The organism is Chryseobacterium ginsenosidimutans, from assembly GCF_024807225.1.
In the GTDB taxonomy this organism is placed as follows: Bacteria; Bacteroidota; Bacteroidia; order Flavobacteriales; family Weeksellaceae; genus Chryseobacterium; species Chryseobacterium ginsenosidimutans.
In genome coordinates, this window is the sequence record NZ_JANUCO010000001.1 from 3,863,994 (window position 1) to 3,921,664 (window position 57,671).

Annotated in this window: 44 protein-coding genes, 2 tRNA genes and 5 pseudogenes (1 of these 51 only partly in view); 26 read left to right on the forward strand and 25 right to left on the reverse strand. The window is 31.8% G+C overall.

Features of this window, described 5'->3' with window-relative positions:
• Positions 1-292 precede the first annotated feature (292 nt).
• Positions 293-445 (forward strand): bacteriocin-like protein, encoded by a 153-nt coding sequence (locus J3D55_RS18040; RefSeq protein ID WP_259132864.1) that lies wholly within the window; start codon positions 293-295, stop codon positions 443-445.
• A gap of 2 nt (positions 446-447) precedes the next feature.
• On the opposite strand, the pseudogene J3D55_RS18045 reads toward J3D55_RS18040, so the two are convergent.
• A pseudogene (locus J3D55_RS18045) lies at positions 448-1,453 on the reverse strand (o-succinylbenzoate synthase).
• Entirely contained in the window at positions 1,454-2,470 is a 1,017-nt protein-coding gene (fbp, locus tag J3D55_RS18050) for a class 1 fructose-bisphosphatase (RefSeq protein ID WP_259132865.1), read from the reverse strand. It abuts the pseudogene before it with no gap.
• 314 nt (positions 2,471-2,784) lie between these two features.
• On the opposite strand from fbp, the pseudogene J3D55_RS18055 reads away from it, so the two are divergent.
• The 7 genes and pseudogenes from J3D55_RS18055 (at position 2,785) to J3D55_RS18085 (ending at position 8,521) form a co-directional block, all read left to right on the forward strand.
• A pseudogene (locus J3D55_RS18055) lies at positions 2,785-4,024 on the forward strand (aspartate kinase).
• A 24-nt stretch (positions 4,025-4,048) separates the two neighbouring features.
• Positions 4,049-5,890 (forward strand): bifunctional lysophospholipid acyltransferase family protein/GNAT family N-acetyltransferase, encoded by a 1,842-nt coding sequence (locus J3D55_RS18060; RefSeq protein ID WP_259132866.1) that lies wholly within the window; start codon positions 4,049-4,051, stop codon positions 5,888-5,890.
• 97 nt (positions 5,891-5,987) lie between these two features.
• Positions 5,988-6,060: transfer RNA gene (locus J3D55_RS18065), tRNA-Phe, on the forward strand.
• Positions 6,061-6,181: 121 nt separating this feature from the next.
• Positions 6,182-6,254 (forward strand) — tRNA-Phe (locus J3D55_RS18070).
• A 197-nt stretch (positions 6,255-6,451) separates the two neighbouring features.
• Positions 6,452-7,078: a phage integrase SAM-like domain-containing protein gene (locus tag J3D55_RS18075; protein WP_259132867.1), complete on the forward strand. Its 627-nt coding sequence runs from the start codon at positions 6,452-6,454 to the stop codon at positions 7,076-7,078.
• Positions 7,079-7,157: 79 nt separating this feature from the next.
• The gene (locus tag J3D55_RS18080) at positions 7,158-7,916 is read left to right on the forward strand and encodes an IS5 family transposase (protein WP_259127825.1); all 759 of its coding nucleotides are present in this window, start codon (positions 7,158-7,160) and stop codon (positions 7,914-7,916) included.
• A 65-nt stretch (positions 7,917-7,981) separates the two neighbouring features.
• The gene (locus tag J3D55_RS18085) at positions 7,982-8,521 is read left to right on the forward strand and encodes a tyrosine-type recombinase/integrase (protein WP_374759510.1); all 540 of its coding nucleotides are present in this window, start codon (positions 7,982-7,984) and stop codon (positions 8,519-8,521) included.
• A gap of 321 nt (positions 8,522-8,842) precedes the next feature.
• Here J3D55_RS18085 and J3D55_RS18090 read toward each other — a convergent pair whose 3' ends face one another.
• The 4 genes from J3D55_RS18090 to J3D55_RS18105 are packed head-to-tail and all read right to left on the reverse strand — an operon-like array spanning position 8,843 to position 10,831.
• Entirely contained in the window at positions 8,843-9,607 is a 765-nt protein-coding gene (locus tag J3D55_RS18090) for a hypothetical protein (RefSeq protein ID WP_259132869.1), read from the reverse strand.
• 26 nt (positions 9,608-9,633) lie between these two features.
• Positions 9,634-10,227: a recombinase family protein gene (locus J3D55_RS18095; RefSeq protein WP_259132870.1), complete on the reverse strand. Its 594-nt coding sequence runs from the start codon at positions 10,225-10,227 to the stop codon at positions 9,634-9,636.
• A gap of 60 nt (positions 10,228-10,287) precedes the next feature.
• Positions 10,288-10,452, reverse strand: a complete 165-nt coding sequence (locus J3D55_RS18100) for a hypothetical protein (protein ID WP_259132871.1) — start codon at positions 10,450-10,452, stop codon at positions 10,288-10,290.
• On the reverse strand, positions 10,433-10,831 hold the full coding sequence (locus J3D55_RS18105) for an antirestriction protein ArdA (protein ID WP_259132872.1): 399 nt from the start codon (positions 10,829-10,831) through the stop codon (positions 10,433-10,435). The genes J3D55_RS18100 and J3D55_RS18105 overlap by 20 nt, the downstream gene beginning before the upstream one ends.
• A 378-nt stretch (positions 10,832-11,209) precedes the next feature.
• Between J3D55_RS18105 and J3D55_RS18110 the strand changes: the two genes are divergently transcribed.
• The 10 genes from J3D55_RS18110 (at position 11,210) to J3D55_RS18155 (ending at position 26,492) form a co-directional block, all read left to right on the forward strand.
• On the forward strand, positions 11,210-13,831 hold the full coding sequence (locus tag J3D55_RS18110) for a KAP family P-loop NTPase fold protein (RefSeq protein WP_259132873.1): 2,622 nt from the start codon (positions 11,210-11,212) through the stop codon (positions 13,829-13,831).
• On the forward strand, positions 13,824-15,506 hold the full coding sequence (locus J3D55_RS18115; RefSeq protein ID WP_259132874.1) for a DUF6035 family protein: 1,683 nt from the start codon (positions 13,824-13,826) through the stop codon (positions 15,504-15,506). The genes J3D55_RS18110 and J3D55_RS18115 overlap by 8 nt, the downstream gene beginning before the upstream one ends.
• Before the next feature lie 340 nt (positions 15,507-15,846).
• Positions 15,847-16,239 (forward strand): hypothetical protein, encoded by a 393-nt coding sequence (locus J3D55_RS18120; protein ID WP_259132875.1) that lies wholly within the window; start codon positions 15,847-15,849, stop codon positions 16,237-16,239.
• Positions 16,240-16,243: 4 nt separating this feature from the next.
• Entirely contained in the window at positions 16,244-16,774 is a 531-nt protein-coding gene (locus tag J3D55_RS18125) for a hypothetical protein (protein ID WP_259132876.1), read from the forward strand.
• A gap of 4 nt (positions 16,775-16,778) precedes the next feature.
• Complete coding sequence (locus tag J3D55_RS18130; protein ID WP_259132877.1) at positions 16,779-17,099, forward strand: hypothetical protein; 321 nt, start codon at positions 16,779-16,781, stop codon at positions 17,097-17,099.
• A gap of 404 nt (positions 17,100-17,503) precedes the next feature.
• Positions 17,504-19,048, forward strand: a complete 1,545-nt coding sequence (locus J3D55_RS18135) for a T9SS type A sorting domain-containing protein (protein WP_259132878.1) — start codon at positions 17,504-17,506, stop codon at positions 19,046-19,048.
• A 2-nt stretch (positions 19,049-19,050) separates the two neighbouring features.
• Positions 19,051-22,518, forward strand: a complete 3,468-nt coding sequence (locus tag J3D55_RS18140) for a DUF5977 domain-containing protein (protein WP_259132879.1) — start codon at positions 19,051-19,053, stop codon at positions 22,516-22,518.
• 6 nt (positions 22,519-22,524) lie between these two features.
• Positions 22,525-24,915 carry a DUF6443 domain-containing protein gene (locus J3D55_RS18145; RefSeq protein ID WP_259132880.1) on the forward strand — a complete coding sequence of 797 codons (2,391 nt, stop codon included), beginning with the start codon at positions 22,525-22,527 and terminating at the stop codon, positions 24,913-24,915.
• 70 nt (positions 24,916-24,985) lie between these two features.
• Positions 24,986-26,113 (forward strand): glycoside hydrolase family protein, encoded by a 1,128-nt coding sequence (locus J3D55_RS18150; protein ID WP_259132881.1) that lies wholly within the window; start codon positions 24,986-24,988, stop codon positions 26,111-26,113.
• On the forward strand, positions 26,100-26,492 hold the full coding sequence (locus J3D55_RS18155; RefSeq protein ID WP_259132882.1) for a hypothetical protein: 393 nt from the start codon (positions 26,100-26,102) through the stop codon (positions 26,490-26,492). Before J3D55_RS18150 ends, J3D55_RS18155 begins: the two co-directional genes overlap by 14 nt.
• A 133-nt stretch (positions 26,493-26,625) precedes the next feature.
• Here J3D55_RS18155 and J3D55_RS18160 read toward each other — a convergent pair whose 3' ends face one another.
• From J3D55_RS18160 to J3D55_RS18185, 6 genes are all read right to left on the reverse strand, one after another.
• On the reverse strand, positions 26,626-26,847 hold the full coding sequence (locus J3D55_RS18160) for a hypothetical protein (RefSeq protein ID WP_259132883.1): 222 nt from the start codon (positions 26,845-26,847) through the stop codon (positions 26,626-26,628).
• 461 nt (positions 26,848-27,308) lie between these two features.
• The gene (locus tag J3D55_RS18165) at positions 27,309-28,817 is read right to left on the reverse strand and encodes a hypothetical protein (RefSeq protein WP_259132884.1); all 1,509 of its coding nucleotides are present in this window, start codon (positions 28,815-28,817) and stop codon (positions 27,309-27,311) included.
• Between the two features lie 283 nt (positions 28,818-29,100).
• Complete coding sequence (locus J3D55_RS18170; protein ID WP_259132885.1) at positions 29,101-32,907, reverse strand: TOTE conflict system archaeo-eukaryotic primase domain-containing protein; 3,807 nt, start codon at positions 32,905-32,907, stop codon at positions 29,101-29,103.
• Positions 32,908-33,257: 350 nt separating this feature from the next.
• Positions 33,258-34,505 carry a BT4734/BF3469 family protein gene (locus tag J3D55_RS18175; RefSeq protein WP_259132886.1) on the reverse strand — a complete coding sequence of 416 codons (1,248 nt, stop codon included), beginning with the start codon at positions 34,503-34,505 and terminating at the stop codon, positions 33,258-33,260.
• A 126-nt stretch (positions 34,506-34,631) separates the two neighbouring features.
• The gene (locus J3D55_RS18180; RefSeq protein WP_259132887.1) at positions 34,632-34,949 is read right to left on the reverse strand and encodes a helix-turn-helix transcriptional regulator; all 318 of its coding nucleotides are present in this window, start codon (positions 34,947-34,949) and stop codon (positions 34,632-34,634) included.
• Positions 34,950-35,047: 98 nt separating this feature from the next.
• Complete coding sequence (locus J3D55_RS18185) at positions 35,048-36,097, reverse strand: hypothetical protein (RefSeq protein ID WP_259132888.1); 1,050 nt, start codon at positions 36,095-36,097, stop codon at positions 35,048-35,050.
• A 358-nt stretch (positions 36,098-36,455) separates the two neighbouring features.
• On the opposite strand from J3D55_RS18185, the gene J3D55_RS18190 reads away from it, so the two are divergent.
• The 3 genes from J3D55_RS18190 to J3D55_RS18200 are packed head-to-tail and all read left to right on the forward strand — an operon-like array spanning position 36,456 to position 38,478.
• Complete coding sequence (locus tag J3D55_RS18190; protein WP_259132889.1) at positions 36,456-37,631, forward strand: thioredoxin family protein; 1,176 nt, start codon at positions 36,456-36,458, stop codon at positions 37,629-37,631.
• A gap of 3 nt (positions 37,632-37,634) precedes the next feature.
• A complete protein-coding gene (locus J3D55_RS18195) occupies positions 37,635-38,267 on the forward strand; it encodes a DUF3575 domain-containing protein (protein ID WP_259132890.1) in 633 nt (210 codons plus the stop codon).
• A 4-nt stretch (positions 38,268-38,271) separates the two neighbouring features.
• Positions 38,272-38,478, forward strand: coding sequence for a hypothetical protein (locus J3D55_RS18200; RefSeq protein WP_259132891.1), 207 nt, complete (start codon positions 38,272-38,274; stop codon positions 38,476-38,478).
• A gap of 59 nt (positions 38,479-38,537) precedes the next feature.
• Here J3D55_RS18200 and J3D55_RS18205 read toward each other — a convergent pair whose 3' ends face one another.
• Positions 38,538-39,749, reverse strand: coding sequence for an exo-beta-N-acetylmuramidase NamZ family protein (locus J3D55_RS18205; RefSeq protein WP_259132892.1), 1,212 nt, complete (start codon positions 39,747-39,749; stop codon positions 38,538-38,540).
• 4 nt (positions 39,750-39,753) lie between these two features.
• Here J3D55_RS18205 and J3D55_RS18210 point away from each other — a divergent pair, with 4 nt between their 5' ends.
• From J3D55_RS18210 to J3D55_RS18220, 3 genes and pseudogenes are all read left to right on the forward strand, one after another.
• Positions 39,754-40,983, forward strand: coding sequence for an ABC transporter permease (locus tag J3D55_RS18210; protein ID WP_259132893.1), 1,230 nt, complete (start codon positions 39,754-39,756; stop codon positions 40,981-40,983).
• 318 nt (positions 40,984-41,301) lie between these two features.
• Positions 41,302-42,237, forward strand: a complete 936-nt coding sequence (locus J3D55_RS18215) for an IS110 family RNA-guided transposase (RefSeq protein ID WP_259135132.1) — start codon at positions 41,302-41,304, stop codon at positions 42,235-42,237.
• A gap of 478 nt (positions 42,238-42,715) precedes the next feature.
• Positions 42,716-43,700: pseudogene (locus J3D55_RS18220) on the forward strand (PLP-dependent cysteine synthase family protein).
• Positions 43,701-43,754: 54 nt separating this feature from the next.
• Here J3D55_RS18220 and J3D55_RS18225 read toward each other — a convergent pair.
• The 3 genes from J3D55_RS18225 to J3D55_RS18235 all read right to left on the reverse strand — a co-directional run bounded on the left by J3D55_RS18225 (position 43,755) and on the right by J3D55_RS18235 (position 45,631).
• Positions 43,755-44,282 carry a YcxB family protein gene (locus tag J3D55_RS18225; RefSeq protein ID WP_259132894.1) on the reverse strand — a complete coding sequence of 176 codons (528 nt, stop codon included), beginning with the start codon at positions 44,280-44,282 and terminating at the stop codon, positions 43,755-43,757.
• Between the two features lie 125 nt (positions 44,283-44,407).
• Positions 44,408-44,710 (reverse strand): chaperone modulator CbpM, encoded by a 303-nt coding sequence (locus J3D55_RS18230; protein ID WP_259132895.1) that lies wholly within the window; start codon positions 44,708-44,710, stop codon positions 44,408-44,410.
• 3 nt (positions 44,711-44,713) lie between these two features.
• A complete protein-coding gene (locus tag J3D55_RS18235) occupies positions 44,714-45,631 on the reverse strand; it encodes a DnaJ C-terminal domain-containing protein (protein ID WP_259132896.1) in 918 nt (305 codons plus the stop codon).
• 93 nt (positions 45,632-45,724) lie between these two features.
• Here J3D55_RS18235 and J3D55_RS18240 point away from each other — a divergent pair, with 93 nt between their 5' ends.
• On the forward strand, positions 45,725-46,924 hold the full coding sequence (locus J3D55_RS18240) for a dicarboxylate/amino acid:cation symporter (RefSeq protein ID WP_259132897.1): 1,200 nt from the start codon (positions 45,725-45,727) through the stop codon (positions 46,922-46,924).
• A gap of 168 nt (positions 46,925-47,092) precedes the next feature.
• On the opposite strand, the gene J3D55_RS18245 is transcribed toward J3D55_RS18240, so the two are convergent.
• Both J3D55_RS18245 and J3D55_RS18250 read right to left on the reverse strand, forming a co-directional pair.
• Entirely contained in the window at positions 47,093-47,476 is a 384-nt protein-coding gene (locus J3D55_RS18245; RefSeq protein WP_259132898.1) for a DUF779 domain-containing protein, read from the reverse strand.
• A 464-nt stretch (positions 47,477-47,940) separates the two neighbouring features.
• Positions 47,941-49,471, reverse strand: a pseudogene (locus J3D55_RS18250) (aldehyde dehydrogenase family protein).
• A 181-nt stretch (positions 49,472-49,652) separates the two neighbouring features.
• On the opposite strand from J3D55_RS18250, the gene J3D55_RS18255 reads away from it, so the two are divergent.
• Complete coding sequence (locus J3D55_RS18255; RefSeq protein ID WP_259132899.1) at positions 49,653-50,576, forward strand: AraC family transcriptional regulator; 924 nt, start codon at positions 49,653-49,655, stop codon at positions 50,574-50,576.
• A gap of 44 nt (positions 50,577-50,620) precedes the next feature.
• Here the strand turns inward: J3D55_RS18255 and J3D55_RS18260 are convergent, their stop codons facing one another.
• The 7 genes and pseudogenes from J3D55_RS18260 to J3D55_RS18290 form a co-directional block, all read right to left on the reverse strand.
• Positions 50,621-51,949 (reverse strand): hydroxymethylglutaryl-CoA synthase family protein, encoded by a 1,329-nt coding sequence (locus tag J3D55_RS18260; RefSeq protein WP_259132900.1) that lies wholly within the window; start codon positions 51,947-51,949, stop codon positions 50,621-50,623.
• A 195-nt stretch (positions 51,950-52,144) separates the two neighbouring features.
• Positions 52,145-52,978: a T9SS type A sorting domain-containing protein gene (locus J3D55_RS18265; protein ID WP_259132901.1), complete on the reverse strand. Its 834-nt coding sequence runs from the start codon at positions 52,976-52,978 to the stop codon at positions 52,145-52,147.
• 173 nt (positions 52,979-53,151) lie between these two features.
• A pseudogene (locus J3D55_RS18270) lies at positions 53,152-55,664 on the reverse strand (M1 family metallopeptidase).
• The gene (locus J3D55_RS18275; RefSeq protein WP_259132902.1) at positions 55,664-55,894 is read right to left on the reverse strand and encodes a hypothetical protein; all 231 of its coding nucleotides are present in this window, start codon (positions 55,892-55,894) and stop codon (positions 55,664-55,666) included. The pseudogene J3D55_RS18270 and the gene J3D55_RS18275 overlap by 1 nt, the downstream one beginning before the upstream one ends.
• Before the next feature lie 4 nt (positions 55,895-55,898).
• Complete coding sequence (locus tag J3D55_RS18280; protein WP_259132903.1) at positions 55,899-57,218, reverse strand: serine hydrolase domain-containing protein; 1,320 nt, start codon at positions 57,216-57,218, stop codon at positions 55,899-55,901.
• Between the two features lie 82 nt (positions 57,219-57,300).
• Positions 57,301-57,606: a hypothetical protein gene (locus J3D55_RS18285; protein WP_259132904.1), complete on the reverse strand. Its 306-nt coding sequence runs from the start codon at positions 57,604-57,606 to the stop codon at positions 57,301-57,303.
• Positions 57,603-57,671, reverse strand: partial view of a hypothetical protein gene (locus tag J3D55_RS18290; protein WP_259132905.1) — the final stretch only. Its footprint extends 174 nt past the window's final position; 69 of the gene's 243 nt are visible here — the last part of the coding sequence; its start codon lies off the right edge, out of view; the stop codon is at positions 57,603-57,605. The genes J3D55_RS18285 and J3D55_RS18290 overlap by 4 nt, the downstream gene beginning before the upstream one ends.

Sequence of the window (57,671 nt, forward strand, 5' to 3'; positions counted from 1 at the left end):
AAAAGAAGTTTTCTTATCTATTAGATTACATCAAAAAAGTGATATTCGCAAAAGACGTAATTTAATAACTCATTGATTAACAATAATTAAAACAAAACTATTCGATCGTATAAATTACTATTTCAAACATTTTATTATCTATTAAATTACTTCAGAGTTGTCTTAAACTTTGCAGGATTTTTTTTATTTATTTTCAAATTAATTCACTTTAACGTGTGTTAATATAAGTTAAAAATATTGCATACTACAAAAAAGAGATTCATATTTACATTACCAATCAAAACTAAATATTATGAAAAATCTAAAAAAGCTTCAGAAAAGTGCATTAAAAACAATTAAAGGAGGATCTGCACCTCTTGGATGCAACAACTGGAATCCGGCTGCAAGATGTTGCAGAGCGTGGGATGCTGAACATCAGAACAATCCAACATGCCCTACTCCGTAGATTTATTTTTTAAAGTACAATAATTCGCCTTTCAAATCTAAATTTGATTCAAAATTATTGACAAATAATGATCCGGTGCCCAAACCTTGCGGCATCGGATTTCTTTTGGTAAAAGTATATTGTGCGATCGCATTCAGACCAATATTGCTTTCTAAAGCAGAAGTGATCCACCAACCGATATTTTGTTCTTCGGCAAGAGAAATCCATTCATCAGAACCTGCAAAACCGCCTACCAAAGATGGTTTAAGAATAATATATTGGGGGTTTATTATCTCCAGTAATTTTTTCTTTTCCTGAAAGTCAATAATTCCTATTAATTCTTCATCCAAAGCAATCGGTGTGGGAGTTTCGGCACATAATTCTGCCATATCATTCCAATTTCCGGCTTTAATAGGTTGCTCAATCGAGTGAATATGCAAATCTGCCAATTGCCCTAAAACAACTTTAGCTTCTTCTTTATTAAAACCTCCATTCGCATCAACACGAAGTTTCCAACGCTTCTTTTGAAAATTTCTGCCTTAATTTTTGAAGAACTGCATGCTCAGATTTCCAGTCGACCCCGATTTTTAATTTAATACAATGAAAGCCTTTTTCCAGTTTCTCCTGAATCTGTTCTTCCATATAATTAATATCGCCCATCCAGATCAAACCGTTGATCCTTATTGGATTTTCCCCTTCTGTAAATTCACTTGGAAAATAAAGATTCACGCCATTTTTTAAATTTAAAACAGCCTGTTCATATCCAAACCAAATCGATGGAAATTCTTTTAATTCCTCTTTCAAAAACTCAGAATCCTGTTGAATATTTTCGCAAAGCCATTGTAGTTTTTCTTCATAATCTGGTCTGTCATCAAAACTTAATCCTCTGAAAACCGCACACTCTCCTCTTCCTTTTTTTCCATCTTCTGAAATTTCAAGAAAGAAAGTCTCTTTTTCATGCAAAACGCCGCGAGATGTTCCACTCGGGCGCTTGAATTCTAATAAATATCTTGAATATTCTGCTTTCATTTATTTTACGCTGTCTATTCGCATAAATTCTTCTGCTTTTTCCACCATATTGACGCTTCCGCAGAAGAAAGGAATTCTTTGGTGCAATTCTGTCGGTTCAATTTCCAGAATTCTTCTGAAACCGTCAGTTGCCTTTCCTCCAGCTTGTTCAGCTAAGAAAGCCATAGGATTGCATTCGTATAATAATCTTAATTTTCCGTTTGGAGATTGTGAATAAGATGGATAAATATAAATCCCGCCTTTCAGCATATTTCTATGAAAATCTGCAACCAACGAACCAATATATCTTGAAGTATAAGGTCTGTCGCCTTCTTCCATCTGGCAATATTTAAGGTAATTTTTTACTCCTTGAGGGAATTTGATATAATTTCCTTCATTAATAGAATAAATTTTTCCTGTTTTCGGAAACTGCATATTCGGATGAGAAAGATAATATGTTCCCAAAGAAGGATCCAAGGTAAATCCGTTCACACCGTTTCCTGTCGTATAAACAATCATAGTTGACGAACCGTAAATCACATATCCTGCAGCAATCTGGTTAACTCCTTTTTGTAAGAAATCTTCTAACTGAACCGGAGTTCCAGGCTCTGAAACTCTTCTGTAGATTGAGAAAATCGTTCCTACAGAAACGTTGACGTCGATATTTGAAGAACCGTCCAGAGGATCGATTAATACAACATATTTACTTAAATGACCGTTTTCACCACATTTAATGTCAATAAAATCATCATTTTCTTCGGAAGCAATACCACAAACCACCTCTCTTTGGGATAATGCAGTAATAAAAATATCGTTGGCAATCACATCAAGTTTTTGTTGCTCTTCACCCTGAATATTTTCGTTACCGGCTTTCCCGATAATATCTGCAATTCCGGCTTTGTTCACTTCCCTGTTTACAACTTTTGAAGCTAATCTTATTGCACTCAGAAGGCGAGAGAATTCGCCTGTAGAATATTGGAAATCATCCTGTTTATCAATAAGAAATTCTCCTAGAGTTTGTAATGGCTGATCTGACATATTTTTCTTTTTACGTTTTCCCCAAATTTCGTAAAATTTATCACATAAGGAAAGGTTTTCTTTTAAATCACTTTATCATCTATCAATCAACATCATACAAGACCAACTCATCGGTGTACTTAATTTTTTTTTATGAAAACACCTCCCGATTTGTTGCAGCAATCTGAAAAATTTAAACTATTTACTGATTTTAATAAAATCTTAAGCCCATCTCATAATTCGCCTATTTCATATCTCGTTGTAAATTTATAATTTTGACACCCGTAAAATATTCCCCCAATTTTTTATCTAACAATTTTATTATTAACAATTTAATGAAAATTTTCAAGTTTGGTGGAGCATCGGTAAAAGATGCTGAAAGCGTAAAAAATGTATCCATGGTTCTAAAAAGCCAGGGATTTGCTAAATGTTTGCTGGTAATTTCAGCAATGGGCAAAACGACTAATGAGTTGGAAAAAGTGGTAGAACTTTATTTCAAGAAGGATAATTATCAAACTGAGATTGAAAAGATAAAACGAAAACACATCGAAATAGCAAACGGATTATTTCCCGAAAATCATGCGGTTTTTGCAGAAATCAATTTGTTTTTCGATGATATCGACTCTTTTTTAAGACGAAACAAATCTCCGAATTATAGTTTTGTTTACGATCAGGTGGTGAGTTGTGGGGAAATGATTTCCACTAAAATTTTAAGCGAATATTTAAACGAAATTCAGTTTACCAATCAATGGCTAGACGCAAGAGATTATGTAAAAACTGACAATTCTTACAGAGAAGGCATTGTAGACTGGGCAAAAACGGAAGAATTTATTTCTAATTTAAATAAAGAAATCTGCTACGTTACCCAAGGTTTTATTGGTTTCCGATGAAAATAATTTTACAGTAACTTTAGGAAGAGAAGGTTCGGATTATTCGGCTGCGATTTTTGCGTATTGTTTAAATGCAGACGCGATGACCATCTGGAAAGACGTTCCGGGAGTAATGACGGGAGATCCAAGAAAATTCCAGGATGTAACCCTTCTTTCGAATATTTCTTATGAAGAGGCTATTGAAATGGCGTATTACGGAGCAAGTGTTATTCACCCGAAAACATTGCAGCCGCTTCAGCAGAAAAACATTCCTTTTTATGTAAAATCTTTCGTAGATCCTACAAAAGAAGGAACAAAAGTAGGTGCTTCAGAAAAAAATCAAAGTGAAGAATCTTATATTTTAAAAGAAAATCAAACATTGCTGAAAATCTCAACCAGAGACTTCTCCTTCATCGCAGAAGATCACATGAGTTTAGTTTTCGGACATTTATCTAAGTATAAAATTAAAGTTTCTTTGATGCAGAATTCAGCAATTTCACTAGCTTTATGTTTGGAAGATAAATACAACACAGTGGATGAACTTAATGAAGATTTGCAGAAAGTATTTAAAACAGAAGTTGTAAAAAATGTATCTTTATTTACGGTAAGAAATGCAAAGATGGAGAACATTGACAAATTTTACCAAGAAAAAAGTGTATTATTGGAACAGATTTCGAAGAATACGCTTCAAATGGTAACACAATAAAAACTAATTGCGAGTAAACACAATATGAGTTTAATTTCGAAAAACGATCTAATTAAAGCTTCCGGCTTAAATAAAATAGGATTTCTTAAGAATCCTGTAGCATCTGCTGTTATGAGCATTGCTAAAATAAATGAAGTAAACAGACTCTATGACAAGCTAAAAAATAAGGAAGGTAAAGACTTTTTCGACTCATTTGTAAGAGAGAGAAACTTAAGCTATGTAGCTTTTGAAGAAGATTTGGCAAAAATCCCAAAAACGGGACCGTTTATTTTGGTTTCGAATCATCCGCTGGGAGCGATTGACGGGATTTTGATGTGCAAAATCTTATCAGAAGTGCGTCCGGATTTCAAGGTGATGGGTAATTTCCTTCTGGAAAAAATCAAACCGATGGAACCGTTCGTAATTTCTGTAAATCCTTTTGAAAACAGAAAAGGAGTCTACAGCAGCTCATCCGGAATGCGCGAAACGCTGAAGCATTTGCAAAACGGAGGTTGTGTAGGTATTTTCCCGGCAGGAGAAGTTTCTAACAAGAACAATCCTTACGGAGAAATTTTAGATAAAGAATGGGAAAAACCGGCTCTTAAGCTGATAAAAATGGCAAAAGTGCCGGTCGTTCCTATGTATTTTCATGCAAAAAACAGCCGTTTATTTTATCAGGTTTCAAAAATCCATCCCAATTTACAGACATTGATGCTTCCTGCAGAAATGATGAATGACAGGGAAAAGCCAATTCGGGTAAGAATAGGAAAAACTATTGCCGTAAAAGCAATGGACGACATGGAAACCATTGAAGAACTAGGCGAATTTTTGAAACGTAAGGTTTACATGATGAAATCTTACTACGAAAAAAGAAAATCCCTTGCTCAAAGCATTAATCTTCAGAATTTATCGGTAAAATTTCCTTTGCTTAAAGAAGAAAATATTGTTCAGAATATTATTGATGAAACTCCGAAAGAAGATATTTTAAAGGACATCAACAAATTGAAAGGCACAGATAAAATGTTTTTCAGTAACGGAAATTACGAAGTTTATTTTACGGCGTATGAAGAAATTCCTTCTATTATGAGGGAAATCGGGCGTCAAAGAGAGCTTACATTCCGTGCTGTTGGTGAAGGAAGCAATCTTCCTTTCGACCTTGATGAATACGATAAACATTACCATCACCTTTTCCTTTGGGATAGTGCTGCACAGAAATTGGCTGGAGCTTACAGAATGGCTTTAGGTAAAGAAGTCATGAAAAAGTCTGGAATTAAAGGCTTCTACACAAGTTCTCTATTTGAATTTGAACAGGATATTCATCCTTTCTTCAAAAAAGTAATCGAGATGGGACGAGCTTATATTTGTGAAGAATATCAACAGAAACCGCTTCCGCTTTTCCTTTTATGGAGAGGAATTGTTCACGTTTGCTTAAGAAATCCTGATCATAAATTTTTAATGGGAGGTGTAAGTATTTCCAACAAGTTCTCCGAGTTTTCAAAATCTTTAATGATTGAGTTTATGCGTTCGAATTACTACGATTCTGCTGTTGCTCAATACATTACACCGAGAAATGAATACAAGGTAAAACTTCGTGAAAGAGATAAAAATTTATTCTTTGAGGAAATGGAATCCGATTTAAATAAATTAGATAAAATCATCGATGATCTTGAACCGGAACTAAGATTACCTGTTTTAATTAAAAAATATATCAAGCAAAACGCAAAGGTTATTGCCTTTAATGTCGATCCAAATTTCAATGATGCGATCGACGGACTGATGTATATCCGAATAAGCGATCTTCCTGAAAGCACGATAAAACCTGTATTAGAGGAAATGAGCGAGCAAATAAGAAAGGAACAGGAAAATAATTCGACTGAAAATCAATAGGTTTTAAGTTTTGGTAAAAAAAGTATTATTAATACTTGCTTCATATACCAAAACTTACTACTTTTGCATCACTTTAAAACAACGAAGTAAAAAGAATGGTTTCTTAGCTCAGTTGGTAGAGCAATGGATTGAAAATCCATGTGTCCCTGGTTCGATTCCTGGAGAAACCACTTAGAAAAACTACCTGTAAAAAGGTGGTTTTCTTTTCAAAATTGTTTCAAAATAAAATTTGCAAGATCTAATAATTATTATTACTTTTGCACCACTTCAAAAAAGAAGCAAAAATTAAATGGTTTCTTAGCTCAGTTGGTAGAGCAATGGATTGAAAATCCATGTGTCCCTGGTTCGATTCCTGGAGAAACCACAAAAGTTGAACGTAAATCAACTTAAACAATCAAAAATATCCCTTTTAAACAATGTTTAGAAGGGATTTTTGTTTTAGTGATGTTTAATATTGTTTCATCAAATTTAGTCCTTTTTTGTCCCTATGTTGTCCCTGAGGACAATTTAAAAAGATTTTCGATTGTATCACAGACTAATTTTGAAACAAAAAATAGAACTATGAACATTGCATTTTTTTTAAAAGAGCCTACAAAGACAACCGAAACAATGGTATATGTTTCAGCAACCTTAAAAGGTCAGAGACTAAAACGCTCCACAGGGGTAAAAGTAAAACCCTCACAATGGACGGGGACAAAAGTGAGACAACTCGCTCCTGAATCAGCAACTAAAAATCTCAAAATCGAAAACACTGTCAAAATCTTAAAAGAGATTGAAAGGGAGTATTTATTAAAGGAGCAACCCCTATCTAAAGAAATTTTAGAAAAAGAGTTTGAGCACAAAATTACACCTGCTAATATAACAGCACCTAAGAAAAAAGGTCTCCTAGCTGTTTTTGATGAATTTATAGAAGTTAGAAGACAGGAAAAATCTGAAAATACAGTAAAGACATATAAAACGTGTAAAAATCACCTTCAAGCATTTTCAGATGAAACAAAATTTAATTTATCATTTGAAAATATCAACCTTAATTTTCATGATGAACTGCTTGCATATTTTTTTGAAAAAAACTTTTATAACTCTACCATTGGAAAATATACAACAATACTCAAAACATTCATGAATTGGGCAGGAGAAAGAAGATTTCATAATAATATGGAATTTAAAAAATTCTTAGAGCCTGTTTAAAAAATTAATAAAAAAAAAGAGTAAGGGTAAGAAGTTGAATAAAAATTGTCATTTTAGAGTTGCAAAACAAAAAACTTCAATGTATCCAACAGACTTAACCCAAACTCAGTGGCAATTTATAAAAAAAGCATTAGATTTTGATGACAGAAAACGAAAATATGATTTGATTATCATTTGGAATGCTATTAATTATTTGGTAAAAACAGGCTGCCAATGGAGACTTTTGCCTCATGATTTTCCAAAATGGCAATTGGTTTATTACTATTATTCAAAATGGTCAAATCTGGAGATTTTCGATTTATTATTATCAAAATTAAGAGAGAAAGTACGTCGGGATAGAGGCCAGAAATCGCAGGCAAGTTTAGGAATTATGGACAGCCAGAGTGTTCGTTGGGGAAATAACCGTTCACTCAATGGCTTTGACGGAGCCAAAAAAGTAAAAGGAATCAAAAGACACGTCGTGGTAGATAAAAACGGGTTTTTGTTAGCCGTAATGGTAAGTGTAGCCAATATTCATGACAGTAAAGCGGCATTATTGCTGATGAAAACATTGCGATATTTACTAATTCCGCTTCAGGTAATCTTAGCGGACGGAGGTTACAGAGGGGGTATTATTGAGGAAATAAAAACTAAATTAGGCTATATCATTCAAATCGTTATGCGGAGTGACAAAAAAGAAAAAGGATTTGAGCCACTCCATAAAAGATGGATTGTTGAACGTACTTTTTCATGGTTTGATAATGATAGAAGGCTATGCAGAAATTATGAACTCCTAATGGAAACTTCCGAAAATATGGTCAAATTATCCGCTATAAAATTATTACTTAATAAAATTTAAACAGGCTCTTAGTTTTTAAAGAGGATTCTGAAAAAATAAAACTTACTCCAGAAATCGTAGAAAAGTTGAGAACAACAGATTTCGAGAATGCTTACAGCAATATCGTTAGAGATATTTTCATTTTTAGTTCGTACACTGGTTTGAGGTTTGTTGACATTCAGAATATGAGACCAGAAGATGTTACAGAAGATTTCTTACGCTTACACATTAAGAAAGCAAAAGAAATGCTCGAAATTCCATTATTGGATGTACCAAAAGAGATAATCAAAAATCACACAGAATGTTATGGTAGACTAAAAGTACCCACTAATCAATTCTGCAATAGAGAAATCAAAAAACTTTTTGAAGCAATTGGCTTTGATGATAAAATACGATTTGTAAAATATTCAGGAAGTAGCGAAATTACAGTAGAAAAAAATGCCCACGATTACTTAACAATGCATTACGGGCGAGTATTCTTTATTACAAATTCCCTAATTAACGGCATGAATGAAGAATTTATCCGAAAAATAACAGGTCATAAGGATTACAAGTCTTTTAAAAAATATGTTCAGTTTTCCCGTGAAATGGTGGCTGATAGTTTGCATTCTGCATGGAAAAAATAAAATCCTGTCTTATTAATAAACCATTATTTTATCTAAAAAATGAAATAACAACAATATTCATATAGATATTTTAAGAGCCTGACTATTGCAATCGCACAAATCAGACTCTTTTCATAGATTATCCATATAGCTAAAAATTGTGAAATTTTAATATTTTCAAAAATCAACAAGTAACTAAATAAAGTACCATTTTAACCATATAGAATTTTAAAAGGACTATATTTTAATCTTCCTTAAAATAGTAGCTTTTCAGCTACTTTCAGATGTGTCGATAGTGATAATTTCATTTTCTTGGGGTGGTCTACCCTTACTATTGTTTATTTAAAAAATAGTTTCTTCTTCATCTTGAACCGTAGAATTTATTTTTCGCTTCTCTAAAACATAATCTAATGCTAAAGAGTAGTTTTGTGTATTTTTGTAATCATTCTTTTTTTCATTGAAATTATCTCTGATGAACATAATAACTGCAAAAAAGACAGGGCTAATAAGCAATAATATTAAAATAATCAATATATTTTGTTCTTTTCCTTTTATACCAACCGTTAATAAAACAAAACTCAACGCAGAAATCATGGGTGAGCTTATCGAAACTATATTAGATAAATTAATTGGAAATTTGGGCATAACACTATTTGCCAATTCTTTATCATTTTGACTTTTAAAAAATTCTAATTTCTTCGTGTCTAAATCTTCATAATTGCCGTAGAGTTTATCAAACCAATGGTATTTTAAAACTATTGAATCCCAATTTATACCAAATAAAATTACACCAAGCATATTTTGCTTGAAGTATCCAACTTGCTCTTTGACATCAAGAAATTGCCTTCTTCTTTCAACAGCTATATAAAGATATAATGAAATTAAAGAACCAATCATCAAAATAAAATGCCATTTGAAATATGCTTCGGATAATGGATGCCTCTCGGTTACAGTATATTGTATGAAAGAGACCATTCCTACAAATGCAAGTATTAATAGTAAAACCAACACTCCCGCTTCAATATAGAGAAAGCGTTTAGTGGTAGTTAGAGTTTTATAAATATTGTGTTTTCCTAAAAATTCACTATAATGCTGATAAAATTCCATTTAATTATTTTTTGCAAAAATAATAATTAGACAGAAATTGCATTTTTGACTTTCTGAACAGTTCCGATGCTGACTGAACAGATTTTAGCTGTATCTCTGATAGAATTTCCTTTCTTTAAGTTCTTAATAACCTCTTTATACTTGAATAGAAAGTCTTCAATACTTTCAGTAGAACCTTTCTCACGCCCTTTGTAGATACCTTTAGCCTTTGCAAGTGCAATACCCTCTCGTTGACGTTCTAAAATGGTTTCTCGCTCCATTTCGGCTATATTAGCCATTACAGAAATAATAAGTTTAAAAGCTTGATTTTCTTTGCCCTTAATCAAGCTTTCTATCCCAAGATTATCCACTTTGAGAATAACGCTCTTTTCTTTGAAAAACTCCAGAGTCGTAAGAATGTCATAAAGGTTTCTTCCGAGCCTATCAATAGAACTTACCGAAACGTAATTAATCTCATTATTTTCAATTGCTTTTATCAGTTCCTTTCCCTGTTCTCTGTCCTTAAAAGGTTTAGAACCGCTAACAATATCAATAAAAACCTTTTCGCCCTGCGCCTGTTTTTCTTCCTGTCTTGCCGTGTTTTGCGCTCCTGTTGAAACTCTTATATATCTTGCTTTCATAATTGCAAATTATTATAAAGCACCCTGCATTTGAGCAAGGTGCAAAGATTTTTATTGTAATTAATTTTTGAAATAATAGCCGTTAGAACTCATGTAATCATACATTAAATGCCTTGCGGTTGCTTCCCAATCAATGTAAATGTAAGAGGGCAAATTTTCAGGAATTGAACCTTCCTGCTCTAAAGTAGTCTGTGCAAAATCCTCGTCAGAAACTGTACTCGCCATAATAAGAATCTGAAAGACTCTCTAATAGGTCACTTACGTCCTCGTGATAATAACTCATGCACTCTGCATAGGCTTCTATAACCTCGAAATCATAATCTGAACTATTGATTTGTTCGGCTATTTCGTAAATGTCTGTCGAAAGATAGCATTCGCTGATTAGCTTTTGTTTGATAAAGAACTGACTGCATTCGTAGTCCTGATACATAAATTCGGGTTCCTCTTCGTCTTGGTGAAGTTCCTGCATAGCTTCTAAAAGCTTGTCATAATCTGAATAATCTGATAGTTTCAACCATGAGCCATAAATAATCCCTGAATTGTACTTACTGTAAGTACCAACATAGATTTGGAAGTCCTCCAAACAATTTTGTAACTTTGTCATTGTAGATAAGTTTTAATTACACGTTAAAATTTTACACATCCCCGTTCAATATTCTCAGTATTGACGGGGTTTTTTGTTGGTTTTTATTACTCGAAAACTGTGCCAAATGTTATAAAAATAGGGTGATATTCAATGAAATAGCAAAAATATTTTGAATCCGTAGAAAATTCTCTCAAACCTGTTCTAACTTTGGATTGTAGTCTAAAAATGTTCAAAAAAAGTATTGAAGTTTTTAGACCGCCTGAAAACTTTTAGCCGACTTTCCAAAGGTGGGGGTACTATCAAAAACTTGCCCTATGGTGGTGTGTTTTTGTTTAGATACCTTCTCTATTGATAGATATTATTGAGATTTATAAATATATTTGTAAAAAGCATCAGATGAAGTATATCGAAAAGCACAAGACCTTAATCATATTATTAATTTTTTTTGTCGCCTTTAACCATTTTCTAATTTCAAACTATCAAGAATTTATTGTTGATAAATTTTTAGTAAAAGCAGACAATTCAATATTGATGGACGGTATTATTATTTTGCTTTTTATCTTCTCTATAATCTGGACTATATTGAAAATAAAAAAAGGATTTTTTGTAAAATCCGAAAAACTGATTTATCCAGTCATTGGCATCATTGCTTATACAATAATTAGATTAAATTATTGTGACTCATTGATTCCCTTCAAACATTTTGACGTTCTAAAATATTTTGACTTTATATATATCATTTGTTTAATTCCTGTTGCTTTAACACTTGCTTTACCAAAGCCAACTAATAATAATCAAAATGATAAATTTTATGATGATAACCCAATTGACAAAAGTGATAATGATATTTTAGGAAGGAAAACAAAAGCAATTCAAATTGCCAGATTGGTAAAAAATAACAAATCAAAAAGTTCAATTGCTATTGGAATTGTAGGTAAATGGGGTGATGGAAAGTCTTCATTCATGAATTTAATTGAAGAAAATTTAAAGGAAGACAAAAGATTTATAATCGTACAATTTAATAGTTGGCTTAATATTTCAGTCAAATCAATTATTCAAGACTTTTTTAATACCGTTGAAAAAGAAATCGCACCTCACAGTTTTGACATTTCTAAAGAACTAAAAAAATACGCAAGTAACGTTTTATCAGTAAACAAAAATACTACTACTGAAACTCTTTTAAATGCCGTTAATTTATTGCCCGAAAATAGTCTTTCGGACGATTTTGATAGTCTAAACAAGCTTTTAAATATGTTGAATAAAAAGGTTATTGTTTTTTTTGATGATTTAGACAGACTACAGCCTAATGAGGTATTTGAAGTTCTAAAATTAATAAGAAACACCGCATCATTTGATGTTTTCAACTACATTGTAGGATATGACAAAGAATATATTAATGAAGCACTTAAAAATAATCAAATCCCAAATCCTGAAAAATATTGTGAAAAAATATTTTTGAAAGAATTTCCATTGGCTCCGATAACACAAAAAGACATTAATAAATACATTAAAGTAAAATTTATAGAATTTCTGCCAACAAAGCAGAATGAGATAAATGAAGCATTTTCTGATATTAACTTACACTTAGATTACTACCAAGGAAATGTTTTTGCTTCTATTAAAAATATCAGAAATGCCAAAAGATATTTAAATGAGCTTCGAATAAGTATAGAAGGAATAGAAAATGAGGTTGATTTGAAAGATTTTATGTTAGTCAAACTTTTGAAATACTCATATTATGACGTTTATAGATTACTATTTGATAAACAACAATTTATTGATAATCGAGGAAACGATAGCTATAGTGGACAAGAAAAGTTCAATAATTATAAATTGAGAGAAAAAGCGAGTGATAAAAAGAGCTTATCCTTGTCTCTCGGCAAATCATTTAACAAATCAGTACTAAAAGAAGAAATTGAAAGAATAGGAATCTATGAGCGTTATGAAATTGATACTATCGGAATTATCTGCGACAGAATTTTCAAAGACAATTATAGAAATGGAAATACTACATCGCTGTCTTTAGCTTACGGTCAAAACTATTACAAATATTTTAATGATGAAATTGATAATACAAACTTTTTAAAGGAAGATTTCTTAGCTTTCCTCATTTCTGACCTCAAAACAATGACAGAAATTGTGGATAAAGCAAAATCAGAGGACAGGTTGGTCGCTTTAATGTTATTTATTTACAAATTGAATGTTTTTGAAGATCTATCTACCAGAGGTCAATATGAGAATTTAGTGAAAATTCTATTTTATATTGCTAATCTGGATTCTGATGGTAGACAAAGGTATTTGGGTGTAGACAATAAGTTTCTTTATAGCATTATTGACAATTATAATAATAAAATTGTTTCGACATTTAATTATAGTGACAAAAATGAATTAAAAATATTTTTAAAATCAATATTCTATCAAGAAAAGAAATATTATGATTTTGAACCCGACTTTTTAAAATTCATATATAATTATTATGGGTCAAGCAATTCTCTTAAAATGCCATTTACAAAAGAAGAAATTATAGAATATCTAATTTTTTGTTTTGACATTAATAGTAAACAAATAGAATCTATTGATGATATTTTCTGGGATTGTTATAGACTATGTTTTGTAAAAGATTGGATTAAAGCAACTCCAAACAGCTATAGTGGATACACTAAGGTTATTGAGCCTAATAAAGAAAAATTTTCATTTGAAATCATTCCATCACTTTTAGATGATTTTCTAGTACATATTGTAGTGCCTCAAGATTTTTATGGAGAAGAGAAAAATAATTTTAAGGTAGGAATTTCCAATAAGTCACCAATAGAATTATTCGGAACAATTCAAGGACTCATAGATTACCTTGAATCAAATAAACTGAAACAAAAACTTTATGAATATCCTTCCGAATTTATTACTGAATTTTTAGATTTTGCAAAAAAAGTAGAAATAAAAAAAGAATTTATTGATTTTAATTTCGCTTATGGTGCTATGAAACAAAAACTTGAAAACTCAATAAGAAGTTATGACTAATTCAAGAAGTATAAAATTTGCCAAAGACGAAATCACAGGAAAATATTTAAATGCTAACGAAATTTTCAATGATAGACAAGTTGGCTTTGAGTATAGAACACAATACAACCGCAAGGAGATTCAGCCTTATTGTGTTGAATGTGGCGAGAAATTAATCATTTCTTCAAGTAAATATCACAATATTCATTTTAAACATACTGATTCGGAAATACCTTGTATTTTAAAAGAAAGCCTTACGCAAGAAGAAAAAGATATTTTTTCTCAAATTAGCCACGCTAAAGAGTCGGAAAGACATATTTATTTGAAAAATTCTATCGGTGAAAAGCTTTTAACAACAAAAGATGTTAAAAATGTAAGAGTAGATGACCATTTTATTTATGATGGTTACGACAAAAGAAGACCCGACGTTTATTGTGAGTTTTTAGATAAAAAAATTGTTTTTGAGATTCAACTTTCACAACTTTCTCAGAAATATATTTTAAGTAGATATGATTTTTACAAAAAAAAGGGAATTTATTTAATATGGGTATTAGACGATTTAAACATATTAGAAGGTACTTCCCAAATGGCAAAGGACATCAAATATCTATCAACCCATCAAAATTATTTTAAATTCGATGAAAGTTCAGATAGTCTCTATCTTGAATGTAAATATAAGTCGACTCATTTATCATCCATAAATGAATTTTATGATAGATGGAATACTGTTAGGATAGGATTAGATTGCCTACATTTTGACAATGCTAATAATGAGGTATTTCTCTATGATTTTGGACAACAAAAAGCTCTAATTGCAGAAGTTCAAAGAAAGAATCGGATTGAAGAACAGAAGCGAAAAAATGAAGAAGAAAAAAAGAGACGGCTACAACAAACTCAGTGGAAAGTTGACGCTATCTGTAGTGAAATTAATGAAGCCAAGAATAGCGTATTAAAAAATTTCAGCTTAATAAAAAATAAACTTTTCGATTTTGATTATGAAGAACTTAACCAATTAAATGAAAAATTATCCATTAATTCTAAATTTGCACTTCAACGTTGGCTAAAACTAGCAGATAATGAAAGTTTCAATTTCTTGAAGTTTATTTTTGAAAATTATGATTTTGATTACGACATTAATATCGTAGACCAAAAAGGAGATACAGTAATAGATATTCTTTTCAAAAGAAAAGATTTAAAAAACAAAGACTTAATATTTGAACTCATTATTAAACGTGGATATAAAATCAATGACAGAGACGAAAAGCACTTATTTGAATTTTATAAAGATTCCCCAGAAGTAGCTGAAAATATTATTATGCTCTCTCACTATTCTAAACAATTTGACAATTCTACTTTCAGAGGATATTTATTTCAGTTCAAAAAAATAATAAGAATAATTGAATCTGCAAAGCAAGGTAAGATTATTGGGTATGCTTTTAAGAAAGATGAATGGATAAAATTCGCCAATATGGTTCTAAATTCAAATGCGAAATATTGGGAGTACATAGAAGTAGCTTTCAAGCATTATGGATTATATGATAAACTAATTTTACTTGATAGAAAAAAAACTTTTCAAAATAAGCTAAATCAATATTTTATTAACCCTGAAAAAACAGACCACAGCTTTAAATGGATTTTTAGAGAATTGTATCCTGAATTAGTGAAACCTGAAAAAGATTTTGACAATCCATTCTAAAGAAAAATTCAAAATCAATCAAATGATATTGATTTTTTTAGCACTTTTGCAAACTATAAACATTTAAAACGGTTTAATTATTGATATAGAAAAATTTATCTAAAAAGCTAATAAGCTATTTTAGAAGACATCGACGATAAAATAAGTGTTGACTTATTTGCTTTGGCAGAATAAAATTTGGCGATTTTAAAATACAAACAAAGGCAAATAGTGGATACCCACCCTATGGTGTGGGGATTCTGCTTTTGTTTGTAGGGTTACGCCAAATACCTTTTCTGACGAAGTGTGAATTCCTCACACTTTTTTTATTGCTCAAAATCAAGCATAAAATTTAATAGAAATGAGTATTTTATTTTCCACAGACACCGTAAGAAGTCTTAACAAAAGGCAAAAATTGGCAATGTTAACAGTCGTAAAAACAATTTCCGACAATGCGATAGATTCAACAAAAAGATTAAATCAACAAAAAATCCTTACTAAGTATCTTTCGATATTTGAATTGACCAATGTTGCCATGTCAAATTATGAGCAACATTTACTAAAAATTGATTTAAGAAGCCTAAATCCGAATCAACGAGACTATTTTATTATAATGGGTCATGAGTTACTCGGTTCGATCCAACACAGAAGATTGGAGGATTACAATATTTTGTTTGAAGTGTTTCAAAACTACGGTAATATCAGTAGTTCAGAATTTTCAGGCACAATTGAACGTTTACGAGGAAACAGCTAATAATATGAGCCGATTATTTACATTCTCTTTTTTGGCGGTCTTTACAGTATCTTGTTCAAGCAATGTTAGGGGCGAACTTGAAATCAATTGGGGAATTGTCGGCTTACTTTCGTTTATTGCATTTGGATATTTTTTAAGCAAAAAGGAAAGAAGAGCCGAAGAAGAAAACCGAAACCTTAACGAGCAAGTCAGAAATCAAAGGGGAAATCCATTGACACAAAAACTTGTCTTCAATTACAGTAAAATCAAATTTACCAATGAAATAACTTTTAAACCTATTCAGATTGCGACAGCAGAGGTTTACAAAGACAGATTTGAAATTACAATTTACCCCTACTCCGCATATTCGGGAACTTATGTTATTGTAAAATCTCAAAAGCAGGGTGACGGAATCTTAAAAATTGTTGTCAAAGTTGAAGGTGGGAATTTTTCTCAATACAATTCTCAAAAGCCTTGTTTCGTTCACATATCCGAACGAGCAAACATTCTTAAAATATATGATGAAAATCGAATTGGAATAATCTTAAAATTTTAAATACATGAAAAAATTAATCTTTACTTTACTGTTAGCAGTACCAACGTTTTATTTCGCACAGGAAGAAAAACCGAAAGAATCACAAACCGCTAAAGAGTGTGATTTACCGAAAGACTTCAAAGAACCAATTAAGAACAATCGTCTCAAAAAGTTTGTAGCTATCGACAATGGAGTTGATGAAAAGGATGTAATTATTATCCGAGCACAAAATGGTTTTGGAAGTGGGGTTTTCACAGTATGCGTTAAACAGCAACCAATCCAATATCAAAAAATGGGAACAATTTTTATGCGCGAGGGGAAAAACCCTTTTAATAACTCAAAATAATACTACAATTTCAAAGAAGTTGCATACCTCCATTTGAATACAAACAGTACAGCATTTGAAATGAAATTCTATTTTTCTTGATGCTGTACACAGGAAGTGCTTATTACTGTATGCTTGGATTAAAAATCATGGCAAACAGGATGAAAAATCATTTCAAAAAAGAAGAAGTTTAAACACTTTTCAACCTACGTATAAATATTCACATCTATAAATATTATACGACATATTTTGTCGCTTTGCAGGAATATCTTTGTCATAATCTAATTTAGAACAGATAAAAAACATAAAAAGATGATAATATTCACATTAAATCTGATTCATAAATCTTCTTAACGTGATGTAAAATAGATATTTTTGCAAAGCTTTTTAAATAAAATTAATAATAACTCAAATAAACACAAGGTATGAGAAAACTCTACACTAGTGCATTATTCTTATGCGCTGTCGTTAGTATATCTGCTCAAGAAGTTGTTTGGCAAAAAGATATTAAATCCAATACACAGGATTTTCTGAGCCAAGTTACCACAACCATTGACGGGCAATACTTAATCACTGGAAGCTCAATCCAACCTTCAAAACAACAATCTTCTGAAAATAAGCAAAATAATGGCTACGATTTTCATTTGATTAAATTAAACCAACAAGGAGAAGAAGTCTGGGGGAAATATTTTTCAGGACAAAATCATGATTTCCTTTCAGAAGCAGTTGCAACGCAAGAAGGAGGTTTTGCTCTTGTTGGAACTTCTTATTCAGGAAAATCTTTAGACAAAAAAGAAGATTCCAAAGGTGGATCTGATATTTGGCTGATCAGAATTAATGAATTTGGAGATGAACTTTGGCAAAAAACCATTGGTGGAACTTCTGATGAAGAAGCAAGAGCAGTGATTCAGACTACAGATTTAGGATTCTTTGTAGCAGGTAATATTCAAAACTCTTCAAAAAGTTATGGTTCTAAAGATGTTTTGGTTGTAAGACTAGATAAAAACGGAAAAGAATTATCCCAATTAGTTTTAGGAGGTAAAGGTCTGGACGAAGTGGAAAAAATGATTCCAACGAAAGATGGCGGTGCTTTACTAGGAGCTTATTCCAGAAGCAATGCAGGAGGATCAAAGAAAACAGAAAACTTCGGAGAAGGTGATTACTGGATCATTAAACTTTCAAAAGACGGAAAGGTAGAATGGGAAAAGAATTTCGGAGGAAAAGGAGATGACCATTTAAGAACACTTTCTTTAACATCTACAGGATATTTAATTGGAGGAGAATCAAGGTCTGAAAGATCAGGAAACAAATCTGTCGGAATTGAAGAAGGAACAGATCTTTGGTTGATTTCTTTGAATGAAATAGGTGAAGAGATATGGCAAAAATCTTACAATTTCAAAAACAGAGATGTTTTAATGGGAATGAGTGTTTTGCATTCTTCCGATGATAAATCTTCGAAAGGCATTTTACTAGGGGGTTATACTCAGGCTGAAGGCAGAATTGAAAATGATGATGAGACTTTCTGGATGCTGTACTTGGATTACAACGGTAATGAACAATGGAGAAAACATGTAAAAGGAGAATCCAGAAAGAAAGAGGAAAGATTGTCTGATATTAAACTCAATAGAGATGGTTCAATTATTTTGGCAGGAACGAGCGCGGAGGAATTAGGAAAAGAAAACTGGAAGATTGTAAAACTTGGAGACAAACAAATCGATCAGTTAATTGAAAAACAAGATATCAAGATTTATCCGAATCCTGTATCAGATTATGCATATGTAGAAATCGGTTTTGATTTCAAGGAAGCTGAAATTGTGATGTATGATATGGGAGGAAGACAGTTACAGAGCCTGAAAACCAAGAATAAAGTGACCAAAATGAATACTCAGAATTTGATTCAGGGGGCTTATTTGATTGTTATTAAAACGGATACGAATAAAACTGCAAATGCTAAATTGATTAAGAAATAGTTATGAAAAAAATAAAATTAATTATTGTTTTATTATTAGTTATTTCTTCTGTGTTCAAGAGTCAGACACTTGAAGATAATATACTACAGAAGAAGGTAAAGACATCAAATTCAAATAACATAGGAAAAGTTGAATTAAATATACCATTATATGATATTAGTTTACCTGGTTATTCATTCTCAGCTTCATTAGAATATTTGCAGGAAAGACTTATAGCTGAAGCTCAAAAAAATGAAACTACAATTGTAGGAACAAACTGGAATTTGAATTCTACTGGAAAAATAGTAATTTCAAATACAAGTCTTCAAAATGTAAGATCTCCCCAAATGTCTCATTGGAGCCCAGATGGTTTCTTTTCAGCACAATATGATAACTGTTTAATACCACAAACTACAAGTACAGTTTCAAAAAAACAGATTTTAGAAAATCCAAATTCAAACCTAACAACTTACGAACCAAATACATTTTATTTTGATTTCATGGGTAACAAAGGTTATTTTGTATATGATAACGTTGGGAATTTTTTAGTAAACTCAGGAAATGATGTTTTCCAAATTGCTTATAATGGTAGTAAATGTCACGATGTGTTTTCTCCAATTAACGAATTTCCAGAAATCATAATTAAAGATAGTAAAGGGAATCAATTTTTCTTTGGAGGAGATTATAACTCAACTGACGTTAATTTTTTTAAAACCAAATATGACTACTATAGATATTATGATAATGGAACATTTGTTACTACTGAGCAATTTTTCACGAATAAACATGTGAATTATCTTTCTACCCTTTATCTGAAAAAAATAAAATTAGCCAATAATAAAATTATCGATTTTTTTTATAAGAACAGTAATAAATCAATTTTAGATTCTTTTACAAATGGTGGAGTATATATAAATGCTAATTATAATTCTAATAATAACATCCCGTCAAACACTATATTATTAAATAATAATACATTTTTAGGAGGAGTAAGTGGCTCAACATATACTGATACTGGCGGAACTACCGCTTGGACTAACACAACCACAACTAATAATTCTTATACCAAATTTGCAATACTTGACTCTATTAAAGTATCTGACGTTGGAACATTAAATTTTTCGTATACTCAACTAAGTAGTACGAATACAAAACCATTTTTAAAAAAAATAGAATTAAAAAGAAATAATAAAACTATAAAAAAAATCGATTTTAGTTATCTTATAAAAGGTGATTATACCTATTTAAACGCATTTACTATTAATGATGAATTATATGGATTCGACTACTATGACTATCTTGGAAGTAGTAATACGGGAGGGCTACTCAAAAAAATTACTTATCCGACAAAAGGATGGGATGAATTTATTTATGAAGGACATAACGCTTCAAAAGTGTATACTACTTATCTTGGATATAATGAATCTGAAGCAATAGTTAATCAAAACCCTCCTGTTTCTGTCTCAGGTGAAAGAATAAAAGAAATTAGAACTTATAGTAATTTTAATGCTATACCATTGATAAAGAAGTACAATTATAATGGTGATAATGGAATTTCTTCAGGAATTTCTTCATCGAGTACAGTTGATGTACAATATAGTAAAGTTACAGAAGAAATTACGGGTAAAGAAAAAAATGAATATTACTTTACTGATATAATTACCAACCCAGATTCAATTGCTACAAAAAAGTTTTCAGGTAATCCCAATACAAATTTAAGTCAAATTTTAAATAATAAACTACCCTTAAAAATTTCAAAAAGTAATGAAAGAGGAAAAGTATATAAATCTGTGAAATATAATGCGAATAATGCACCCATTTTAACGCAATATATAAAATATACCAATTTTTTACAGAATGCTAATCCTATAAGTGAAATATCAAATACTTGTACAACATGTAAAGTATCAGATGATAGATATTATATTTACACAAAATCAGAATATGTACCAAATCCGAGTGGATCAGCGCCATATTATTTTGGCTTCTATCAATATCAGCCTGTGTTACCTTATTTACCATCATCAATAAGGACAGTAGAAACTCTTCCTGTCAATGCCAATGTACAAGGTAGTACAAGTGCAATTTTTGATTCTCAGAAATTCATGAAGTATAATATTTCTGCATTATATTGGCATCCACAAGTAATAGAGACCACACAGTATCTTCCATATCCTTGGGATCCCTCAAATAATCCACAATATACAGGAAAAAAAATGCTTACTAAAACGTATTATGCTCAGGATTTAATAAGAAACACTTCATGTGTTTCAGGTAATTGTCCTTCAGATACAGATCAGGTTGGAGGAAAACTTTCAATCTACAAATATATGGTTGATAACAATATATTGGCTCCTGTTATTGAAGCTCAAACTAATGCAAAAGGAAAATCTTCGCTTATAGAATATCAGTACATGAAAAATAGCTCGTCTAGTAATTTATTGCAATTAAGTAGCCAAAGAAAATCATTACTAAATTCAGTTTTTACTTTAAATACTCCTTCATCTGCGGAGGTTGAAGAAAAAATAGCGTATCAACTTTATGATAATGTAGGTAATTTATTACAATCAAAAACTATTAGTGGGGTTCCTATTACAAAATTATATGGATATAAACAAAGCTTACCTATTATTGAAATTAAAGGAATGACTTATGGGCAGATTATGCAGGCTTTCAACTTAGATCCTAATGATCCTAACTCATACTTACAATTAGATATTATCAAAAAATCAGATTTAGATAAGGATGATTTATCTGAAAATAATTTCATTTCTGAATTGAACAATTTTAGAAGTAAAACAGAGTTAAAAGATTTTGAAATTACATCATATGTCTATGATCCTTTGATAGGAGTAAAGACTATTATCAAACCAGCAGGAATTACAGAGAATTACAAATATGATTCTTCAAATAGATTAGAGAGAATTTTGAATAGTGAAGGAAATATATTGAAAGAATATAAGTATCATTATGCTCCAAGTAAGTATTATAGTAAAGCAGTGAATAAGACTTTTACAAAAAATGACTGCCCGACAGGGATGATTTCAAGCTCTATAACCTATTCTGTTCCAGAGGGTAAATATGTTTCAATTATCGATCAAGCAGATGCAGATCAACAAGCCGAGAATGAAGGGCAGAATTATGCTAATTCAAATTTGACTTGCTATTATCCTTACTGTGATTTTAATGCACAAGCTTCTAGCTTATTCATTAATGTACAGTACGCACCTTTTCAAAAAGTAAATAACGTTGTTAATGCTCAAGTACAGTTTGTGATTACTTCAAATCAAGGTGTGAATTGGTCTGATGTAATACAATTTGGAAATATACCAGCTCCATGTCGACCTCTTACAACAATTACCAAAACTTCAGGAAACTGGCAGATTACGATTTATCAAGGATCTGGACAAACGGTTTTAAGATGGCTAGGAAGTGGAAGCCCTTCTACAGGAACTACATACAATGTCTCTTTTAATTACAATGTAAACTAAACAATTATGAAAAAAATAATTCTTCCTGTCGGTACATTACTTATATCTGGACTCACATTAGCCCAGACAACAGCTGAAAACTATATACAAAGCAGAACTTATCTAGAACCTGTTACTATTACGAGCTCAACAGCTAAACAGATTCAGTCCGTCCAATATTTTGATGAACTGGGAAGACCTAAGCAGGTTGTAAATGTAAAAGCATCTCCATTGGGAAGAGATGTTGCAACATATATTGAATATGATAATTTTGGCAGACAATTAAAAGATTATCTCCCTGTTCCACAACAAGTAACGCAAAATGGAAATATTTATACAAGTCCTTTAGACAATGCAACTAATCCTAATTTATATGGAACAGAAAAAATTTACTCAGAAAAGATTTTAGAAAATTCTCCACAAGATAAAATATTACAGCAAATACAAGTTGGAAGTAGTTGGAGTACTAAACCCGTTAATTTTGTTTACGAAGCAAATTTAGCAGAAGATAATGTCAAGAAGTATGAGATTGTTAGTACATGGGATCCCGTAAATAAGATGTTTACTTATTTCATTCAGATTAATCAGAATTTCACATTGGGGCAATTGTATAAAAATATTATCATTGATGAAGATGGAAACAAAACAATTGAATTTAAAAATAATGAAGGACAATCTATACTATTAAGAAAGGTATTAAGTTCTACAGAAAATGCTGATACATATTATGTTTATGACGAGTATGGTCAATTGGCGTATGTGATTCCCCCATTAGCATCAGTAACAAATGCAGTTGATGAAACTACTCTAAATAATTTGTGCTATCAGTATAAATATGACAATAAAGGACGTTTAGTAGAAAAAAAACTCCCTGGTAAAGGTAAGGAGTATATGGTGTATGATAAAGCGAACAGGTTGATTCTGATGCAGGATGCTAATTTGAATGTTCAAAACCAATGGCTGGTTACTAAGTATGACCGATTGGGAAGAATTACTTATACTGGGGTTTTAACTGGAGGAAGTAGAATAGGAAGACAAGCAGAGATAGAAAATCTAATCGTCACTGAAGATAGAAGTTCTGCAGGATTTACAAGAAGTGGTATTACAGTTTATTATACAGATGGAGCATTTGTAAATGAAATCCCTACTATTCTTAGTGTTAATTATTATGATATCTATCCTCAATATAGTTTTAATCCCGCTTTTCCAAGTACTATTCAAACCGCAGAGATTTTAACCGATAATCCTGATGCCAATGGATTAAGTACCAAAGGTCTTCCCGTAATGAGTTTGGTTAAAAATATTGAAGATGATAACTGGACAAAGGATTACATTTATTACGACAAAAAAGGAAGAGCAATTGGCTCTTACTCTATTAATCATTTGGGAGGACGTACAAAAATTGATTCTAAATTGGATTTTACAGGACAGGTTCAGCAAACGATAACCACTCATAAAAGATTAGATACTGATATTGATAGAGTGATTATGGAAAACTTTATGTATGATGGTCAAAACAGGTTATTGACTCACACGCATCAGGTTGACAATAATGATGTCGAGTATCTGACTCAAAATACATACAATGAACTTTCTCAAGTTATCAATAAAAAAGTTGGAGGAATTACACCTTCCATTCCTTTACAGGATATTACATACAGTTATAATATCCGTGGTTGGATGACGAAGATTAATGATCCTGCGAATCTTAACGGAAAACTGTTTGGATACGAAATGAGATATAATAATCCTGTATCTTCAAATATAGTGCCAGGGCGATTTAATGGAAATATTGCAGAGGTCGATTGGGTAAATTCACAAGACGGTATTTTAAAAAGGTATAATTATGAGTATGATAATTTAGATAGGCTTAAAAATGCTTTCTACAAAGAACCAACTACAGGGAATTCCAGCTATTTTGACGAAAAGCTTACATACGACCTGAATGGAAACATAATGACTTTAAAAAGGTTTGCTCCACAGGTGTTTTCAATGACAGCTACAATGGTAGACGATCTTGAATATAAATATACAGGAAACCGTTTGGATAAAGTCATTGAAAATGTTCCAAATAGTACAGGTTATGAAGGTGGAAATAATGTAATCAATTATGATCTTAATGGTAGCATGACGAATATGAAAGATAAAGGAATCGAACTGATTACTTATAATCACTTAAGTTTACCCAATGCTTTTGCAATTAATCAAGTTGATCCATTATCTGGTACAAATGTTAATTTTAGTTTATATTATTTATATGGAGCTGACGGAACAAAATTGCGTAAAACCTATACAACGGGAGGAGGAAGAGGTCAGTCTACAACAAATAAGTACACTGATTACTTAGACGGTTTCCAATACAGTTTTTCCGAAACAGTACAACCATGTTTATGGTGTAGAAACCAGCGTAGCTTATGAACAAGAAGCTTTTAAAGATCCTATTCTTCTTGATCCACCTACAACATCATTAGGGTGGTTATTAGACTTCGTGCCAACAGCAGAAGGTTTTTACAGCTTTTCAGAAAATCGCTATGTTTACCAGTATAAAGATCATCTGGGAAATGCAAGAGTAAGTTATGCTAAAAACAGTTATGGAGTCATTGAAATTACAGATACGAATAACTATTATGCTTTTGGAATGAACCATATTGGTGGGACAAAATCTATTTTAGGAGGATACAAAGACTATAAGTACAACGGAAAGGAAATACAGGAATCAGGGATGTATGATTACGGAGCTAGATTCTACATGGCAGATATTGGAAGATGGGGAGTAATAGATCCTTTAGCTGAGAAAATGACAAGGCACAGCCCATATAATTATGCGTTTAGTAACCCTATTAACTTTATTGATCCTGATGGAATGGCACCCGATTGGCATAAAGATGATTTAGGTAGGCTTATTGCAGATGCGGGAGATACAGCATCTACTCTAGCTACTTATTTACATACAACACTTGAAGATTCATCAAATATTTTATTAAATAATGGGTATTTGAACGAAAGTGGAGATTTTACTATTAATGAAGGAGATGCTATATCTTTACCTGAAAACTACATGAAAATTTATGATGGACCAACCGCAGAATCATTAAGTCTTGCAGGAGAATCTGCTACTTCTACAAGTACTTCTTCAGGAAGATTATCAGTTAATAGTTTGAGAATGAGTGAACAAGGTTTAAATTTTTTAATGGCTAATGAAGGTGTCAAGTTGCGACCCTACAATGATTCTAAAGGATTTGCTACTATTGGTATTGGGCATCTCATTGGATATAGAAAATATACTACTACCGATGTTAGGAATTGGGCTTGGTTTGATACAAAAGAAGAAGCAATGACATTATTCAAACAAGATTTATCTACAAAATATGAACCAGCTATTAGGGGGGCAGTTAGAGTTCCATTAAGCCAAAATGAATATGACGCAATAGTTTCTTTCACTTACAACGTTGGAATTGGCAAGCCTGGAAAAGGAGGGTTAAAAGGATCTAATTTTTTAAGATCCTTAAATTCAGGAAACTATGATGGAGACTTAATGCTTAGATATAAAAAACCTGTAGAAATTATTGGGCGAAGAAAAAAAGAAGTAAATTTGTTTAAAAATGGGACTTATTAATATGAATAATATTTTTATAATAGCATCAATAGTTTTGCTTGGTTGTCAAAATAAAGATTTTTTATCAGACCAGAAAAAAACAATTGAGGTTGGGAATAATTACCAAAAGCAACCAAATATAATTGGAAAATGGATAACCCCTCATAATGCTAGTCTTAATATTACTTTTTATAATGATAACACATTTGTATTTAATGATTATAATACAAAAAAAGATAAGGAAGAAGTATTAAAAGGAAAGTATAGCCTACAGGGAACTGTTTTAACATTAAAATACTATGATAGAAAAAGTCAAAATTTTTCTTATACAAAAGGAAAAGGTATAGACACAAATTATTACATAACAAAAAAAGGATATTACTTTGTAAAGTCTGATTAAACTGCCATTGGTAATTTGTTGTCAAACAATATTTTTTAAACGAGCAATCTTAATGATTGCTCGTTGTCATTTTAAAACTCAATTGAAATAGTCAAAATTTAATTTGATGGTTAAAATTGTATTTTTAAAGAGTTTACCTTGAAACTATATTTTGTTGTTTATTTTTGAAAATAACACTAAAACCATTATAAGTATACCATTCAGGATGTAATTCAACTCTCTTTTTATAGTCGACTTGATAATCATGCTTCTTCCATTTTTCTTCTTCTATTTTAGATGTTAAGCCTGTATACTCAAAGATGTATTTAGGCATCAAATCCTCCAAAATATGAGCATATCTTTCTGTTGTAGACAACGGAGTCATGAATTGAAAATAAAGGCATTTCTGGGTATTCTTTGGCGATTTTCCTTGCTACAAAATCAATGATACATTCTGATTCAATATTTTGTAGCAATTTGGAAAAATCAGCATTATTTTTTTCCTTAAATAGCTCTATTACCTCAACTAAATTCGGAAAAGCTTCTTTAAAAGTTTTGTAATTTGAATTTCTGGTTTTTATCCCACTGAAAAATAAAGTGAAAATAACTCCTTTCGTCAAAGCTCTAACATTATCTACTTTTTTTATCTCTGTTACTTTTTTCTAGCGTTATCGATTGTGCCTACTTCCTCGTGTGAGGTTTGGAACCCAAAATCCATGTATTGAAAAAGTGCTTCAATAAAGAAAATTAAAAATCTGTTTTAATAGACAGGTTTTGTCGTTAAATTAAATTGTTTTTGTCAAAAGAAAACATATTATTTAACAGATATTCTGAACTTTAATTACTCCAATTACGTATAAAATCTAATAACGGCTTACCTTTTATTGGTTGCAGTGAGAATAATTTTATATGTTTTGCTGGTAATGAGCCAATTCTTAAAACGACATTATTTTTATCTAATTTGTTAATAGCTTTTTCATATTTAATTTGATTTTCCTCATCTATAATAAAAAGTTTTTTTATTAAAACAATATCTTTGACTAAAGTTTCAAATAATTCTTTATGATTATTACTATAGGTTATTCCATCATAATTAAATTCTTCACCAACAAAACTAGGATATGTTAAGAAGTCAATTTTTTCATTTGTGTCCGCTAAATTTTCTTTTATGTTTTTTTTGTATAACTCAGTCATAATTGACGAAACAAAAACAATATATTCACACTTATTTAAATTATCATTAAATATTGATATTTTATCAATATCATCAAATAAAAAATATCTTTCTTTTTTGGGAGACTTTGAACTAATTTGAGCATTATTATATTCCCTTAATAATTCGTTACTATCATGTGATTTCCTGTAATAATTAAAAGCTTTGATAGTTTGACTACCAGAAAGAGCAATATCCGTGACAAAAACGATTTTTTTATACACTTTTTTTTCTGAACATAATTTGTCAAAATTTTTTTCCCAATCAATTTTGCGATCTAGTAAATTACATTTTTCAAGTAATCTTTTTAATCCGTTTTCATCATTTATAGGGTTTTTAATTGAAAGGATAATTGTACCCTCATTTTCATTTTCAGATAGGAGCTCTTCGACTTTTTCTTTTATAAAAGTAATCCTATCATCGGAAATAAATAGATGTTTATCAAGGACCATAAGGATACTTTTATGGAGATCAGGGACACCAAAACCTTTTTGACTCATAAATATCTGCAAATCACTACCCTCTATACTTTGCTCATTTAGATTTGACAGCCAGTTGATAATTCTACTTTCTATATCAGTCGTAATTTTGTAATGTGATTTAAGTTTTTGTAATAAACTTATCCTTGTAGTAAAATTATCGTATGTGTGTTTTATAGAATTATAATTTTTATTATTAGGATAAAGGGGCTTCAAAATCTCAATATTGATTGTTTGACTAGAAACATCAACTGTATTGAAAATTTTATCGTATAAATCTTTTCTCTTTTGTATTCTATTAAAACATTTTAAAAGCTCATTTTCTAAAGTATAAATAAAAATATCTTCATTGTCAATTAAGATGAAGTTTCCCCCATTACTTCTTATCAAGCCCCTCAAATCATTTATATCTCTTAAATGAAATTTCTTTGATACATGATTAAAAAAATAAATCTCATTAAATTCTTTAATCTCACCTTCTATATTTAATTTATAGATAGGTTCATTCGTAAAAATATCACGAGGATTATCTACTGTAATATTTATTTTTTTTAAATCAGCTAAATTTATCTTCTTATTAGTCCCATCAATTTCTATCTCACTTAAATAATCATTAGCAAAAACGTCTTCAAAATTAATATCTTTAATTTGCACTTGGTTCTGAAAGATATTTACTGAAGTAGTAATCGTCAAATAAAAATCCTGCAGATTAGAGTCATTAATTTTAAAGCTATCATCAATTGAGAAAAACAAGTCTATTCTATCATCTTCTTCAAAATGTTTAAAATGAATATCTAAGTAACTAATTAAATTACTAACATCTGTGCCTAATTTTTCACATTGCTTAAAAACAGTTTTTGACCAAGAATATTGATATTCAAAAATTGAAAAATTTTCTAAATTAATATTTTCTCTAAACTCTTCGATAAAATTTAATTTATCTTCTTCTCTTGAAATTATTGAAGAAACCTAACTTAGGAAAAAATCTCTTATCAAGTTCGGTTATATTAAAGTTAAATATTGATTCTTCTGGTGACAATTTAATATTTTCATTATTATCGACATTTTTAATCAATTCTTTTATTGTCTCCCAATAACTTGACTTTTCAATTTTAATCACATTGCCATTATAATCTATAATTTCATTCTGATCAGAATAATAAGGAATAATAGGTAATGAATTATAACTATTAAAAGGTTTGTAAAAAACAGGATATTTTGTTGAGTGATCTTTGGAAAAAGACTTGTGGATTTCTATTAAATCACTTATTTTAATTAAAAAATCTTTCAAATCTTTAACTTCCAATATTGAAGATAGCCTTTCATTGGGTATAGAATATTCTAATTCTTCTGTATTTCCATTCTCTAATTCTATATTAAGATAACCATACTTTTTAAAATTAATGCTAGAGTTAATGTCTTTAATAAATACTTTTTCAGCGTCTTTAAGAACAATAATTCCATTGAGACCTATATTTTTAAGTCCAATACCGTCAAACTCTGGATATAAACTTGCTCCTGGTTTTTTTATCCATTTTATGAAAAGAGATTCTTCTTTAATTTTTACTAATATATCGTCATTAAATCTAGAATAATGGTTTATTTCATCTTTTGAAAACAATAACATAATAACTAAATTTCTATATTGTTTCAAAAATTCATTTTTACAACTAATTTCACTAAGATCAGTCCCTGATTTATCAGATAGAATTAAAGTATACATATTATTAGAAAAATCCTCGTATTTAAAGTTTTCTAATTTACTGATCCATAAAAATTGATGATGTTTATTTGATATATCTCCAAACTCTTGAGATTTATTCAATAATAATCTCCAAGACTCTATAATGACTGCATTTTTAGGTGATATTTCAAAAAGAGTTAAAAAGCACAATGCTTGATAATATAGCTTTAAAGTGCTTTCATCTTTCAAAAATGATGTTTCTTGTTTTTCTTCCCATAAAGAGAAACGACTAAATGAATATGTTGCAAGTTCATTTAAGAATTCCTTCGTATAAGTATTTTCATTTATAATTCTATTAAGTTCTTTTAAAAAAGAAATTGATTCTGTTTTATCTTGTAATGCTCGGTTTTGTAAGTCCCAATTCTCAATTGACAATTCAAAATCTGGAACTCTGATTGCTGAATACATAATTTTCTCTGAAAAGTTTAGTTTGACTTGGTTATTTGTTTTTAATGCTGATGAAATTACTAATAATTGATCTGCGTCTGAAAGATCATTTCTTAAATGCACCTTTTCGATAATATCATTAATATTTTCTTTATTATGATTTATGATATCTTCGTTTAATAAAATTGTATTAAGAAAGTGAGTCAATGACAGTCCCTGTATTTTGGCTACGTCTTGTTTTAAATTCCAAAATTCGTCAGGAAAATTTGAAATAAGATTATTATAAAAAATAAAATACAAAGTACCTCTACCATCATTTGTGAATGGTAATTTTTTTGCTAAACTTTTTTTTAGAAAATCTAATCTTTTATCATCTTTAAAATTACTATAGAAAAATCGAAGATTATCTTTTAGTCCAAACTTGAACTCTTCCGTTAAGTTTTCTAATTTAAATAATGCTTCTTGAACATCACTTTCTGGTAAAACAGATTTATTTTTGTTAGCAAAGTTTATATCGTATTTAATATTGTCTTTGAATTTATTGTATTCACCCGATTCAGCATATTTTTTAACATTAATAATTTTTGTCTTTTGAGTATTAAATTCTAAATCATTAATTACTAACCAGTCTTTAATTTTTGAAAAAAGATTATTTGCTCTTTCCTCCGATTCTACAAATATGAATATATCATCTACAAATCGATTATAATATTCTCGTTTTTGATCCTGAATAAATCTATTTTCAATTAATCCGTCTAATCCGATTAAATAAAGTTCAGCTAAGTATCTCGCATAAGCTGGTCCTTGAGGCAATCCTTTTAAATCATCTCCTGTTGTAGTCTTCGACAAATCAATTAAATAATCTAAAATATTTTTATACTTAATTATATCTTGTTCTGATAATTCTGATAATTTTTCTTTAATTGATGTAGGAGCTTCTTCGAAAAGCCTGATCTTTAATCTATTAAGATTAATTTTATCGTAAAAGCTTTTTATATCAAGTTTTATTAGGAAGTAATCTTCATATTCAGAATTAAAAAGAATAGTTTCAATTTTCCGTGTATACTTTGCCCAGTTTATAAACCAATTATTAAAAATATTATTTTTATAGAAACTACTTGAAAATTCATACCCATATGAATTACCTGAAATTTCACTGAAAAAAATTGAATTTAAGATAAATGTGAAGTAAATTGATACAAAATTATCAAGAGGATCAATATTATATAGTCTTCTTATTTTTGTTATCTCATTTCTATCAAAACTAAAACCTTCTCTATTCTCAAAACTAAAATTCCCATTATATATGCATGAAATAAATTCATTAATATTTTCAAAGCTTATATTTTGTATAATTTTTAATTGACTAAATAAGGGTACTTCATCGTTTTTTAAAGAATACTGATATAATGATTTTTTTATTTTCTCAAAAACATATTCATCAATATTTTGAATATGGTAATCAGGTAGTTTCTCAAACTTAATGCCTTCTATTAATTCGATAGGTGAAACAATAGAACATTTTTCACAAGCTGTACATTTTCCTAAACTTTTACAACTAATAGGCTTAAGATACCTTAATGTATTTATTTTTTTTAATGTAATCTCTTCGTTAAAATCTTTAATTTTAGAAAATATTTCTATCAATAGATCTCTTCCAAAATTATCATTATCTTTAGTTTTAAGCTGTCCTAAAAGTCCAACGAGAATACTTCTTTCTTTATTACTCAATCCCTGCTCGTAATTATCAAGAATTCCCCTTAAGTTATCACATTTTTTTAGAGAATTTATCAAAGAATCTAAATCTATTTGATTTATTAAATGAGAAGTTATTCTCTTATTTTTAATATATGAAATTGAATTCCTATAAGTATCAGCATATTCATTAATATATTGTGAAACTAACTTATAAGAGATGGGTTTAAAATTTGATAATATTTCAAACTGTTTTTTAAGAAAGGCTACATTAGGACTTTTCAGCCATTTATCTTGTTCAAATTCAAAAGATCCATTTTTTTCAAGAAAAAAAGATAATTTATTACTGACCTTATTCTGAGATAATGGAAGTTTAACACCATAGCCTATACCTTTAGATCTTTTGTTTACATATGGAGTTTTAGGAAATAGATCAGCCGTGATATTTTTCTCAAATTTATCTCTTGTATTTTTATAAATATAGTTAATAAGATTATACCCTTCTTCTTTAGTAATATTTCTTTCAAATACGATCCAAATATGAAATCCTCTTCTCCCAGAAAATTCAACCAAATGCGGAATATTTATGCTATCAAGATAATCGGATAATAGATCTGTAGTTTTTTTTACAGCTGTTAAATTTTCAATATTAACTTCATTTGTATCAATTTCTGATTTAATAATGTCAAGATCAATACATATCCATTTAATAAAAGCATTGTCAACAATATGTAATTCTTGATATGTTAGTAAGCTTTTCTGATATTTCAGCATATCTTCAACCGTTACTGGTGAAATTTTTTGCTTAATTAATTTATAGCTACCATTATCCTGTTGTATTCCATATTTATGAGAATCAACATAAAAAATATTGAATAGTTTATCTGAGATTTTTTTATAAAGATCATCAATATTCATACACTACTTATTTCTTTCTCCAAAGATATAAAGTTCCCTAATTTTTATTAATTATTTGTAAGTAAAATTGAGATTCATTCCATTTGAAATATTTTTAATAGGATTTAAATTTTTCATTTGTGAGTTTTTAAAAATTATTTCATTTGAGTTATATTAGAAATCTACTCAAAAATAAATTCTCCTTATATCTTTTTGTAATAATAAATAAAAAACATGAATATTCATTCAGTATTTTCACTGCACTTAATATTATAAAATATCTAAGAAAAAATTCTTATAAATAGCTTATTTTAAATTTAGTCATTTATAAAATTAAACACAATAAAGTAGAAGAAAATCATTCTCCTACTTCATTTTTTTAAGCTACCAGCCTTTAATCTTTTGACCGTATTAAGAACGCTACGGTAGTATTTTTCAATCGTATTTTTACACCTACCCGAAACTGTTCTTAACGTTTTTTGAGTGATTTTCGGGTACTTTTCATAATCCCAGCTCAACACACAATCCACTAAACTTTTAAAGGTATTTTCAGACCTTTCATTTCCTAAAATCTTACCATTAATTTTTCGCTTTTCGTCTATTGTATTAATTTCAGCACCATAAACAACCCTTCTTTTAGCATTATTTCTTGGGTTGACATTTCCTCTTAAATTGTAAATTTTATTAGCTATATGGTCTATTTCTTCCCATTCAAGAGGTGGATTACAACATTTCGTATTGTATTTTTGTAGATAACGTTTAAAGTTAGTATAACCAGCATCAGGATTTATTGAAATAAGACAATAGGCATAAGAACTTACTCGCTGATTCCTTAATCCTTCAGGAACAATTTTACGTGGGGCAAAACATTTACAATACTCAACTTTTTCTTTTCCAAAATCATAGTATCCTTGTTTATTAAATTCAAAATCTTTTTCTTCCAATACGTCAGATAAATTATTGAATCTAATATTACCCCCATTGAGAGAGTAACCTAAGTTTTTATTTTTATTACTATTAAAATGGGGGAGTTTTTTAACTGGATGCACAATAGTAGTGTTAAACTCCAATAAATCAATTTCTTTTGCATTTTCATTGTAATATGCTTCTGTATCAAAACTAATAATATTAACTCGACTGCAGTCATTGCATGATTTATCATAAGGGATACCCAATATATCTACTATATGCTCATAACTTTCCTTGAAATTCTCTTTTACAAGGTTTCTTACTTTTACTAATAACCCAAAACCATTTCCTCCAACACTTTTCCATAAGGCTGTAATATGGGTTGTATCGTAGTCAAAGTCTTTTTCTCCATCTATGTCAAAATACAAATATCCCGTAGATTCATCTGCATTATCTGTATTGACATAGTTATTTTTGAAAGTATAGTTAAAGCATATTGAGGGCAAGGTTACTTTTATTGCCTGATACTCTTTATTTTTGTCTTTAATTTCTCGCAATTTTAAGATTTCAGGAACCTCTTCTCTTTTTTCATCTTTAAGATACTCGACAAATTCGGCTACGGAGTTTATTTGTCCGATAATATTTCGATTTTTTACGTTTGATATAACTGAAAACATAGTATTTCTAATTTTAGGCAAAGGAAAAACCATGCAAAGGGATTTCCACTGCGGATTAATATTTGTTTGATAAAATTTAATTTTTTAAAGCCTTTAGGAAATAAGACTTTGATATGAGATAAACAGCGCTGTTTAGAAAGTGATTTTTACTTGAAAAAGTTACTCAGTAGATTCTTTTTCAGAATTATAAATATAATTCAAAACATCACTTTTCCTGTAAATAGGGCTTTTTCCAGATTTACCAACAGGTGTTAACAAACCTTTTTTGTTCCAAAGCCAAATAGTTGTTCTCTTCTTTTTAGTAAGCTCACAGACTTCAGAAATTAAAAGATGTTCGTATTTTTCTGATTCCGCAGAATCTTTGTCTTTGCTTTCTAATTTTGAAAGTAATAAATCCAACTTTTCGTCTGTTTTGTTTTCTAACGGAAAGGCACTCGCTAATTGAGTGATAATCTCTAAGAGTTTTTGTTCTTGCATAATCTTGTTATTTTAAATTATGCTACAAAAATACTCTAACCGATTATCCTCAATCAATGCCTGTACTTAAATAGGGACAAGAAAGGGACATTAAATAATTAAATCAGATACTCAACTTTTGTACGTGGCTCTTTACACTCTCTCATTAAAGTCTTTTGTATAGTAGCTTTTTTAAATTTCTTAAAATCTTCTTCATCATAGAATTGAAAATTTGAAATTATCCAATCAGAAATTTTCTCTTTACTATTTGCAACTAAATGATTCATATCATGAAGCTGTTTGAAAAAATAGACAAGTTTGGTAGAGCTACCTCTAAATTCAATTTCTTTGTCTACGTTAGTTTGTTCTCCAAATATCAATCTTCTTAACGATTCGCCAAATTCCTCTTGAATATGTGGCAGTAGAGAATTAAAAACGTTTTCTGGGTGAACAAATCTTATAGGCTCTTGATTTATAGTTCTTTTGGCTGATATGTTTTCACTAAGTAAGAAATCAGGATAATCAAATCTAATATTCATCGCTAATTTTGTGATATTGTCTTTGTAGTTTGCAAGTACTTCTAATTTTGAATAATATTCATCTGCTAACTTTTCGATTTGCTTATTTATACTACTATTATCAGAATTTCGGAGTTCAAATACCTCAAGGTGAAAATCATTTTTTGCATAAATGTATTTTATGTAATTTTCTAACATTTCAAATTGAAATGAAAAATAATTTTGAATTTTCTGCATAGTGTTATCATTATATAAATCAGGAATTTGCTCACTGTAATCGCTTAAAAAGCCTGCCGTAATTTGTTCTTTATTGTCTCGATTTTCATTTTTTCTGCCATAATACCAATAATAGATACGGGAAACATAAGCAAAATAATTATATGACAAATTTTTGCTATAATAAAATAGCAATTGAAATTTTTCAGGCAAATCTGCACTTCGAAAATATTGATAATCCGCTTCTATAAACTCCTTATAGTTGTAATAAGATTCTTTTAATTTATCCCAAAATATTAATTCCATTTTATCGGGATTTTCTGTATACAACTCTTCAAATGCTGTCTTAATATCAAATGGAAATTGTTCTTTATTGAATGAATAGATTGATTCTAGAAGAGAAATATCTTCATCGAAACTTTCATTATTTGACATTAAAATATTTTGAAACCTATATCGAAGTTCATTAAGAAAATTGTAAAAATTGTTTATCTTTGCTTTCATAGTTTACTAAACAGGGTTAAACAAATATCGGTAAAAAAGATTTTATTTATTATTTTTTGTCTCTTCTTTGTCCCTCCCACAAGTAAATAAAGTTTTAAATCATTGAAAATCAGAATAAAGGGATATTCCTGGAGAAACCACTTAAAGTCATCTCAATCGGGATGACTTTTTTGTTTTTACCCATTCACTTGCGAGAACATATTTGTTAAATCCTAGTTAATACAATACGAATCCTCCTTCATTTACGTCGAAAATAAGTATATTCGCTTTTTTAATTTTATTTGAAAAAATGAAGAAGATTATCTCTGGATTATTTCTATTTTCTACCGTTATTGCATTTGCTCAGGAGGCTGTTCAGTTTCAGGATCTGCCTTTTAAAGACCTTGTGGCGAAAGCGAAGAAAGAAAACAAAATACTTTTCATCGACGCTTATACTTCATGGTGCGGTCCCTGCAAAATGATGGAGAAAAATACTTTTACCCAAAAAGCTGTCGGAGATTATTTTAATGCCAATTTCGTGAATGCAAGATTCGATATGGAAAAAGGCGAAGGAAGAGAAATTGCATCCAAATTCGGCGTACGTTCCTACCCTACTTATCTTTTCCTAAATGGAGACGGTGAGCTTGTTTCTCAAAACTACGGGTATATGGATGGAAGTCTTTTCGTTTCAATGGCACAAGATGTAAACTCTCCGAATAATAAAAAAGGTTCTTTGAAAGAACGTTTTGCCAATGGTGAAAAAGATTCGGAATTTTTGATCAACATTATGAAATTAAATTCTTCTTCAGATTTTGATTTCGCTAAAAAAGCTTCCGAAAGATATTTTGAAAACAAGAAAAAAACAGAAGAATTTACAAAAGATGATGTCGGACTTTTATTATTTTTCGTAAAATCCACTGAAGATAAAAATTACAAAATTTTTACTGAAAGAAAAGCGGAAATCATTAAGTTTTTACCGGAAGAGACCTATAAAGAATTTGACAATCAGATAAAATTGGGGAAAATTGTTGAGCAGTCTATTGATGAGCAAAACAAAAGAATCAACGACGATTATTTCATGAAAACTGCCGAACCGTTGGTAGGGAAACATGATGCGGAAGTAAAACTTAATCAGACGAAATTAAGCTATTATGCACAAAACGCTAATTTCCCCGAATACGAAAAAGCAGCTTTGGTATATTATAAAAATTCAGAAGCTTTTGAGCCGAATGAATTATTAAAAACCGCATGGATATTTTCTGAACATGTAAAAACTGTTTCTTCATTAAAAAAAGCAGCAGAATGGGCAGAAAAATCTGTAATGAGAGGTGAAACATCCGAAAACACATACATTTTAGCTAAACTTTATTTCTTAACAGGAAATAAAGATATGGCAAAAACATACGCAGAAATGTCGAAAAATATGGCTACTCAGGCTCAAAAAGATTCTACTTTAGCAGATGAGTTATTAAAACAAATCAAATAACAAATGTCGAAAACTAAACTTATTACAGGATTCCTAACTTTATTCTTATTAGGAAATTTAAGTGCTCAGGAACAAGAACAGAATACTGAAAAAAGTGTTTATATAAAAGGAAATGCCTTATTTATTCCCATCGGAGTGGTAAATGTAGGATTAGAACATCAATTAAGTAAGAAAATTACGGTGCAAGGTGACGTTCTTATTTCTCCTTGGAAATCTTTTTCGGGACATGAGCTGCAATATTATTCCGTCTCTCTAGAAGGCAGATATTATTTTAATGAAGCTTTTAAACATTGGTATATTGGAGCCAACATTGCAGGATCTCGTTTCATTGCACAAAAATGGAATTATTGGAATGATAATCTCCTTATTGATGAAAATACAGGAATAACTCTTAAAAATTCGGATGTTTATCAAAAGGGATACTCCTTAATATTAGGTGTTACAGGAGGTTACCAGTTTAAAATTGCAGACCGATGGAATGTTGATATTTATGCAGGTATCGGAAGTTCCCAAGACTTTTATAAAGGATACATTCGTTCAACAGGAGAGCGCTATGAGAACCCGAAAGGGTACAATAAAAGTGGAGAAATTCTTCCTTACAGAGGCGGTGTCATGATTTCTTATAAACTAAAATAATTCAATGAAACTATTCGGGAAAAACCATCTTATCATCTGTGCCATTACTTTTGTCATTCTATTTTTAATGAATTATCTTGGAAATGATCAGGCTGATAAATTAGAAAGAGCTTTAATGACTGCAGGTGCAGGAGTTATCGGATTATCAGTAGGTCTTTTTATTTTGAATAAAGGAAAGAATGATAAAACTCCGCCGCAGAATTTTGATTAAATTTAAATTTTAAATAAAATAAAAAAGTCAATTGTAAATTCTACAATTGACTTTTTTTATTAGTTTTCGTAAACTATATATTTACGTCTTATCTTCTCAAATTTATTTAAATCCGATTTCCAGGATTCTTTTATTTCTGATGCTGATTTTCCGGCGATAATCTGTTTTCTTAATTCATCGGTTCCAGCTAATGTATCAAACCAAAGATTTTTACCCGCTGCAGCTTTCAGGAAAAAATTCAATTCTGGGTTGTTATAATTTTTATAGGCTCTAATTACCCACTCAAGATTTAATTCTCTTAAATCTTTCTTATAATTTGAAAGGTTTTCACCGTAGCATAATTTTCCGTTTAAAAATGGATCTTTTGCCCCGAAATTCGGCTTTGGTGTAAATTGATAAGGCAAACTCGCTGTCCACGGCGAACCATAAATCTGGAAAGGTAAATCTGTTCCTCTTCCCACTGAAACTTGCGTTCCTTCAAAGAAACATAAACTTGGATAGAGATTAATCGATTTATCGTTCGGCAAATTCGGTGAAGGTTTATCTAAAATCGGGTAACGTAATTTTTTATGATAATTCTTCATCTGAATTAAAGTATATTTCGCCTGAACTCCATTCTGAAGCCATTTTTCTCCGTTCACCATTTTCCCGTACTCTCCGATTGTTAAACCATAAACAACAGGAACTTCGTGCATTCCGACAAAGCTTGTCCATTTTTTTCTCAAAACAGGACCATCTGTATAACCGTCATGTGGATTTGGTCGGTCTAAAACCATGATCTGAACATTATTTTCTGCTCCAGCTTCCATTAAATAGGTTAAAGTTGAGATGTAAGTATAAAATCTCACTCCAACATCCTGAATATCAAAAACTACGATATCAATACCTTTTAATTGCTCAGGTTTCGGCTTTTTATTATTTGCATATAAAGAAACAATGGGGATTCCGGTTTTTACGTCTACTCCGTTTTTTACTTTTTCACCCGCATCGGCATCACCTCTGAAACCATGTTCGGGTGCAAAAATGGACTTAATTTTAATTCCGTTTTTTACCAAAAAGTCTACAACGTGAGTTCGGTCGCTCATCAAACCTGTTTGATTCGTCACAACACCGATTGTTTTTCCTTTTAATAAAGGCAAATACAACTCAGGTTGATCCGCACCGGTTTTAAAATCGGCTTTATCTTGAGTTTGAGAATAATATTGATTGAATACTCCTAAAAAAATTAGGCAAATAAGAAGTAAATATTTAATTTTGAAATCTAAATTCATACGTTTGAAATTTCCTTTATATTTCTCTAGAAAAATAGCGTTTTCCAAAGATAACAAAAATAACCTTTCAAGAGTTATCATCTTCATCGGCAGACTTTCCGTTGCGCTGGGAATTATTGTTTCTTTGATTACCGTTTCCACCGGATTCGGTTCCAAAAAGGCTATTAAAGAAAGACTGGCAGATTTCAGCGGGCATATTACCGTAAAATCTACAAGGTCAAATTCCTCATATAATACTTCCGTTCTCGATAATCAGGGATTGAGTGTAAAAAAAATACGGGAAATTCCGGATGTGGAAACGGTGCAGAAATATGCGATGGTGACAGGAATTATGCGTAACGAACATAATTTTGCCGGAATTATTTTTAAAGGAGTCGGAAAAGATTTTGACAGTCTGAGATTTCAAAAATTTCTTATCGCAGGAACTACGCCAAAAATAGCAGAAAAAGGCTACAATAATGGCGTTACTATTTCTCAAAAAATTGCCAATGACCTTCATTTAAAGGTAAAAGACAGCATTGTTACTGTATTTTCTAAAACCGATCAACAACCGATTTACAGAAAATTCGAAGTTGTAGGTATTTACAAGACCGACATCAAAATGATTGACGATCAATTCGTTATCGGAGATATTAATCATGTGAGAAAAATTCAGGATATGAAACCTGATGAAATCGGCGGAATTGATATTTTCCTGAAAGATGTAAATGATATCGACAGTGATTTTCCTGAAATCGAAAAACTGATCGGCTACAAAAATTACGCAGAAAAAGCAACAGAAAAATTTCCTCAAATTACCGATTGGATCAGTATTTTTGATACTAATATTGCACTGATTATCATTATTATGTTGATCGTCGTTGTCATCAATATCATCATGGTTCTTTTGATTTTGATTATTGAGAGAACAAATTCTATCGGTTTATTGAAAACTTTGGGAGCAAGTAATTCCCAGATCAGAGCGACTTTCATTAATTATACTTTGATTATCATGATTCCCGGACTTTTATATGGAAATGCAATTGGTCTTGGCTTGATTTTAATTCAGAAGTTTTTTGGAGTCATTAAATTAAATCCTGAAAATTATTATGTAAGTACGGTTCCTGTAGACCTGAATCCTATTGTGATTATTTCTATTTCTGTCGGAATTTTATTTATTTCCGGATTGGCTTTGATTGTTCCAAGTTATCTGATCAGTAAGATTTCTCCGGTGAAGGCGATTAAATACAATTAATAGTTGATTGGGAATGGTTGATGGTTGATTGAAAATCCTACAGTTTTACAAATAATTTCAACAAATCAAATATCCACCGAGTTTGTCATCCTATGTTTGCAAAGTAATAACTTTAATGAATAAACAAAGAGAAGTTAGGGTAAAGAAAAAAGCTACAAATTGTCATTAGTCTCACAGACAGAACGGAATGTAAGTTCCTTTACCCTTTGCTACAAAAGCTTGAACAGATCATTAGGTTATAAAGCCTGCATTCAGGATAGATAAGCTAATGTAGTATTTCTTCTCGGTAAAAAATATTGTACGTGTAAATTTATAGGAATTGACATTAGTAAACAAACATTTGATGTGGGTTTTTTAGAAAATAAAATCTGGAAGCATTACGTTTTTGAGAACAATGTTTCAGGATTTAAGAAATTATTAAAACTTATAAAGCCGGAAGACTGGGTTGTAATGGAAGCTTCGGGAAGTTACTATCTTCCTTTGGCAGAGTTTTTATCCAAAATGGGAATGCAGATATCTGTGATGAATCCTTTGGTGATCAAGCGATTTTCCCAGACCAATCTTTATCGGGCAAAAACGGACAAGAAAGATGCCCAGACCATTGCGGAATATGCAGAAAAATATGAATTGAGGAAGTGGAATCCGGCGAGTGAAAACGCCAATAAACTCCGCCAATTGTATAGTCGGAAAGAAATGCTCATAAAACAGGTTCATCAGAATCAAAGACAGTTGGAAGCCTTTGGTTCTAGTGGATTTTTGGACAAATTTTTGAGAATGGAGATCAATAATTCCATCAAATATTTGGAAAATAAGATATTAAAACTGGAGAAGGAAATGGACAGACTCTCGATGGAGGAATATTCTGAAACGATGGAAAATCTACAGACTATTCCGGGAGTAGGAAAACAAACAGCGATGATGATGTGTCTGATTACAGACAATTTTGAGAAATTCGAACATTACAAGCAGCTGATTGCCTTTGTGGGATTCAGTCCCAGGATCTATCAAAGCGGAACAAGCGTAAAAGGAAGAGGCCATATCTGCAAAATGGGTAATGCTCAAATCAGAAAACTGCTTTATTTATGTAGTTGGAGTGCAAAAAGATGGAATGCCAAATGTAAGGAAATGTATGAACGTCTAAAAGCAAAAGGCAAACCCGAGCGTGTTATAAAAATAGCCATCGCCAACAAACTGATAAAACAGATATTTGCCATTGGAAAAAGCAAAGAAAAATATCAGACAGATTTCTGCTAAATAACTTGCATATTAACACAGATCATTCCGTAGGAATCTAAGCAAAGTTTTTTACGATGTTGAGATTCCTACGGAATGACAAACGGGCTGTTTTGGTGTGAATTATTATAGATTTTGAGATTGCTTCACTTCAACAACCTCAGTACAAGCTTGCTACGCTTCTCGCAATGACAAATGTTCTGAGGAAACCAAAAATCCTAGCCCCGATTGTAGCTTTGTTTGAGCTCATTTTGATGATGTATCGGCGCGGCGGCAAAGCCGCCGCGCCGATACATCATCAAAATAGCGAGTGCGGAAAGCGGGAAATAGCTCATGAGAAAATGATGAATTGTAAATGATATGGTAGATTCTTCACTCCGCTTTCGCTTCGTTCTGAATGACAAATTAGATGCGGAAAAAGTGATTTGCTAATAATCTTCAAATCATAATTGTTAGTTATTTGAAAGCTGTATCTTTGCACGGCATATAAAAAACATTTATGAAATACGCACAAAACATCCTTGAAACCATCGGAAATACACCATTGGTAAAGCTTAACAAAGTTTTAGGTGAAGATTTTCCGGCATTGGTTTTGGCAAAGGTTGAAACCTTCAATCCAGGAAATTCTGTGAAAGACAGAATGGCTGTTAAAATGATTGAAGACGCAGAAAAAGACGGAAGATTAAAACCCGGAGGAACGATCATCGAAGGAACTTCCGGAAATACAGGAATGGGATTGGCTCTTGCAGCGATCATTAAAGGTTACAAATGTATTTTTGTAACGAATGCTAAACAGTCGAAAGAAAAATGCGATATTCTTCGTGCCGTTGGAGCTGAAGTAATCGTTTGCCCGACAGATGTAAAACCTACAGATCCGCGTTCTTACTACTCAGTTTCAAAAAGATTGGCGAAGGAAACGGAAAACGGATGGTACGTAAATCAATATGATAATTTATCAAACAGAGCGGCTCATTACGAGTCTACAGCTCCTGAAATCTGGGAACAAACAGACGGAAAACTGACTCATTTTGTGGCTGGAGCCGGAACGGGAGGTACGATTACAGGTTGCGGAACTTTCTTTAAAGAGAAAAATCCTGATATCAAAGTAATTGGTGTTGATACGTATGGTTTCTATCTTAAAAGAGATTCACGAAACGGGAGAAATTCATTTAGGAAATGCATATACTTATATCACAGAAGGTATTGGTGAAGATATTCTTCCGGAAAACTATGACATGTCTGTCATCGATCATTTTGAAAAAGTAACGGATAAAGACGGTGCTGTTTATGCAAGAAAACTGGCAAAAGAAGAAGGTATTTTCTGCGGATATTCTGCAGGAAGTGCGATTGCTTCTTTGATTCAGATGAAAGATCAGTTTACGAAAGATGATATTATTGTGGTACTTCTGCACGATCACGGTTCAAGATACGTCGGAAAGATCTACAATGATGAATGGATGAAAGAAATGGGTTGGTTGGATTAATCAGCTTTTCATTATAAAAATAAAACTCAGAGTGATTGCTCTGAGTTTTTTGTTTTATTCTTTGATATTCTTCTTTACAATCTGTTTTAAAAAGCTATAATCTTTCTCGCTCATCGATTTCTTCGGAAACATGTAGGTGTATTTTCCTTCAAGAGCCATGTATTTTTCGGTGTCGTCGAAATATTTAAAATCTTTCCATTCGCTGGTTTCTTTTTCGCCGTCAATATTTACGGTGAAGAAATTATTGTCAAATGTAATTTCGTAGATTTTGCAGTTTTCAAGTTTTATTAAATAGCTGTTAACCTGTTTTTTCCATCGTGAAACTTTGTTGATACTTACGGAAAGAAAAACAGCACAAAGCAAAAACAGAAAACTCACAAAATAGAAAATCCCAAATTTTTCTTTGGTAAAATCGTCTTTAAAGAAAAACAGAATCAGCAAAATTAATCCAACAACAATCGTCGTAATTGTTTTTCCTCTCGTCGTCGATGAGAAAAATAAATTCCCCTGATTCCCGCTAAAATATATTTCCTCGAAATCCTTTCTTTTAGGCTGTAAAACAATAACCTTTTCTTCACTCATAATTAGTAATTTCTGTCTGCAAAGCTAAATGAAAATTTTAGAAATTAACATCTATATTCAATAGGATTTCATCCTATCCTAATTAAATTTTTTCAGAATTCCCAACCAACAAACTATCAACAAAATCACCCATCCTCATATTTATCACTAATTGCAGAAAGCTTACCCATCAATTCACGATTTTTCTGTTTTAGATCTTCCATTTTTTTCAGCATCTCGTGGATAACTTCCAAACCTGGAAGATTGATTTCCAGGTCGTAATGCCAGTTTGTAAACCTTTCAAATATTGGTAAATCTTCATACATCAGATAGCGGATTTCATCTTCAGTCTGAATATTCAGCAATCCTGAATCTACCAATTCATCAAAAAAAGTAATCTCAATCTTATATATTTTTACGAGCTCTTCTCGCGATATTTTTTCACTCATGGCTTAGGAATTTTTAAGTTGTTCAAAAAGTTCTTTCTGCTTTTCAGTCAAGTTTGTCGGTAATTTCACGTCATAAGTCACGAATAAATCACCAAACTGTCCGTCTTTTTTGTAAATCGGAAAACCTTTTCCTTTCAATCGTACGGTTGTTCCACTCTGGGTTTCGGGCTTTACTTTAAGACTTACACTTCCGTCTAATGTATTTACTTTTACATCTCCGCCTAAAACTGCTGTGTACAAATCAATCGGAACTTTCGTTTTTAAATCATCACCCATTCTTTCAAAATTCGGATCAACCGGAATATTGAAAGTAATGTACAAATCTCCATTCGGACCACCATTAAAACCGGGATTTCCGTGACCTTTTAACTTAATTTGCTGTCCGTCATAAACTCCTGCCGGAATTGTAATTCTGACTTTTTTACCATTAATATCAAAAGTTTGCGGGTGAGTTGTTGATGCTTCTTTTAAACTTAAATTTAATTCTGCATTAACGTCCTGTCCCTTAAATTTCCCAGAAGCACTTCCTCTTGAGCTTTTACCGAAACCACCTCCTGCTCCACCAAACATGTTCTGGAAAAAATCTGAAAAATCTTCCCCTTCCCCAAAATCAGCACCGTAAAATCCGCCTCCGAAATTTCCTCCCTGACCTTGATATTGTCTTTGCTGTTGCTGCGCTTTTTCGTATTCTTCGCCATGCTTCCAGTTTTCTCCGTATTTATCATACTTTGCACGGTTTTCGGGATTGCTCAAAACTTCATTGGCTTCGTTAAGCTCTTTGAATTTTGCTTCCGCTTCCTTATCATCAGGATTAAGATCCGGATGCAATTTTCTCGCCGATTTTCGGTAAGCTTTTTTAATGTCTTCCTGTGTTGCGCTTTTGTCTACGCCTAAAATTTTATAGTAATCTATATAAGCCATAGAAACGATATTTACTCAAATTTATGAATTTTATGACTGAAATTTATATAACGGAATGTTAAAAATTAAGCTATCTTTGGTTAAAAAGCACGCATGAAAGAAGTGTTGAAAAACTACTCGGGAATCTTACTTTTATTATTGGGAATCACTGTCGGAAGCGTCATCGGAATTGTTGCGCCAAATATTGTGGATTATCTGAAACCATTAGGAGATATTTTCCTGAATCTTCTTTTTGTAAGTGTCGTTCCGTTGGTATTTTTCGCAGTTTCCAATTCTATTGCTTCATTGGAACAACAATCGAAGTTTGGAAAAATCATGGTAACAATGGCTTTTACTTTCCTATTTTTCATTTTAACGGCAGCTATTTTTACCATTTGTGCAGTTTATCTGTTTCCGGTTTCAGGAGTTTCTGGAAGTAAGGAAATTGTTGACGCAACAGCTGATAATGAGAGTTGGGGCAATAGAATTGTAGGATTTTTCACGGTTGGAGAATTTACCCAGCTTTTCTCAAGACAAAATATGTTGGCTCTGCTGATTTTTTCTTTTATGACGGGATTTTCAGCCAGAAAAGCAGGAGAAAAAGGACAAGCTTTCAGAGCATTTATCGCTTCAGGATATGAAGTGATGAAAGAATTGCTTTTATTAATCATGAAAATTGCACCGATTGGTTTGGGAGCTTATTTTGCGTTTCAGGTAGCGACTTTAGGACCTCAGCTTTTCGGATTTTATGCTAAACCTTTAGGACTTTATTATATTGCCGGAATTATCTATTTCATTGTATTCTTTTCATTTTATGCTTTCATAGCCAACGGACAAAATGGGGTAAAAAGTTTTTGGAAGAACGCCATTTATCCAACTCTTACAGCTTTGAGTACTTGTAGTAGTTTTGCTACAATGCCCGCGAATTTACAGGCTGCATCGAAAATTGGTATTCCAAGTTCTATTTCAAATATTGTAATTCCGATTGGGACGACTTTGCATAAAAATGGTTCGTCGATGTCTTCTATTATTAAAATTTATGTAGCTTTTTTAATTATCGGAAGAGACTTTTTTGATCCCATGAATTTACTTTTAGCATTGGGAATTACCGTTTTTGTGAGTATCGTCGCAGGCGGAATTCCAAATGGTGGATATATTGGTGAAATGCTGATGATTTCTGTATATAAATTACCGCAAGAAGCGATTCCTGCCGTGATGATTATCGGAACTCTGGTTGATCCTTTGGCTACTGTTTTGAATGCAGTCGGGCAATTGGTAGCTTCGATGTTTGTGAATCGGTTTGTGAAGACTTGATTTTTTGTTTAAACACAAATTCCACTAATATTTTTCACTAATTTCCACAAATAATTTAACCACAAACATCTGTGAAATCTGTGGGAGATTCTTTTCATTAATTTTTACAGATTTATTTTTCTCGCAGATTTTGCTGATTGAGCAGATTTTTATAAATATTTTAAAATTTTATTCGCTGCGTTTTACAGGTTCTAAATTTCCATATTCTTCGGTTGTGAAAAGTTTGTAGTCTACTTTAAAGGTTTTTCCCAACGGTGTTTCCAGAGAAAATCCGCCCGGTCCGAAACCGTCGACAACATCTAATGTGAAATGTGAATATTGCCAGTATTCGAATAAATCGCGGTCGATCCAGAATTCATGCTTGTTGATGGTTCCGATCATGGCATCGTTCATTCTTGGGTAAAATCCTCCTTTTTCGAAACATTGTGGCTGTGTTCCTTCGCAGCAACCTCCCGCTTGGTAGAACATGAGGTCACCGTATTTTTTTTCTAACTCCCAGATTACTTCTAAAGCTTTTTCTGTGGCTGAAAGTCTTGCTATTTTTGTTTCCATTTTCTGTTGGTTTCTTGTTGGTTTGTCGCAAAGGCGCGAAGTTTTTTTTAACTTGAATTATTTTTAAGGCGCAAGGATTTTATCTGCGATAAAATTTTAACCTGTTTATCATTTGCGTAAAGATTCTTCCTTCGTCAGAATGACAAATAGACTTTCTAAAAAGATTCGCTGTTTTATCTTTCGCTTGATTAAAGTTAGAAAAAGTCCGGCAAGTAATTTTCTGCCGGACTATAAAAATTTACTATTATTTAATCTGCATCAGTAGTATTTGGTTTCAATCTACCGTCAATTTATTTTTCCCTGACAGGTTGTACGCTGTACTTGCGTGAGGGATAGAAAGGGCGGCGACGAAGGAGCCGGTACGGAGCGCAGCGGAGTACCGAAACGAAGTGTAGCCCTGCATAGCCCGACCGTTTTGCCCCGGCCAAAGCTGAGGCAAACGGGCACGCCCTAATATTTAAAAATTAAAAGAAACCTAGTTTGTTTTTGTTGTAAGAAATCAACATATTTTTAGTCTGGCGGTAATGATCTAACATCATTTTGTGATTTTCACGACCGATTCCCGACTGTTTGTAACCACCGAAAGGCGCTCCTGCAGGGTAAGAATGATACTGATTCACCCAAACTCTACCCGCCTGAATCTGACGCGGAACATTGTATAATTGATGTGCATCTCTCGTCCAAACCCCAGCTCCAAGACCGTAAATCGTATCGTTTGCTATTTTTATACCTTCTTCTTCATCTTTGAACGTCGTAAACGCCAAAACAGGTCCGAAAATTTCTTCCTGGAAGATTCTCATTCTGTTATTTCCTTTAAAAATTGTTGGCTGAATGTAATAACCGCTTTCAAGCCCGTCTCCAACATGGTTTACTTCACCTCCGACAAGAACTTCTGCGCCTTCTTCTTTTCCTAATTTAATGTAAGAAAGAATTTTATCTTTTTGAATCTGAGAAGCCTGAGCTCCCATCATCACTGTTTTATCCAAAGGATTTCCGACTTTGATGGCTTTTACTCTTTCGATCACTTTTGCGATGAACGCATCTGCAATATCTTCCTGAACCAATAATCTTGACGGACACGTACAAATTTCACCCTGATTTAAGGCAAAAAGAACGGCACCTTCAATCGCTTTATCTAAAAATGCATCATCCGCATCCATCACTGAGCTAAAGAAAACATTTGGAGATTTTCCACCCAATTCCAATGTTACCGGAATGATATTTTCTGTTGCATACTGCATCACCAAACGACCTGTAGCCGTAGAACCTGTGAATGCTGCTTTGTTTACTTTTGGATTCGTAACCAACGCTCTTCCTAGTTTCTGCTCCGAAACCGTTAACAATATTCACGACTCCATTCGGAAGTAAATCTCCGATGATTTCCATTAAAACCATGATAGAAATCGGCGTGCTTTCTGCGGGTTTTAGAACCACGCAATTTCCTGCTGCCAAAGCCGGAGCTAATTTCCAGATCGCCATTAATAAAGGAAAATTCCAAGGAATGATCTGTGCGATGACACCAAGTGGTTCGTGCACGATTAAGGAAACCGTGTCTTTATCTAATTCATTATGCGAACCTTCATCTGCTCTGATTACTGAAGCAAAATATCTGAAATGATCGATCGCCAAAGGTAAATCTGCAGCCAACGTTTCTCTCACCGCTTTCCCGTTATCAATCGTTTCAACTATTGCTAAATATTCTAAATTCTCCTCGATTCTGTCAGCAATTTTATTTAAAATAATGCTTCTTTGCGTTGATGAAGTATCTTTCCAAGTCTGGAATGCTTTTTCTGCTGCATTTACCGCCAATTCCAGATCTTCTTTTGAAGAATGTGCTGCCTGTGTGAAATTTTTTCCGTCAACCGGAGAAACAACGTCAAAATACTGCCCGTTTACCGGTGCTGTAAATTTTCCGTCAATATAATTATCATATTTTTTTTTGAATTCAGGCCATTGCAATAATGTCTCTGATTGTTGTTGTGTTGAAGTACTCATTTTAGTATAATTTTAATTTTTATCTCTTACCAAATTACACTTACCTGTGATATTTGTATAGCACAATCGTGTAAAATAATATCAAAATCGTGCAGACCTCAAATTTTATCATTTCATTAACAGTAATGTAAGTCGATAATTTTCTATATTTGAGTAAACAGGTAATAAAAAATGTTTAGAAATGAATGATCATAAGTTTTTATTAAATACTCCTGAATTAAAGAAGGAAAATCAGCTTTTGAACCTCATTGAAAATCAGACAAAATTCAATCTAAACAATTGTGAATTCAGCATATATGAAACCCATAAAGCAGCTTTTGACGTAAAACTGCATTTCGAAACGATTGCATTTACGGCAATGCTTCGCGGAAAAAAACATATGAAACTGAACAATAAAACCGCTTATTTCGATTATTTTCCGGGAGAAAGTGTTTTGGTATCACCTGGAGAAACAATGGTGATTGATTTTCCTGAAGCTGATGAAACACCGACACAATGCATTTCTTTAAGCCTGAATCCTGAATTTATTGAAAATTCTTTAAACCATTTAAATTACCATCTTCCAAAAGTCGACGAAACTTCCCAGTGGAATATTGAACTGGATGAGTTCTTTCTTTTTAACAATAAATCTCTTACTTCCGCCACCAATAATATTATGAGAATCGCGATGGATGATAATTCGCAGAAAGATATTATGGCAGATTTTGCATTAAAGGAACTTTTAATACGATTGATGCAGACTCAGGCAAGAGGTATGATGGAAAAAAATATTGTTAAAAATAAGTCAAGAATCGGGTTTGCCGTAAATTATATCAAGAAAAATCTTCATCAGAAACTGTCGATCGACAGTATCGCCAAACTGACGTATGTAAGCAAGTCAAATTTCTTCAAAATGTTTAAAGATGAGCTCGGAACTTCTCCCAATGAATTTATTTTGCAGGAGAGAATTAACAAGGCGAAAGAATTATTAGCGAGCCAAAACAGTATAAAGGAAACGGCTTATCAGACAGGTTTTTCTGATACTAATTATTTTACGAGGGTTTTCAAACAATTGGTTGGAGTGACGCCGAAAAGTTATCAGGATAAAGTTTTGTTATTAGAATAAAAAAACACCTCAACTTGAGATGTTTTAACATTTATTATTGAATTTTATCCTTGATAATCATAATATCTTGCTCCTTTTAAAACTGGATTTTCCAGCTCTACATATTTCAAACCAAAACCTTTATAATTTTCATTAACGGAAGTTTCCAATTGTTTTCTATGCAATTTTTCATAGGTTTCAAAATCAATTGCAGTTCTGTTTTTTAAGCTTTCAAATAAGTTCCATTTTTCAACTACATTTTTCCAGTTCTCGGAAACTTTTCCGGCAAAAACTTTCGATTTCGAACCGCTTCCGTAGCCTAAAAATCCTATTTCCTGTCCTGCTAATTCTTCATTTTCATTGAAAGAAATCTGCAATGCGGAAAGTAGTGCCATAAAAATTGACGCGGTGTACATATTTCCGATTTCGGAAGATGCTCTTTGCGATTTTTCGATTTTATCATTGATAAACTGAATGTAATTATCAGATTTTGCCACCGCTTTTTGCTCTTCCGGAGTTTGGTAGGAAAGTCCGTTTTCTAAGCTGTAAATTTCCGTAAAAACTCTTTTCCCGTGGAAAGCATAAGGAAGGTGAAAAATAAGATATTTCCAGGCTTCATAAGGTTTATTTTTTCCTGTAATTTCTTTATAATGGCTATAAGCTTCCCTGATTCTGTCCTGATAACATTGATTGGAATATTGCCCGTCGAAAACAGGTTCATCTGTAAAAACTTCAATTTTTTCAGGAAAATTTTCAGGAGCATTTGTTAAGTCTTCTTTTTTAAAATGACGTCTTGGTTTAAAAAAATCAAAGACACTTTCTGTAGCGATACCCCACTTGTTTTCAATTTCAATTAAATCAGGTTTTGAAGACACTAAAACTGCAACCGCACCACCTCCTTGTGTATACTCTCCTGAAGAAGCCAGTTCGTATTTTGCGTAATCACTTGCGATGACAACCGCCTTTTTATCAGGATTCACTCTTACAAAATCTAATGAATTATGAAGTGCATCCACCGCTCCGATACAGGCAAAAGTAAGATCTACAACATCACAGTTTTTAAAACATCGTTCACCAAATTCTGCTTCCAGAACTTTCTCAACCATCTGCATCGCGTATGAAGCCGTAGGTTTTGCAGCATCCAATGCACTTTCTGTTCCCAGATAAATTCTTGCTATTTCTTTTGGATTGAGATTATAATCTTTAACCAGTTTTAGCAAAGCTTCTGCTGCAAAAGTTGCCGCATCTTCATGTACATCGGCAAGTCCCATTTTGTGCAAACCCAACCCTTTTTCAAGTTTTTCGGGTTCTATCCCTCTTTTTTCTGCTAAATCTTTAATTTCCAAATATAATGAAGGCACATAATAGCTTGCCGCCTCGATTCCAAAAGTCATATTGTTTTAATTTTAATACGAATTTAAAAAATGTAAACGTTTAATCATATATGATTTTTACCAAATTTTCAGAAATTTTTGTATTATGTTGATTTAATCAAAAAAGGCATCCCATAAAGAGATACCTTGGTGTAAATTACTAGTGTATGAAGATTGCGACTTCTTAATAAGTCATTAATTTTTTATGGTATTTTTTTAGTTTTTAATTACTTTAAACGTTTCAGTTCCTTTTTCAGTTTTACCGGAAATAATGTACATCCCTTTATTCAAGGTAGAAACATCTATATTTCCCTGATCCGAATTCACTTTATGAGACTGAATTATTTTACCGGCTGCATCGTAAACCGCTATTTCCTGTACTTTTTCTTTACTCGTAAAATTCAACACATCCTTCACAGGATTAGGATAATATTTAACTGATGATTTTGATGGATTTAAAACATCATTTACACTTAAAACATCATTACTGATCGTAAAATTATCAATCAATGTAGAATATCCCTGAGCATTTTCACATTCAATAGCGATCTGATAAACATTCGGAGGAACGCCGATATTTCCAAAGAAATACCAAGAGCTAAAAGGCGGCTGGAAACCCATCACCGTACTCCATGGATCTGTCGCTGAAAATCGATAATAAATTCTTACCCAATTGGCATTCGCACCCTGTTGTGGATTTATCAGATAAAAACTTATTTTCGGAGCGCTTAATCCAGCCGTGTTCAGTGGCGGACTTACCAGTTTTGTTTTGTCTGCGCTTGCAGAATTGGCAGGAAAATTGGCAAACTTAGTCCCTGCAAAAGCCGGAACTCCTACACTTCCTGTCGTTGCGCTTGACGAAAAAGTCCAGTTCATGGTGTTGGTTTCAAATACCTGTGTCCAGCTGGATCTGGTGGGAGAATCATCCTCAAAAGTTTCCGTCCATGGAAAGGTTGAAATTTGGGCATTTAGTCCCATTGTAGAAAAAATTGTCATCATCGAAAAAAGATATCGATTTTTAATTTTTCCAAAAGATAAATTTGTTTTCATAGAATTTATTTAATTATAAATTAGACAACAAATCTATGATTATAAAATATAATAATTAACAATTTAACTAAAAAATTAAATTTAAATTAATAAAACATTATTATGAAAATAAAAATAACCGCTATAAAAATAACGGTTATCATATTTTTTCAATACATTATCTTGAATTGAAATTATTTAAAATCTTCAATGGATTTATTGATGGCATCAATCTGTTTGTTAATACTTGCAGCACTTTGAGGGTTTTGTTTCAAAAGATCCATCTTTTTACTTAAACCGTCTTTCAGCATCTGAGTTATCATCATTTTCACCTGCGGATTATCTCCCATCTGTCCTTTTGCCTGACTCACCATTTTTGTAATGCTTTCTGTTGCTTTCAGGTTATCAGAAGTCATAATCCAATTAAATCCTTCTTCTGCCGCTTTTCCCAACTCAGGATTTTGGAATTTGATGAAAGGATAAAATGCTGCAACCTGAGCAATATTCGACATTTGAGAAGTCACTTTATTTTTAACGATAATAGGTAGCAACTTGCTTAATAAATTTTCAGGAGCGCCTTCCAAATCAATTTTATCAGCCAAAGCACTTGCTTTCGAAGGATCTATATCGACAATTGCACTTACGGAAACTCCCTTTCACTGCATTTGAAACCGCATTTACTCCTTTTTCGAAAATCGGAAGATATTTCTTGTCTTTTGTTTTTGCCAAAGCAGAAATCGCTGCTGCCTGAACCAATGTTTTAGGATCATTCGTTAGTTTTTCAACATCCGAACCTAATGCTTTGAATTGTTCTGCATTCGATAAATCCATTAATTGCAACGCCTTGATTTTTGTTCTGAAGTAAGGATCTTTCAACGCTGCTGCCAATAATTTTGTTGCTGCCGGATTTTTACCCACCTGATCTTTAATCCCGTTTAAAGCATTGTATCTGCTCTTAAATTCCTTAGAACCTGCGAACTGCATTAAGTTTTGCTCCGGAGTTTTTGTGTCGCTAATATCTGCAACCAGAATTCCGTCTGCATTGATATTTACTAAATCTGCATTTTTAGAAACATCAAAATTGAAGGTGCTTTTTGCTTCCGCATTTACCCACACATTGTATCTTTTTGGTTTTCCGTTGTCGTAAACATCGATTGCCAAAGGAAACTGGAACGGTTGCTCCTGTGTTTGCTCGATGGTAACAGCAATTTGTTTTTTAACAGGTTCGAAAGTATAAGAATATTTAAGCTTAGGATTTCCGCTTCCGAAATACCATTGATTGAAGAACCAATTCAGGTCTCTTCCTGAAACTTTTTCTAATGATAATCTTAATTGGTGAGCTTCTCCGTTCTGATATTCATTTGTTTTTAAATAATCATTTAATCCAGCGAAGAAAGCATCGTCACCCAAATAATTTCTCAACATATGAAGAATTCCGCCTCCTTTTTGGTAGGTTACCAAATCAAAAACATCTTCACGAGAATCATAATCGAATCTTACCAAGTCTTTCTTAAAATCAGCAGGATTATGAATGTAATTGTTCACATCTTTCATCTGGTGATAATCTGCCTGATCTTTTCCGTATTTATATTCGTTCCAAAGGTATTCTGAATAGTTCGCAAAAGATTCATTTACCGTAAGATTACTCCAACTTTCTGCCGTCACCAAATCTCCAAACCATTGGTGGAATAATTCGTGAGCAATCGTATCTTCCCAAGTATTTTCGTCGATTAATTGTCCCGGTTTTTGTAAAATATCACTTCCGTGAAGCGTTGCCGTTGTATTTTCCATTGCTCCACTCACGTAATCTCTTCCCGAAATTTGCGCATATTTTGCCCAAGGATAGTCGTAACCCAGCTTTTTAGAGAAAAACTCGATCATTTCCGGCGTATTTCCGTAGATCTGTTTTGCGTAAGGTTCGTATTCTTTTTCAATATAATAATCAACAGGAATATTTCTCCATTTATCTTTTACGATCGCATATTCACCAACTCCCATGAAGAAAAGATACGTTGAATGTCTTTTATCCATCACCCAATGATCTGTTCTTAAGCCATTTGCTTCTTTCTGAGAATCTTTTAACAAACCGTTTGAAAGCGTCACGTATTTATCAGGAACCGTCATGTAGATTTCCTCAGTTGTTTTCTGATTAGATTTATCAATTGTCGGGAAACCATGCAGAAGAAGATTCTGTTTCACCCTGCGTCCATATTTGTGTCGGTTTATCAGGATCTTTTCCTTGAGCATTGATGAAATACAGACCTTTTGCATCATTAATTGCCGCACTTCCCTGTTGTTTCACTTCGTTTGGACGAGAAGTATATTTGATGTAAACCGTATAATCCTGATTTTTCTGGTAGGTTTTATCTAAACTAATTGTCAATACATCATCCTTATAATCGTATTTTAAAGGAGATTTTTTACCATTCATATCCAAAGCTACTTCATGAATCAACATTCCTTTTGCATCAAGTGTCAATTCGTTCGTCGGATAGAAAAAAGGAGCAGCAGTCAGCCATTCTTCTCCGTTCATTTGTTCCTTTTGATAGTCGAAATTTACTTTAAGTTTGGTATGTTTTAGTTCCGTCACTTTCGTGTGAGTAGCTCTGTAGACTTTGTCTCTGCCTGAAGTTTCGGTTTGCGCTGCTACATTTGTGGAAAAGAAAATCCCACCCAAAAGAGCAATCGATAAAATGGCTTTGTTCATTATTTTTTTGAATTATTTTTTGTTAAAATGTCGAAAATATCATTGACTACCGTTTCGTAATCTCCTTTTTTAAACTGTTCTTTCGTTTTATTAAAAGCCTTTTTCAGTTCGCTCTCAGGATTTTCGTCGTCGATGATTTCTACGGAATCTACTCCTTTCATCTGAAGAATTGCATTTTTCAACGCTTCAAGATCGGCAGTTTCTTCGGTATTGATTTTTAAATATTTCATTGTATTATTCTTTTGTGAAAGTGTTTTTTGTGCCTCCCTGCATAATGATAAACTGATTTTTTGCAGCGAAAAACTCAATGACAATACCGGCTTGATCAAATTTAAATCTCGTATTTGAAGTCGCTTCCAACGGAAATGCACCTTGTCCCGTTGCTTGTGCCATCAGTTTTTTGTCTTTGATAAAGATATTAATTTTTAAAGGGACATCCGGAGAAGAATACGTTCCTGCATATTTTTGAAGCTCGTTTTCCGGAATTTCCAATGTCTTGAAATTAGGCATTTTAAAGTCTTTTCCCATCGCTGTTTCAATCATTTTAATCGAAATTTCGTTGGTATCCATATCCGATTGATTGGTGCTAAAAGCTACCGCAACTTTCAGATCAGGAAAATAAAACAACGCCGAACTGAATTTATCAATTCCGCCTGTATGACCGAATCCCCAATAGGTATCGAACGGAACTTTCACCAAACCGTATCCATAATCATCAATGAAGTTTTTCATTTTCGCCAGACTTTCCTTTTTAACTAATTTTCCTTGTTCCAAACCAAGAATAAATTTCAAAAGCTCAGTCGGCGTTGAAATAATACTTCCCGCACCAATCGGAATACTCATGTCTGTTTCAGATGAAATTTCGTATTTACCGTTGGTAAACTGATAAGATTTTGCCTGGTTTTTTGAGGTGTCAATTTTTCCTCCGGCTTCTGTTAACGTTAATTTTAAAGGTCTTGCAATTTTATCTTTAATTAATTCTGCATAAGATTTTTTGTATACTTTTTCAAGAATAAAACCTAGCAAAATATAGTTCGAATTGCTGTATTCGTGCTTTGAACCGGGCTCAAAATCGCTTTTGTATTTTTTAATAATATTGACTAAACTACTTTCTGTCTGAGGTTTTGTATTGTATTGCCAATATTCTGCTTCATTCGTCAAATTGTGAATTCCTGTTCTGTGTTGCAGCAAATTTTCAATGGTGATTTTATCTGCATTGGGAATTTCAGGGTAAAAATCTGACAGTTTTTTGTCTAAAGAAATCTTTTTATCTTCCACAGCTTTCATCATCAAAACCGCTGTAAAAGTCTTACTGATCGAGCCAATTCGATATTGCGTATTCATATTGGCTTTTTGTTGCTTTTCAACATCGGAAAATCCAACCACTTTCAAAAAAGTCGGCTGATTGTTTTCTGCAATCGCAAAACTTCCCATCACTTTATGATGCACAAACAAGGAATCAAAGTAGTTCCCAAGCTTTTCTTTTACATTTTTTTGAGAAAAAGCGGTACTCGAAATACCGATTACTGAGAGAAAAAGTAACTTTTTCAACATATTCTGAAGTTTCATCAATAGGTTGAAAAATTTCAGGAGATGTTACAAAAAAAATGAAGTTTTAGGCTTCACTTTTTAGTTTTTATTTATTAAGAAAATATTTTAATTTTATTGGATCTTGTTTACAGTTCCAAAATAATTTAACTACTATCTCGTCTGTTTTGATTTCATAAATCAACTTAATTTGCTTTTTACCAATAAGCGTATATTTTATATTTGGAAATTTTTCTAAAGATGGATGTTTTACAATGTCATCAATTATTGTCTGTCGGAATTTTTTAATATCATTTTCTAAAACAGTAATTTCTTTTGCCGTCCATTTAGCTTTCAGAAAATCTATAATTTCGTCCAACGATATTCTCGCAGTTTCGGAAATTGTTATTTTCATTTTTTATTAAATATTTCATTTAATAAATCATCCGTCAGTTCCTGAGTTTTCCCGTTTTTGTAATC

Bases quoted from the DNA above. Each gene is read 5' to 3' on its own strand.
- J3D55_RS18040 (WP_259132864.1), top strand. From the start codon at position 293: ATGAAAAATCTAAAAAAGCTTCAGAAAAGTGCATTAAAAACAATTAAA.
- fbp (WP_259132865.1), bottom strand. From the start codon at position 2,470: ATGTCAGATCAGCCATTACAAACTCTAGGAGAATTTCTTATTGATAAA.
- J3D55_RS18060 (WP_259132866.1), top strand. From the start codon at position 4,049: ATGAGTTTAATTTCGAAAAACGATCTAATTAAAGCTTCCGGCTTAAAT.
- J3D55_RS18075 (WP_259132867.1), top strand. From the start codon at position 6,452: ATGAACATTGCATTTTTTTTAAAAGAGCCTACAAAGACAACCGAAACA.
- J3D55_RS18080 (WP_259127825.1), top strand. From the start codon at position 7,158: ATGTATCCAACAGACTTAACCCAAACTCAGTGGCAATTTATAAAAAAA.
- J3D55_RS18090 (WP_259132869.1), bottom strand. From the start codon at position 9,607: ATGGAATTTTATCAGCATTATAGTGAATTTTTAGGAAAACACAATATT.
- J3D55_RS18095 (WP_259132870.1), bottom strand. From the start codon at position 10,227: ATGAAAGCAAGATATATAAGAGTTTCAACAGGAGCGCAAAACACGGCA.
- J3D55_RS18100 (WP_259132871.1), bottom strand. From the start codon at position 10,452: ATGGCGAGTACAGTTTCTGACGAGGATTTTGCACAGACTACTTTAGAG.
- J3D55_RS18105 (WP_259132872.1), bottom strand. From the start codon at position 10,831: ATGACAAAGTTACAAAATTGTTTGGAGGACTTCCAAATCTATGTTGGT.
- J3D55_RS18110 (WP_259132873.1), top strand. From the start codon at position 11,210: ATGAAGTATATCGAAAAGCACAAGACCTTAATCATATTATTAATTTTT.
- J3D55_RS18115 (WP_259132874.1), top strand. From the start codon at position 13,824: ATGACTAATTCAAGAAGTATAAAATTTGCCAAAGACGAAATCACAGGA.
- J3D55_RS18120 (WP_259132875.1), top strand. From the start codon at position 15,847: ATGAGTATTTTATTTTCCACAGACACCGTAAGAAGTCTTAACAAAAGG.
- J3D55_RS18125 (WP_259132876.1), top strand. From the start codon at position 16,244: ATGAGCCGATTATTTACATTCTCTTTTTTGGCGGTCTTTACAGTATCT.
- J3D55_RS18130 (WP_259132877.1), top strand. From the start codon at position 16,779: ATGAAAAAATTAATCTTTACTTTACTGTTAGCAGTACCAACGTTTTAT.
- J3D55_RS18135 (WP_259132878.1), top strand. From the start codon at position 17,504: ATGAGAAAACTCTACACTAGTGCATTATTCTTATGCGCTGTCGTTAGT.
- J3D55_RS18140 (WP_259132879.1), top strand. From the start codon at position 19,051: ATGAAAAAAATAAAATTAATTATTGTTTTATTATTAGTTATTTCTTCT.
- J3D55_RS18145 (WP_259132880.1), top strand. From the start codon at position 22,525: ATGAAAAAAATAATTCTTCCTGTCGGTACATTACTTATATCTGGACTC.
- J3D55_RS18155 (WP_259132882.1), top strand. From the start codon at position 26,100: ATGGGACTTATTAATATGAATAATATTTTTATAATAGCATCAATAGTT.
- J3D55_RS18170 (WP_259132885.1), bottom strand. From the start codon at position 32,907: ATGAATATTGATGATCTTTATAAAAAAATCTCAGATAAACTATTCAAT.
- J3D55_RS18175 (WP_259132886.1), bottom strand. From the start codon at position 34,505: ATGGTTTTTCCTTTGCCTAAAATTAGAAATACTATGTTTTCAGTTATA.
- J3D55_RS18180 (WP_259132887.1), bottom strand. From the start codon at position 34,949: ATGCAAGAACAAAAACTCTTAGAGATTATCACTCAATTAGCGAGTGCC.
- J3D55_RS18185 (WP_259132888.1), bottom strand. From the start codon at position 36,097: ATGTCAAATAATGAAAGTTTCGATGAAGATATTTCTCTTCTAGAATCA.
- J3D55_RS18190 (WP_259132889.1), top strand. From the start codon at position 36,456: ATGAAGAAGATTATCTCTGGATTATTTCTATTTTCTACCGTTATTGCA.
- J3D55_RS18195 (WP_259132890.1), top strand. From the start codon at position 37,635: ATGTCGAAAACTAAACTTATTACAGGATTCCTAACTTTATTCTTATTA.
- J3D55_RS18200 (WP_259132891.1), top strand. From the start codon at position 38,272: ATGAAACTATTCGGGAAAAACCATCTTATCATCTGTGCCATTACTTTT.
- J3D55_RS18205 (WP_259132892.1), bottom strand. From the start codon at position 39,749: ATGAATTTAGATTTCAAAATTAAATATTTACTTCTTATTTGCCTAATT.
- J3D55_RS18225 (WP_259132894.1), bottom strand. From the start codon at position 44,282: ATGAGTGAAGAAAAGGTTATTGTTTTACAGCCTAAAAGAAAGGATTTC.
- J3D55_RS18230 (WP_259132895.1), bottom strand. From the start codon at position 44,710: ATGAGTGAAAAAATATCGCGAGAAGAGCTCGTAAAAATATATAAGATT.
- J3D55_RS18235 (WP_259132896.1), bottom strand. From the start codon at position 45,631: ATGGCTTATATAGATTACTATAAAATTTTAGGCGTAGACAAAAGCGCA.
- J3D55_RS18240 (WP_259132897.1), top strand. From the start codon at position 45,725: ATGAAAGAAGTGTTGAAAAACTACTCGGGAATCTTACTTTTATTATTG.
- J3D55_RS18245 (WP_259132898.1), bottom strand. From the start codon at position 47,476: ATGGAAACAAAAATAGCAAGACTTTCAGCCACAGAAAAAGCTTTAGAA.
- J3D55_RS18255 (WP_259132899.1), top strand. From the start codon at position 49,653: ATGAATGATCATAAGTTTTTATTAAATACTCCTGAATTAAAGAAGGAA.
- J3D55_RS18260 (WP_259132900.1), bottom strand. From the start codon at position 51,949: ATGACTTTTGGAATCGAGGCGGCAAGCTATTATGTGCCTTCATTATAT.
- J3D55_RS18265 (WP_259132901.1), bottom strand. From the start codon at position 52,978: ATGAAAACAAATTTATCTTTTGGAAAAATTAAAAATCGATATCTTTTT.
- J3D55_RS18275 (WP_259132902.1), bottom strand. From the start codon at position 55,894: ATGAAATATTTAAAAATCAATACCGAAGAAACTGCCGATCTTGAAGCG.
- J3D55_RS18280 (WP_259132903.1), bottom strand. From the start codon at position 57,218: ATGTTGAAAAAGTTACTTTTTCTCTCAGTAATCGGTATTTCGAGTACC.
- J3D55_RS18285 (WP_259132904.1), bottom strand. From the start codon at position 57,606: ATGAAAATAACAATTTCCGAAACTGCGAGAATATCGTTGGACGAAATT.